The organism is Aequoribacter sp. (assembly GCF_965659035.1).
Taxonomy (GTDB): Bacteria; Pseudomonadota; Gammaproteobacteria; order Pseudomonadales; family Halieaceae; genus Aequoribacter.
On sequence record NZ_CBFHWH010000003.1, the window covers coordinates 1 to 55,771 of the forward strand.

Annotated in this window: 60 protein-coding genes (1 of these 60 cut by a window edge); 26 read left to right on the forward strand and 34 right to left on the reverse strand. The window is 52.4% G+C overall.

The window, feature by feature from the left end:
• The 3 genes from ACTF5Z_RS01035 to ACTF5Z_RS01045 all read right to left on the reverse strand — a co-directional run.
• The coding region (locus tag ACTF5Z_RS01035) for a LysR family transcriptional regulator (RefSeq protein WP_438984209.1) at window positions 1-112 on the reverse strand (112 nt) is incomplete at its 3' end.
• Between the two features lie 15 nt (window positions 113-127).
• Window positions 128-427, reverse strand: coding sequence for a hypothetical protein (locus ACTF5Z_RS01040; RefSeq protein WP_423853377.1), 300 nt, complete (start codon window positions 425-427; stop codon window positions 128-130).
• A gap of 185 nt (window positions 428-612) precedes the next feature.
• Window positions 613-1,218 (reverse strand): TMEM165/GDT1 family protein, encoded by a 606-nt coding sequence (locus ACTF5Z_RS01045; protein ID WP_423853379.1) that lies wholly within the window; start codon window positions 1,216-1,218, stop codon window positions 613-615.
• 273 nt (window positions 1,219-1,491) lie between these two features.
• Between ACTF5Z_RS01045 and ACTF5Z_RS01050 the strand changes: the two genes are divergently transcribed.
• Window positions 1,492-1,668: a hypothetical protein gene (locus tag ACTF5Z_RS01050; RefSeq protein ID WP_438984162.1), complete on the forward strand. Its 177-nt coding sequence runs from the start codon at window positions 1,492-1,494 to the stop codon at window positions 1,666-1,668.
• Window positions 1,669-2,596: 928 nt separating this feature from the next.
• Here ACTF5Z_RS01050 and ACTF5Z_RS01055 read toward each other — a convergent pair.
• Window positions 2,597-3,466: a YicC/YloC family endoribonuclease gene (locus ACTF5Z_RS01055; protein ID WP_423848573.1), complete on the reverse strand. Its 870-nt coding sequence runs from the start codon at window positions 3,464-3,466 to the stop codon at window positions 2,597-2,599.
• A 105-nt stretch (window positions 3,467-3,571) separates the two neighbouring features.
• Here ACTF5Z_RS01055 and rph point away from each other — a divergent pair, with 105 nt between their 5' ends.
• Window positions 3,572-4,294 (forward strand): ribonuclease PH, encoded by a 723-nt coding sequence (gene rph / locus ACTF5Z_RS01060; RefSeq protein WP_423848574.1) that lies wholly within the window; start codon window positions 3,572-3,574, stop codon window positions 4,292-4,294.
• A gap of 22 nt (window positions 4,295-4,316) precedes the next feature.
• On the opposite strand, the gene ACTF5Z_RS01065 is transcribed toward rph, so the two are convergent.
• Window positions 4,317-5,084 (reverse strand): exodeoxyribonuclease III, encoded by a 768-nt coding sequence (locus ACTF5Z_RS01065; protein WP_438984163.1) that lies wholly within the window; start codon window positions 5,082-5,084, stop codon window positions 4,317-4,319.
• 193 nt (window positions 5,085-5,277) lie between these two features.
• Here ACTF5Z_RS01065 and pyrE point away from each other — a divergent pair, with 193 nt between their 5' ends.
• On the forward strand, window positions 5,278-5,928 hold the full coding sequence (gene pyrE / locus ACTF5Z_RS01070; RefSeq protein WP_438984164.1) for an orotate phosphoribosyltransferase: 651 nt from the start codon (window positions 5,278-5,280) through the stop codon (window positions 5,926-5,928).
• A gap of 12 nt (window positions 5,929-5,940) precedes the next feature.
• Window positions 5,941-6,600, forward strand: coding sequence for a hypothetical protein (locus tag ACTF5Z_RS01075; RefSeq protein WP_438984165.1), 660 nt, complete (start codon window positions 5,941-5,943; stop codon window positions 6,598-6,600).
• A 27-nt stretch (window positions 6,601-6,627) separates the two neighbouring features.
• On the opposite strand, the gene slmA is transcribed toward ACTF5Z_RS01075, so the two are convergent.
• The 4 genes from slmA to coaBC are packed head-to-tail and all read right to left on the reverse strand — an operon-like array spanning window position 6,628 to window position 12,435.
• A complete protein-coding gene (gene slmA / locus ACTF5Z_RS01080; RefSeq protein WP_009576377.1) occupies window positions 6,628-7,215 on the reverse strand; it encodes a nucleoid occlusion factor SlmA in 588 nt (195 codons plus the stop codon).
• An 11-nt stretch (window positions 7,216-7,226) separates the two neighbouring features.
• On the reverse strand, window positions 7,227-8,132 hold the full coding sequence (gene argB, locus ACTF5Z_RS01085; protein WP_423848578.1) for an acetylglutamate kinase: 906 nt from the start codon (window positions 8,130-8,132) through the stop codon (window positions 7,227-7,229).
• A 16-nt stretch (window positions 8,133-8,148) separates the two neighbouring features.
• On the reverse strand, window positions 8,149-11,208 hold the full coding sequence (locus ACTF5Z_RS01090) for a phosphomannomutase/phosphoglucomutase (RefSeq protein WP_438984166.1): 3,060 nt from the start codon (window positions 11,206-11,208) through the stop codon (window positions 8,149-8,151).
• Window positions 11,209-11,232: 24 nt separating this feature from the next.
• Entirely contained in the window at window positions 11,233-12,435 is a 1,203-nt protein-coding gene (gene coaBC / locus ACTF5Z_RS01095) for a bifunctional phosphopantothenoylcysteine decarboxylase/phosphopantothenate--cysteine ligase CoaBC (RefSeq protein ID WP_423848580.1), read from the reverse strand.
• Between the two features lie 87 nt (window positions 12,436-12,522).
• Between coaBC and radC the strand changes: the two genes are divergently transcribed.
• From radC to mutM, 4 genes are all read left to right on the forward strand, one after another.
• Window positions 12,523-13,155, forward strand: a complete 633-nt coding sequence (gene radC, locus ACTF5Z_RS01100) for a RadC family protein (protein ID WP_438984167.1) — start codon at window positions 12,523-12,525, stop codon at window positions 13,153-13,155.
• Between the two features lie 116 nt (window positions 13,156-13,271).
• Window positions 13,272-13,508, forward strand: coding sequence for a 50S ribosomal protein L28 (gene rpmB / locus ACTF5Z_RS01105; RefSeq protein WP_009576370.1), 237 nt, complete (start codon window positions 13,272-13,274; stop codon window positions 13,506-13,508).
• Between the two features lie 10 nt (window positions 13,509-13,518).
• The gene (gene rpmG / locus ACTF5Z_RS01110) at window positions 13,519-13,674 is read left to right on the forward strand and encodes a 50S ribosomal protein L33 (RefSeq protein ID WP_009576369.1); all 156 of its coding nucleotides are present in this window, start codon (window positions 13,519-13,521) and stop codon (window positions 13,672-13,674) included.
• Between the two features lie 63 nt (window positions 13,675-13,737).
• Window positions 13,738-14,553 carry a bifunctional DNA-formamidopyrimidine glycosylase/DNA-(apurinic or apyrimidinic site) lyase gene (gene mutM / locus ACTF5Z_RS01115; RefSeq protein ID WP_438984168.1) on the forward strand — a complete coding sequence of 272 codons (816 nt, stop codon included), beginning with the start codon at window positions 13,738-13,740 and terminating at the stop codon, window positions 14,551-14,553.
• Here mutM and coaD read toward each other — a convergent pair.
• Both coaD and rsmD read right to left on the reverse strand, forming a co-directional pair.
• Window positions 14,544-15,029 carry a pantetheine-phosphate adenylyltransferase gene (gene coaD / locus ACTF5Z_RS01120; RefSeq protein ID WP_009576367.1) on the reverse strand — a complete coding sequence of 162 codons (486 nt, stop codon included), beginning with the start codon at window positions 15,027-15,029 and terminating at the stop codon, window positions 14,544-14,546. The genes mutM and coaD overlap by 10 nt on opposite strands.
• Before the next feature lie 53 nt (window positions 15,030-15,082).
• The gene (gene rsmD / locus ACTF5Z_RS01125; RefSeq protein WP_438984169.1) at window positions 15,083-15,721 is read right to left on the reverse strand and encodes a 16S rRNA (guanine(966)-N(2))-methyltransferase RsmD; all 639 of its coding nucleotides are present in this window, start codon (window positions 15,719-15,721) and stop codon (window positions 15,083-15,085) included.
• Between rsmD and ftsY the strand changes: the two genes are divergently transcribed.
• The 7 genes from ftsY (at window position 15,720) to ACTF5Z_RS01160 (ending at window position 21,278) form a co-directional block, all read left to right on the forward strand.
• On the forward strand, window positions 15,720-16,847 hold the full coding sequence (ftsY, locus tag ACTF5Z_RS01130) for a signal recognition particle-docking protein FtsY (RefSeq protein ID WP_438984170.1): 1,128 nt from the start codon (window positions 15,720-15,722) through the stop codon (window positions 16,845-16,847). The two genes, rsmD and ftsY, sit on opposite strands and share 2 nt — an antisense overlap.
• The gene (ftsE, locus tag ACTF5Z_RS01135) at window positions 16,844-17,512 is read left to right on the forward strand and encodes a cell division ATP-binding protein FtsE (protein ID WP_009576364.1); all 669 of its coding nucleotides are present in this window, start codon (window positions 16,844-16,846) and stop codon (window positions 17,510-17,512) included. Before ftsY ends, ftsE begins: the two co-directional genes overlap by 4 nt.
• Window positions 17,505-18,473, forward strand: coding sequence for a cell division protein FtsX (locus ACTF5Z_RS01140; protein ID WP_438984171.1), 969 nt, complete (start codon window positions 17,505-17,507; stop codon window positions 18,471-18,473). The genes ftsE and ACTF5Z_RS01140 overlap by 8 nt, the downstream gene beginning before the upstream one ends.
• 103 nt (window positions 18,474-18,576) lie before the next feature.
• On the forward strand, window positions 18,577-19,437 hold the full coding sequence (rpoH, locus tag ACTF5Z_RS01145) for an RNA polymerase sigma factor RpoH (RefSeq protein ID WP_423848587.1): 861 nt from the start codon (window positions 18,577-18,579) through the stop codon (window positions 19,435-19,437).
• A gap of 32 nt (window positions 19,438-19,469) precedes the next feature.
• Complete coding sequence (locus ACTF5Z_RS01150) at window positions 19,470-19,838, forward strand: DUF423 domain-containing protein (RefSeq protein ID WP_423848588.1); 369 nt, start codon at window positions 19,470-19,472, stop codon at window positions 19,836-19,838.
• Entirely contained in the window at window positions 19,831-20,520 is a 690-nt protein-coding gene (gene trmB, locus ACTF5Z_RS01155; protein ID WP_438984172.1) for a tRNA (guanosine(46)-N7)-methyltransferase TrmB, read from the forward strand. The genes ACTF5Z_RS01150 and trmB overlap by 8 nt, the downstream gene beginning before the upstream one ends.
• A gap of 131 nt (window positions 20,521-20,651) precedes the next feature.
• Window positions 20,652-21,278: a hypothetical protein gene (locus tag ACTF5Z_RS01160; protein ID WP_438984173.1), complete on the forward strand. Its 627-nt coding sequence runs from the start codon at window positions 20,652-20,654 to the stop codon at window positions 21,276-21,278.
• Here the strand turns inward: ACTF5Z_RS01160 and hemW are convergent.
• The 8 genes from hemW to ACTF5Z_RS01200 are packed head-to-tail and all read right to left on the reverse strand — an operon-like array spanning window position 21,268 to window position 27,312.
• Window positions 21,268-22,410, reverse strand: coding sequence for a radical SAM family heme chaperone HemW (gene hemW, locus ACTF5Z_RS01165; protein WP_438984174.1), 1,143 nt, complete (start codon window positions 22,408-22,410; stop codon window positions 21,268-21,270). The genes ACTF5Z_RS01160 and hemW overlap by 11 nt on opposite strands.
• Window positions 22,407-22,997, reverse strand: coding sequence for an RdgB/HAM1 family non-canonical purine NTP pyrophosphatase (rdgB, locus tag ACTF5Z_RS01170; RefSeq protein WP_438984175.1), 591 nt, complete (start codon window positions 22,995-22,997; stop codon window positions 22,407-22,409). Before rdgB ends, hemW begins: the two co-directional genes overlap by 4 nt.
• Window positions 22,990-23,430 (reverse strand): DUF4426 domain-containing protein, encoded by a 441-nt coding sequence (locus tag ACTF5Z_RS01175; RefSeq protein WP_423848594.1) that lies wholly within the window; start codon window positions 23,428-23,430, stop codon window positions 22,990-22,992. The genes rdgB and ACTF5Z_RS01175 overlap by 8 nt, the downstream gene beginning before the upstream one ends.
• A gap of 5 nt (window positions 23,431-23,435) precedes the next feature.
• Complete coding sequence (gene metW, locus ACTF5Z_RS01180; RefSeq protein ID WP_423848595.1) at window positions 23,436-24,017, reverse strand: methionine biosynthesis protein MetW; 582 nt, start codon at window positions 24,015-24,017, stop codon at window positions 23,436-23,438.
• On the reverse strand, window positions 24,014-25,156 hold the full coding sequence (gene metX, locus ACTF5Z_RS01185; RefSeq protein WP_438984176.1) for a homoserine O-succinyltransferase MetX: 1,143 nt from the start codon (window positions 25,154-25,156) through the stop codon (window positions 24,014-24,016). The genes metW and metX overlap by 4 nt, the downstream gene beginning before the upstream one ends.
• A complete protein-coding gene (locus ACTF5Z_RS01190; RefSeq protein ID WP_438984177.1) occupies window positions 25,157-25,744 on the reverse strand; it encodes a YggT family protein in 588 nt (195 codons plus the stop codon).
• The gene (proC, locus tag ACTF5Z_RS01195) at window positions 25,744-26,571 is read right to left on the reverse strand and encodes a pyrroline-5-carboxylate reductase (protein WP_438984178.1); all 828 of its coding nucleotides are present in this window, start codon (window positions 26,569-26,571) and stop codon (window positions 25,744-25,746) included. Before proC ends, ACTF5Z_RS01190 begins: the two co-directional genes overlap by 1 nt.
• A gap of 45 nt (window positions 26,572-26,616) precedes the next feature.
• Window positions 26,617-27,312 (reverse strand): YggS family pyridoxal phosphate-dependent enzyme, encoded by a 696-nt coding sequence (locus ACTF5Z_RS01200; protein WP_438984179.1) that lies wholly within the window; start codon window positions 27,310-27,312, stop codon window positions 26,617-26,619.
• Between the two features lie 85 nt (window positions 27,313-27,397).
• Here ACTF5Z_RS01200 and ACTF5Z_RS01205 point away from each other — a divergent pair, with 85 nt between their 5' ends.
• Window positions 27,398-28,432 carry a type IV pilus twitching motility protein PilT gene (locus ACTF5Z_RS01205; protein WP_009576350.1) on the forward strand — a complete coding sequence of 345 codons (1,035 nt, stop codon included), beginning with the start codon at window positions 27,398-27,400 and terminating at the stop codon, window positions 28,430-28,432.
• Here the strand turns inward: ACTF5Z_RS01205 and ruvX are convergent.
• From ruvX to ACTF5Z_RS01250, 9 genes are all read right to left on the reverse strand, one after another.
• Window positions 28,429-28,848, reverse strand: coding sequence for a Holliday junction resolvase RuvX (ruvX, locus tag ACTF5Z_RS01210; protein ID WP_438984180.1), 420 nt, complete (start codon window positions 28,846-28,848; stop codon window positions 28,429-28,431). The two genes, ACTF5Z_RS01205 and ruvX, sit on opposite strands and share 4 nt — an antisense overlap.
• Before the next feature lies 1 nt (window position 28,849).
• Window positions 28,850-29,410: a YqgE/AlgH family protein gene (locus ACTF5Z_RS01215; protein WP_438984181.1), complete on the reverse strand. Its 561-nt coding sequence runs from the start codon at window positions 29,408-29,410 to the stop codon at window positions 28,850-28,852.
• Between the two features lie 61 nt (window positions 29,411-29,471).
• The gene (locus ACTF5Z_RS01220) at window positions 29,472-30,290 is read right to left on the reverse strand and encodes an energy transducer TonB (RefSeq protein WP_438984182.1); all 819 of its coding nucleotides are present in this window, start codon (window positions 30,288-30,290) and stop codon (window positions 29,472-29,474) included.
• 2 nt (window positions 30,291-30,292) lie between these two features.
• Window positions 30,293-31,243 carry a glutathione synthase gene (gene gshB, locus ACTF5Z_RS01225; protein ID WP_438984183.1) on the reverse strand — a complete coding sequence of 317 codons (951 nt, stop codon included), beginning with the start codon at window positions 31,241-31,243 and terminating at the stop codon, window positions 30,293-30,295.
• A gap of 22 nt (window positions 31,244-31,265) precedes the next feature.
• Window positions 31,266-31,997: a 16S rRNA (uracil(1498)-N(3))-methyltransferase gene (locus ACTF5Z_RS01230; RefSeq protein WP_438984184.1), complete on the reverse strand. Its 732-nt coding sequence runs from the start codon at window positions 31,995-31,997 to the stop codon at window positions 31,266-31,268.
• Window positions 31,987-32,838, reverse strand: coding sequence for a methylenetetrahydrofolate reductase [NAD(P)H] (metF, locus tag ACTF5Z_RS01235; RefSeq protein WP_438984185.1), 852 nt, complete (start codon window positions 32,836-32,838; stop codon window positions 31,987-31,989). Before metF ends, ACTF5Z_RS01230 begins: the two co-directional genes overlap by 11 nt.
• On the reverse strand, window positions 32,838-34,229 hold the full coding sequence (gene ahcY, locus ACTF5Z_RS01240; RefSeq protein ID WP_438984186.1) for an adenosylhomocysteinase: 1,392 nt from the start codon (window positions 34,227-34,229) through the stop codon (window positions 32,838-32,840). Before ahcY ends, metF begins: the two co-directional genes overlap by 1 nt.
• 24 nt (window positions 34,230-34,253) lie before the next feature.
• Window positions 34,254-35,411, reverse strand: a complete 1,158-nt coding sequence (metK, locus tag ACTF5Z_RS01245; protein WP_423848607.1) for a methionine adenosyltransferase — start codon at window positions 35,409-35,411, stop codon at window positions 34,254-34,256.
• An 8-nt stretch (window positions 35,412-35,419) separates the two neighbouring features.
• A complete protein-coding gene (locus tag ACTF5Z_RS01250; RefSeq protein ID WP_438984187.1) occupies window positions 35,420-36,421 on the reverse strand; it encodes an ArsR/SmtB family transcription factor in 1,002 nt (333 codons plus the stop codon).
• Window positions 36,422-36,590: 169 nt separating this feature from the next.
• On the opposite strand from ACTF5Z_RS01250, the gene tkt reads away from it, so the two are divergent.
• Genes tkt through fba form a run of 4 tightly spaced genes read left to right on the forward strand, consistent with a single transcriptional unit; the run spans window position 36,591 to window position 41,842 of the window.
• Window positions 36,591-38,588, forward strand: a complete 1,998-nt coding sequence (gene tkt / locus ACTF5Z_RS01255; RefSeq protein ID WP_438984188.1) for a transketolase — start codon at window positions 36,591-36,593, stop codon at window positions 38,586-38,588.
• A 9-nt stretch (window positions 38,589-38,597) separates the two neighbouring features.
• Window positions 38,598-39,623 carry a glyceraldehyde 3-phosphate dehydrogenase NAD-binding domain-containing protein gene (locus tag ACTF5Z_RS01260; RefSeq protein WP_438984189.1) on the forward strand — a complete coding sequence of 342 codons (1,026 nt, stop codon included), beginning with the start codon at window positions 38,598-38,600 and terminating at the stop codon, window positions 39,621-39,623.
• Window positions 39,623-40,783, forward strand: a complete 1,161-nt coding sequence (locus ACTF5Z_RS01265; protein WP_438984190.1) for a phosphoglycerate kinase — start codon at window positions 39,623-39,625, stop codon at window positions 40,781-40,783. The genes ACTF5Z_RS01260 and ACTF5Z_RS01265 overlap by 1 nt, the downstream gene beginning before the upstream one ends.
• A gap of 9 nt (window positions 40,784-40,792) precedes the next feature.
• Window positions 40,793-41,842 (forward strand): class II fructose-bisphosphate aldolase, encoded by a 1,050-nt coding sequence (fba, locus tag ACTF5Z_RS01270; protein ID WP_423848612.1) that lies wholly within the window; start codon window positions 40,793-40,795, stop codon window positions 41,840-41,842.
• A gap of 47 nt (window positions 41,843-41,889) precedes the next feature.
• On the opposite strand, the gene ACTF5Z_RS01275 is transcribed toward fba, so the two are convergent.
• Entirely contained in the window at window positions 41,890-42,351 is a 462-nt protein-coding gene (locus tag ACTF5Z_RS01275) for a GNAT family N-acetyltransferase (protein WP_438984191.1), read from the reverse strand.
• Window positions 42,352-42,485: 134 nt separating this feature from the next.
• On the opposite strand from ACTF5Z_RS01275, the gene ACTF5Z_RS01280 reads away from it, so the two are divergent.
• Together ACTF5Z_RS01280 and parC are read left to right on the forward strand one after the other, a co-directional pair.
• Entirely contained in the window at window positions 42,486-43,301 is an 816-nt protein-coding gene (locus ACTF5Z_RS01280; RefSeq protein ID WP_423848614.1) for a cyclic nucleotide-binding domain-containing protein, read from the forward strand.
• Window positions 43,302-43,339: 38 nt separating this feature from the next.
• A complete protein-coding gene (gene parC / locus ACTF5Z_RS01285; RefSeq protein WP_438984192.1) occupies window positions 43,340-45,601 on the forward strand; it encodes a DNA topoisomerase IV subunit A in 2,262 nt (753 codons plus the stop codon).
• Here parC and ACTF5Z_RS01290 read toward each other — a convergent pair.
• Window positions 45,594-46,805, reverse strand: coding sequence for a hypothetical protein (locus ACTF5Z_RS01290; protein WP_438984193.1), 1,212 nt, complete (start codon window positions 46,803-46,805; stop codon window positions 45,594-45,596). The genes parC and ACTF5Z_RS01290 overlap by 8 nt on opposite strands.
• Before the next feature lie 123 nt (window positions 46,806-46,928).
• Between ACTF5Z_RS01290 and serB the strand changes: the two genes are divergently transcribed.
• Entirely contained in the window at window positions 46,929-48,146 is a 1,218-nt protein-coding gene (gene serB, locus ACTF5Z_RS01295; protein ID WP_438984194.1) for a phosphoserine phosphatase SerB, read from the forward strand.
• Window positions 48,147-48,157: 11 nt separating this feature from the next.
• On the opposite strand, the gene ACTF5Z_RS01300 is transcribed toward serB, so the two are convergent.
• Entirely contained in the window at window positions 48,158-49,987 is a 1,830-nt protein-coding gene (locus ACTF5Z_RS01300; RefSeq protein WP_438984195.1) for a hypothetical protein, read from the reverse strand.
• Window positions 49,988-50,074: 87 nt separating this feature from the next.
• Window positions 50,075-51,082: an EF-P beta-lysylation protein EpmB gene (gene epmB, locus ACTF5Z_RS01305; protein ID WP_438984196.1), complete on the reverse strand. Its 1,008-nt coding sequence runs from the start codon at window positions 51,080-51,082 to the stop codon at window positions 50,075-50,077.
• Between the two features lie 30 nt (window positions 51,083-51,112).
• Here epmB and efp point away from each other — a divergent pair, with 30 nt between their 5' ends.
• Complete coding sequence (gene efp / locus ACTF5Z_RS01310; RefSeq protein WP_423848620.1) at window positions 51,113-51,685, forward strand: elongation factor P; 573 nt, start codon at window positions 51,113-51,115, stop codon at window positions 51,683-51,685.
• The gene (gene epmA, locus ACTF5Z_RS01315) at window positions 51,686-52,618 is read left to right on the forward strand and encodes an EF-P lysine aminoacylase EpmA (RefSeq protein WP_438984197.1); all 933 of its coding nucleotides are present in this window, start codon (window positions 51,686-51,688) and stop codon (window positions 52,616-52,618) included. It begins immediately after the preceding gene.
• A gap of 16 nt (window positions 52,619-52,634) precedes the next feature.
• Here epmA and nhaC read toward each other — a convergent pair whose 3' ends face one another.
• Window positions 52,635-54,077 carry a Na+/H+ antiporter NhaC gene (gene nhaC, locus ACTF5Z_RS01320; protein ID WP_438984198.1) on the reverse strand — a complete coding sequence of 481 codons (1,443 nt, stop codon included), beginning with the start codon at window positions 54,075-54,077 and terminating at the stop codon, window positions 52,635-52,637.
• A gap of 86 nt (window positions 54,078-54,163) precedes the next feature.
• Between nhaC and ACTF5Z_RS01325 the strand changes: the two genes are divergently transcribed.
• Window positions 54,164-55,039, forward strand: a complete 876-nt coding sequence (locus ACTF5Z_RS01325) for a DMT family transporter (RefSeq protein ID WP_438984199.1) — start codon at window positions 54,164-54,166, stop codon at window positions 55,037-55,039.
• 34 nt (window positions 55,040-55,073) lie between these two features.
• Here the strand turns inward: ACTF5Z_RS01325 and ACTF5Z_RS01330 are convergent, their stop codons facing one another.
• A protein-coding gene (locus ACTF5Z_RS01330) for a class I SAM-dependent methyltransferase (RefSeq protein WP_438984200.1) crosses the window boundary here: on the reverse strand, window positions 55,074-55,771 show its 3' portion. The gene runs 562 nt beyond the window's last position; the window shows 698 of its 1,260 coding nt (coding positions 563-1,260); its start codon lies off the right edge, out of view; the stop codon is at window positions 55,074-55,076.

Sequence of the window (55,771 nt, forward strand, 5' to 3'; positions counted from 1 at the left end):
GTTCTAAACGTCGGATAATCGTGGTGTTACTAATACCAAGCCGGTTCGCTGCCTTTCTCGAAGACCGTTCACGATTTAGTGCTAGCAGTATTTTCAGATCATCCCAGTTCATTGTGTGACGTTGCGTTCAGAGTTTATTGCCGTTTTTATCAATGACGCTAATCTCGCCACCTGTATTCGCATCACTGATACAGCGCATGACCGAGCGACCACCGGTCGGCGGTACGACTTGCAGTTTGATGGTGGTGACGCCAGACCGGGTCTTAGAGCTTTTCACTTTCACAATCGACTCCTCACCCAGGGCTTGTTTAACGATAGCTTGGCACGTGTTGTACTGATCGCTTGAATCTTGAGCAAACGCGACGTTGCCAAACAAACTGAAACTGATGATACCGGTAATTAGTGTAACTTTAGATAGTGTTTTCATTGCGACTCTCCTGTTCGTGTTGTGGACACTGCTGAAGTATACGCGTTACGCATGCGTTACGATTGCAACAAATTTGAACTCATGTGGCTCAAATTTGGGTCGGCTCGCTGCGAGCGCAGTCGCCTAGACGCTCTATTTTATTGATGCGGTTGAGTCTTAAGTACGGATACTTGAGCCTGCTAAATTTAGCTCGATAGCTCTAAAACGGCATGAATACATTGATAGCCGGCCAATCCACCGAAGACCAAAAATAGTAATCCCCCCGCTCTGTGCAGCCAGTGCAAGGGTACTCTGCCGGTTAATGTCTTGCCGGCCCAGATGCCCAAGGCAGAGATGAGTACTAATGCAAGGCTGGCGCCGACCCATACGGGTATAGCGGCTAAGGAAGTCGACAGCCCGGCTACAGCAATTTGAGTTTTGTCGCCAAACTCAGAAACTAAAATCATCAAAAAGGTGGTGACAAACACGCCGTGATTGGATTTTTCTTGAACTTCGAGAGCTTCATCGTCATCACCTGAACGTAGTGCTTGCATACCAAAGGCAAAAAACATTGCAGCGACGATGCCCGCTAACACGCTCTCAGGAATCCAGGCTGAGACGCTAGAGCCAAAAGCAACCGCTAGGATATTCAGTAGAAGAAACGCTGATGCGGCGCCCAAAAGCACAGGCCAGTGTCGGTGGCGCGTTGCCAGCGCCATGCAAACCAGCTGACTTTTGTCGCCGATCTCCGCCAGAGACACTAAGCTGAATGTAGAGACCGAGGCGGTCATAAAATCTGATGGTGTCACCATAAGCGCTCAATAAGTTGAAAGAGGTGGTGGGTCGGTTTCGGGTGCTATACCAACTCGTTTGGCCATGGGGTTCACGAGTATGCAGCGGCGCAGTGAGTTAACTGTGTTAAGCTCTTTTTAGCACAAATGAACCGCCACTCGTTTTGTAGACGCTTTACTGTCGCTTTGTTATGCCGGCCTTCGCCGCCAGCGACACTCGCGCCTTCGCGCCCGTGCGGTGAACATTATACGGTTTCATACATTGGTGTGACACTGGTCAAAAGGATATTTCCGATGAATGAAGACGGTAAAAGCAAAAAACCTAAGACGAACAATATGGGTCTAGCTATCGCAATGGGAGCTGGACTCGGTATTATTTTTGGCGAGTTTGCTTTTGATAGTGTGGGTATTGGTCTAGTTATCGGAGCAGGAATTGGTATTGCGTTTAGCAGCTTTAATCATTCCAAATAAAATCGCCCTACTGTGCGGCGACAACCGTATGATCGGGGTTTTCGTGTCGGACGATATCGTCCCTCCTTGCACGCCTCAGACTTGCTTGCGTACGCTTTTCGTTTTCAATCTCAGTTAGCTTGTTGTCAATGACTGAGCTGTTTAGGTAGCGAGCGTCATCTATAAACTAATCTGGATGCGCATCGCATCGATTACTCCTGCTTATGACTTGGGGGACTAACGGTGCCAACATTCGCGTTTAGCCAAGCATCATTTTCCGGCCCACAAAGGTGGCGTAGCCGCGCTAGGTTGATCTGGTGGCTGATCACGTTGCCGTTTCGTTTTCCGGTGGTTTTTCTTAAACCGCTCGGTATTAACCCCATGCACGATTTACCCATTTGCTTCGACGAACTGGGCGGGCAAAAGGCGCTGTTTGGCGTCTCGATCCAAAAGCCAAACGGAGAGTAGTTTTGGTGTATGGGTATAAAGGGATTGGAAGTGTGTGGCGATAGTTGAAACTCATGGATTACCAAATGACGCATAGGGGGGATTGCACCAGCTGATCAAAGTAAGTAATTGGGTTGGTCGATTCAGCCTAAAGCTGGATGTGGTATTTTGTACCCGAGCTATTCAAATTACAGCCCTTTGTCCCAACTGCCCACAGTAAGTGAGCAAATGGGGGTTGGCTAGTTTCGCCTGATGGGCTTTTTCGGCTTGCGGCTGCGTTTGCCATCGAAAAAGGCCAATACTCTGAACCAATAGAGCGATTCTTCATAACCTAAGCCGTACGTTGGGCGTGCAGGCGGGATGAGCCCCAGTTTGCGTCCTAGGCTGACAATCACGTAGAACGTGAGTTTTAGCGTCAGCCAAGGAGCGAGTGCCACGAATACCATCAGGCAATACTGGGCTTTTGAGACATTCTTGGGCGTGTAACTTTCTACCCAGGAGCCTATTCGATGTTTTGAATCTGCTCGCGCATCTGCTCGATCAGCACCTTAATCTCGACGGCGGCCTGGGTGATATCCGTGTGAATCGACTTCGATGCGATGGTGTTGGCCTCCCGGTTGAGCTCCTGCATCAGGAAGTCGAGCTTGCGCCCGCAGGGGCCACCTTGGCTTAGAATTCGCAGCATTTCGTCAAGGTGAACGCCAAGGCGGTCGAGCTCTTCTTCAAGGTCGGATTTCTGGGCGAATATTACCAGCTCTTGCGCTAGGCGCTGTTCATCGACAGATATTGCGCTGTCTTCAAGTTTTTGCCTAAGCCGAGTATGGTAGCTTTCTCGCGCCGCGGGGTATGTGCTGTTAATACGCTCGATCTGTGCGCGAATATCGTTTACCCGTTCTTGCAGTGTTGTGGCTAGACTCTCGCCCTCGCGCTGTCGTGACTCGATGAGTTGCATCAAGGCCTCTGCCAAACAGCCCAACACGGTAGATTCGATTTGTTCAATACCGATACTTTGCTTTACTAATACGCCGTCCCACTGCAGAACTTCAAGCGCATTGGCTTTCGCTACTGTATCGCCAGCCTGTTGAGCAACCGCTTGCAAAAGCGCTAACACGCTCTCGAGCTTGCTTTGGTTGATGGTCAGAGATGACTCGCTATTGGTGGCGGTGCCAAAGCGAATACCGATATCGACTTTGCCGCGCGCAAGCGTTTGCTTTACCTGCTCGCGGATTTTTGCCTCTAGGCTGTTCAGTGACTCTGGGAGCCGTAAATAAAGATCGAGGTGGCGTTGATTGACGCTGCGAATCTCAACTTGAATGCTGCTGCCCTGTTGGTCTGCTTCGGCTCGGCCAAAGCCTGTCATGCTGTGAATCATAGCGTCTCCTTTTGCTCGCGATTGTAGCACCACCTATACGGATGTGCGATTCGCTCGGTTGCGGGCTCAGGCTTTGCTATACTAGAGCCCTTTGGGAGTCACCTTATGCAGCGACCCAGCGGGCGCCAGCCACACGAGCTTCGTGAAATCACTATTTCACGCAATTACACCTGCCACGCCGAGGGCTCGGTACTTGTCGAGTTCGGCCGCACAAAAGTCCTTTGCAATGCCTCGGTCTCCGAAGGTGTCCCTCGGTTTCTGCGCGGCTCGGGTCAAGGTTGGATTACCGCAGAATATGGCATGCTACCCCGGTCGACGGGGTCGAGAATGGATCGCGAAGCAGCGCGCGGTAAACAGGGTGGCCGCACCCTAGAGATTCAGCGTTTGATTGGACGCTCTTTGCGTGCGGTTGTGGATCTTAAGCGTCTAGGTGAATACACCATCACCGTCGATTGCGATGTGATACAAGCCGATGGCGGCACGCGTACGGCGTCGATCACTGGCGCTTGCGTGGCACTCGTTGATGCCTTAAACGGCCTGCAACGCGATAAGTCGTTAAAAACGGATCCTTTAAACCAGCTCGTGGCTTCGGTTTCAGTCGGTGTATACCAGGGCGTCCCTGTGCTTGATTTAGACTATCCAGAAGATTCCTCAGCGGATACCGATATGAATGTGGTCATGGGTGAGGACGGTGGGCTCATCGAGGTGCAAGGCACGGCTGAGGGCGCAACCTTCGATCGAGCTACCTTGAATCAAATGCTGGATTTAGCCGAAGCGGGTATTCGCGACTTGTTTGAAGCGCAGCGTAAGGCCTTGGCCAAGGGCTAGTGCGGGGTTGGACCTAGAGGCCTTAGACCTCTAGGTCGTAATCCATGATCACGGGGGCGTGCGTTGAAAAGCTCTTCGCCTTGTAAATGACACCGTAGTCGATGTTGTACTTTAGCCCTTTGGACACCAGCTGGAAGTCCGTACGCATGCCGTCAACGCCCACTTGGCCTCCGGGCCAAAAACTATATTCATCGCTGTCGGAGTTCACTTCTCTAAAGGCGTCAACGTAGCCCAGCTCCATGATTTCGTCGAGGCTTTGGCGCTCTTCGGCTAAGAAACCGGGTAACTTGCTGCGACGCTCGGTGTATTCAACATCTTTGGCTTTGTGTGCGATGCGCCAGTTGCCGCAGATAATAAACTCGCGCCGTTTGTGGCTAACCTTTTCTAAGTGAGCAACAAGTAGCTGATAGAACTCGTTTTTGCGGGCTTGGGCGGCCGCGTCGTTGGGCGCTGCATAGGGCGCAATCAAGGAGCCTATACTTACGTTGCCAAAGTCGGCTTGGATATAGTGGCCGTCCATGTCAAAGTCAGTGAAGCCCAATCCAGTCATGATCGCTTTTGGTAGTTCTTTGCAGTAAATCGCAACGCCGTCTTTTTTGGAGTCGTTAAGATTGTCGTAGAAGTAGGCATTGTATTCGCGCGGAAAGAAGGAATCTTTCCGTAAGTCGTATTCGGAGCAGCGGATATCTTGGATACAAATGAAATCCGCGTCTTGGTCGCGAACCCACTCGTAAAACCCTTGTTTTTCGGCCTCGACCAATCCGTCGGCGCTAAAACTGATAACCCGCATTCATAGCTCCCTAATACTAGAATGTGTATGATACCTAACATTAGGGCGTATGAGTATGTTTAAAGCGTGCCATTCGTTGTTTTATTTAAATTAAGTTGACGCCAACAACCATGAACGTGATGCGAACTGCATCAAAATAAAGCATTTAAGAGCTAAAGTGGTGCGTTGAGTCATAAGGCGAGGAATAGCGGAAGTGCGAACCTATCAAAACCGGTTTATCGAGCTTGCTAAAAAGCACGATGCACTCAAGTTTGGCGAATTTACCCTAAAATCGGGGCGCGTTTCGCCCTACTTTTTTAATGCCGGTGCGTTCAATAGCGGTGCAACCTTGGCAGAGTTAGGTCGATGTTATGCGGATTGCATTATGGCTTCTGGGATTGAGTTTGATGTACTGCTAGGCCCTGCGTATAAAGGTATTCCGCTCGCGGCCGTAACCGCAGTCGCATTGGCCGATCAGCACGGTTTAGATGTGCCGTTTGCCTACAATCGTAAAGAAGCCAAAACACATGGCGAAGGTGGTGTTATGGTGGGTGCGCCGCTTGAGGGACGAATTTTGATCATCGATGATGTCATTACGGCGGGAACGGCAGTGTCAGAAGTTATAGAAATGATCGATACTGCGGGTGCGCAAGCGGTGGGTGTGGTTATCGGGTTAGATCGGCAAGAAAAACTTGATGGCGACGCTTCTGCGGTACAAACCATTTCGGCTAAGTTCAATTTGGCGGTAGCAAGTATCGTGAACTTTGCTGACCTGATTGATTATCTAGGGCAGGACCGGGGTGCAGATGACAGTGTATTGCTTGCTATGCAACACTACCGTGCTAAATACGGTGCGACAGAATAATAGGATAAGCACATGACCAAGAGCCGACTCCCGCTATCGTACCTTGTGCTTATTGTCGCTTGCCTGGGTACCAAAGATGCTGTCGGGGCAAAAGAGTTGTATAAGTACAAGGATGCCTCGGGTATCCCAGTGATTAATGATCGTTTGCCGCCCGAGGCTGTGCCGTTAGGATACGAGGTCCTGAGCGAAGACGGTGTTGTTATTCGGGTTGTGCCGCCTCAAATGACGGAAGAAGAGTTCGCTTTGCAAAGCGCTCAGGAAAGAGAGGCGCAGGCAAAGCGCGAAGCCGCGGCTGCGCAAAAAGCGCGAGATGAATCCCTGTTAATGCGGTATAGCTCGGTTGCCGATATCGAGGCCGCTCGAGAGCGGGCGCTTCAGTCCATTCGGATTCGGGTGAGCATATTAAGAAGCAATGTACGTTCAGCGGTGCAGCAAATCGAAAACTATCAGGCGCAGGCCGCTAACATTGAGCGCAGTGGTGGCAAGGTGGATGAAGCGACCAGCGAGGCGATCGAGATTGCGAGGCGCAGACTCGCTTTAACTCAAAAGGCTCTGGCTGAACGCGAGATTGAGATCGACAAGGTCACCGCCGAATATCAAGTGGACATCGATCGGTTTAAGCACCTTGAGGATCAGGTGGAAATGCGGCGCACACTCACCATACAAGAGTAGCCGCGACGCACTGTAATCCGCGAACGCTTAGTCCAATAACCCGTGAGTGAGTACTTGCCACTGCTGCTGCCAGCCGGCCGTCGGCACGCGTTTGAACTCGCTGCGCACAAATTGAATCAGGCGCCCTTCCGCCGCGGCCATCATAAGGTTGGCGGCCGAAGCCACTGGGATTTGTGTGCGCTTGCCTTCCCGTAATTCGGCTTCCCTTAATATTTGTTTTAGCTGGGTCTCGAGACGATCAAACAATTGTCCAACTCGATTGCGTAAGCGCTCGGTCTCCCCAGTCAGTACATCTCCCGTCATTAGACGGGTAATGCCGGGGTTCTTCTCGGCAAAGCCCAGCAACAGGGCAACGATGCGTTCGCACTGCACTAGGGCGCTTTGCTGCTCTTTAATGATGATCGCTATACGTGTAAAAAGCGTCTCTTCAATAAACTCAATGAGACCCTCGAACATTTTGGTCTTGCTCGGGAAGTGTCGATAAAGCGCAGCTTCAGAGACTCCGACCTGCTCGGCCAAAGCCGCGGTCGTGATTCGAGCGCCGGGGCTTTGTTCTAGCATGGTTGCCAGTGTTTCCAGTATTTCTTGCTTACGTTGGCCTTTTTGTCGAGTCATGGTTCGCCTTATTACCGGTTGGGCCGGTTGGTGATTAAAGTGCCAATACCTTGGTCCGTAAAAATTTCGAGCATGGTGGCGTGGGGGACGCGACCATCAATAATGTGGGCGCTATTGACGCCCCCCTTGACGGCATCTAAGGCGCATTGAATTTTAGGAAGCATGCCGCCATAAATCGTGCCATCTGCAATGAGTTCGTCCACTTGGCTCGTGCTTAAGCCGGTCAGGATGTTGCCCTCGCGATCCAGTAAGCCCGAGACGTTGGTTAACAGCATCAGCTTTTCTGCTTGCATGACTTCGGCAATCTTTCCCGCCACCAAGTCAGCGTTGATATTGTAGGTGGCGCCCTGAGCATCTACGCCAATAGGCGCAATCACCGGTATGAAATTGCTGCCCAGAATGACTTGAAGTACTTCGGTGTCGATAGACTTTACTTGGCCCACGTGGCCGATATCGATGATCTCTGGCGCGCCCAGTTCGGGCGAGTAGCGATCGATGGTCATTTTCTTGGCGCGAATAAACTGTCCGTCTTTGCCGGTAACTCCAATCGCCTTACCGCCATTGCGATTAATTGATGCGACGATCTCTTTGTTGACGCTGCCGCCCAGGACCATCTCGACCACATCCATGGTTTTGGCATCCGTGACTCGCATACCGTCAATAAACTCGGTCTTAATGTTCAGGCGCTCAAGTAACGAACCAATCTGCGGGCCGCCACCGTGCACAACGACGGGGTTCATCCCTACCAGTTTCATGAGCACGATGTCCCGCGCGAAGCTGTCGTGTAGCTCGGCATCGGTCATGGCATTGCCGCCGAACTTGACCACAATGGTCTTGCCTGTGAAACGTTGTATGTAGGGTAGCGATTCGGTCAGTACCTGAGCGATATTAAGAGCATTTTCGCGACTGAGAGACATGCGTGTTTTTCCGTCCTTAAAAAGGTAGCAGTAAATTCGGGTTGAGGTTTAACAGCGCTTGGCCAACAGCGCTTTGTAAGGTCTTAAGTTGCTCTTCAGAGTCGGCCTCGAAGCGCAGTGTTAGTGCTGCGCTGGTGTTTGAGGCCCGAACTAGCGCCCAGCCATGGGTGTAATCAACTCGGAGCCCATCGATGGTGGTGATTTTACCATCTTTAAAGTCGGCTTGGGCGAGTAGCGCTTCAACCAACTCGAATTTTTCGCTGTCCGGCACTGAAATAAGTAATTCGGGAGTGCTCAAGGCATTGGGCAGGTCGGCTAGCAGATCCACGAGCGGTATCTCGTCGGCACTGATAATTTCGGCGAGTCTCGCCGCTGCGTAGACGCCGTCATCAAAACCGTACCAGCGTTCTGAGAAAAAGATATGGCCTGAAAATTCGCCGCCTAAAATAGCCCCGGTTTCGCGCATTTTCTGCTTCATGAGTGCGTGACCTGTTTTCCACAGTACCGGTCTGCCGCCCAGACGTGAGATCAGGTCCCCCAGTTGGTGGCTGCATTTAATGTCGTAAACCACATCACTACCTGGGTTGCGGGACAGTACATCTCGAGCGAGTACCATCATCAAGCGATCGGTTCGGATGATATTGCCCTCGCTGTCGACAGCCGCGATGCGGTCGCCATCGCCATCAAAAGCGACACCAAGATCCGCTTGTTCACGCTTAACTCGAGCCGCCAAGGGTGCCAAGTTTTCCTCGTTGCTGGTGTCGGGCGAGTGGTTGGGGAAGTTGCCGTCAATGTCGCAATTCATGCTGACCACGTCGCACCCTAGCTGCTCGAAGAGCAGCGGAGCAACTCGGCCTGCCACGCCATTGCTGGCGTCGATCACAATCTTGAGTGGTGCTGGTATCAGGATATCGTCGCTTATTTTGCGCAGGTAAGCCGGAATGACGTCTTCACGGCTCAAGGCGCCCTGCCCGCTGCTAAACATACCGGTTTTGGCTAGGGTGTAGAGTGACTTGATGGCCCCCGATGCAAGTGGTTTGCGATCGAGTACAATTTTAATGCCGTTAATTTCAGCTTCATTGTGGCTGCCCGTAATCATTAGACCCGATCGGTATTCCAGCTCGTGAGTAGCGAAGTACATTACGGGTGATGGCACCACGCCAATGTCGATAATGTCGATACCTGAGGCCAATAACGATTTAATGAGAGCTGCTTTAATGCGCGGACTAGACAAGCGTCCGTCGCATCCGATAATCAAGGTATACTCGCCCTGGTCGGCAGCCATGGTCGCTATCGCGCCGCCAATCGCAGTAACGATCTCGTCGGTGAGTTCGGTGTCCGCCACGCCGCGAATGTCGTAGGCTCGAAAGATTTGTTCAGGTAGCTCATCAAGCGTTAGTTGACGAGCCTGACTGGTAATAACGCGGTCGCTTTGAAGCGTGCTGGTTACCGTGAGAGTCTTGCGTTGGGTGTCATCAGTAGCGGCTGTCACTGATTCGGTATCGGCTATGAGTGCGCTCGGCTCGTCAGGTTCGAGATGGGTGCTGATTGGCTCCGATGTAGACACTGTCTCGTGGGTTTCAGGCTCGACTTCTTTTGGTTTGGCGCTGACAAAATCCAGCACCTCGTCTGAGGCGAAAGCGGAAAGATCAAATTCACCCTCGGCAACAGTATCGGTCTCGACGCTCTTTGGGCCTAGCTCTAGAAGCTCGTCTGTATCGCTGAGTTCAAGTTTCGTCGTTTGTTTCGAGTCTTCTTCTGCGGACGTCCGCTCTGGACTCTCGGGGGTCTCCAGAGAGGCAAGTATCGCCTCCATCTCGTCTTCGGGGGAATTGTTCGACAGCGGGGGCTCTTCCTGTGTCGGAGTCTCTGCTGTCGCAGTGTCCTCAGGTGCCGCGACCTCCTCATCCGATGCCCCTTCTACCTCAGGGGGCATTGTTCGGTGTCGACGGCTGCGAACCTCATCCATTATGGCGCTCATGCTGTTTTCGCCGCTTGGTACAGGCGTCGACTTCATAAAACTGGGTACGGTTGGTGCCGAGTTTAAGTCGGGTAAGTCGAGCTCTGAGAGCTCGTTATTAGGCCCCTGCGTGTCGCTCATCCTGGTAATTAACGGTTCTAGTTCTGGCCAGACATCGCCCGCAGATGACTGTGTTGCCTCAGCCAGCAGGATAGCATCGATACTACGTTGCAAATTCTTTCGGCTTTGCGCTAACAAATACCAAGGCGGTATAACAACGCAAAGCGAGATTAGCAGCAGGCTTAGGTATAGCCCCCACGGCGTTTTTATCAGCTGCTCGGAGGTCTTCGCGCTGGGGGTGTAGCGTAACTCCCAGTCGCTACCGGCAATAGCCCGCGTCTGGATGCCATTTTCGCGGGTACCCAGGTTTCCGAGTTGGAGTATCGGGTGCAGATTCGTGCCGCTTGCTCCCCTGAGTATTTGTCCCAAAATCAGGTTGGGTGCGTTGGCTCGATCTGTGGGGGTGAGCAATGTGCGGTAATAGCTTTCGGTTCGCGTCAGCAAGGCAACGCCTCGGTTACCGTTACTGCTCTGCCATTCTGAGGCGACGGCAAATGAGACTAGGCTTTGCTGGTCAACAATGTAGGCCTCTGGAGGTGGGGTATTAAGTTGTGCTCGTCTTATCAAGTCTACTTCGATATGGTTTCTGAGCTGCTCGGTACCTGCCATCATCGCTGAAGTACCCATATCGTCCAATTTAATCAGTTGCACACTAAGCGCCTCTGGGAAAGCGCTGGCAATTTGTGCTTGTGCGGCGGCAAGTGCCTCGGGTGTTCCCTGCTCTATGGCCTCCCTTGCAATTGATCCATTCAGCAGATTCGCGAGCTGCGCTTGAGTCAATCGGATATTTTGGGCAATACGTTCGGCCAGTGCGGCCGACTCGGCTTCGCTGACTTGGGAGTAGGTGCGCTCGGTTTGCTGAGGTACGTGAACCGCCAGAATGAAAACCAGGGCTAACGCAGTGACCAAAAGCGACGCTCCGTAGATTCGCGCGATAATGATCAGTAAGGCCTTGGGATGTTTGGCAAGTACAGCAGCAAAAGCGGGTTTAATCATGAGATTCACTGACTCGTTACGCGGTTAATGGGTGCGGCGATATTCTTTGGCAAGCTCATCGATGCAGGTTCGAGCGACGTCCAACTTGCTCGCTTCCGGTAAGTGTAATTCTAACTCTGAACCAATAATGATGACTCTGTTATGGTCCTGTCCGAATACAGCATCGTTGCCGACATCGTTGGCAATAATAAGATCGAGCTGTTTGCGAATTCGTTTTTCGCGCGCATGGTCAAGTACGTGTTGCGTTTCAGCGGCAAAACCAACCGTGTACAGCGAGGGAAACTCTCTACTGATGGTGGCAACAATATCAGGGTTTTGGGTAAGTTCTATGGTCAGCCCGCTGTCCCCTTGCTTTTTGAGTTTATGATCCGCAACGGTTACCGGTCTATAGTCGGCCACCGCGGCGCAGGCAATAAAAATATCTGCCTGGTGACAGGCATTTTGACAGGCGTTTAGCATGTCTCGGGCGCTTTCGACATCAATCCGAGTGGTCCGCGCCGGTGTGTCTAGGTGAACGGGGCCGGCGACAAGCGTGACCGTCGCGCCTGCTTCAATAGCTGCGCGGGCCAGCGCGAAGCCCATTTTGCCTGAGCTGTGGTTGCCGATGAAGCGCACGGGGTCTATGGCTTCTCGGGTTGGACCTGCGGTAATCACCAAGCGCAAACCCTCAAGCGCTCTTGAGGGGAAGTGTGTATGCAATGCATCGACGATATCGGTGGGTTCGCTCATACGCCCTGAGCCGACATCGCCGCACGCTTGCTCACCAGCATCGGGTCCAACGAACACAAACTTACGTCGTCGCAGCGTGTCGCAATTGTCTTGCGTGGCCGTTTGCGCCCACATCTGCTGATTCATGGCGGGCGCAACAAATACGGGCGCTGCAGTGGCTAGCACAAGGGTGGTCAGTAGATTGTCGGCATCGCCATTCGCAAGTTTGGCGAGAACATCGGCCGTCGCGGGCGCAATCACAATGGCATCAGCCCAGCGCGCCAGTTCGATGTGACCCATGCCGCGTTCGGCTTCAGCGTCGAGCAGCTCGGTATGTACAGGGTTTCCGCTTAAGGCCTGCAGCGTCAAAGGGGTGATAAAGGCTTGCGCACCCTCGGTCATCACAACGCGAACATTGGCACCTTGCTTCTGCAGTTGGCGCACTAATTCCGCGGATTTGTAGGCTGCGATGCCTCCACAAACTCCGATGATGATATTTCGCTGATTAAGATGTCCCATTGGGCCTCTGACTATGGACAATAACCGAGGTGTAAAGATAACACCGTAAGCGGTTTGGATACAGAGACAGTTAATAGGAGCGACTGAGTGGTAACTAATTGTTGTAGCGAGGATTTAAGTGAGCTGAGCAGCGCCGAACTGTTGGCTATTCAGTTGGGTATCGAGAACGAAGGGAGACACGTGGCTGAATCCTTGCTGAAACAATGCGGTGGTTTGGCGCGAGTACTCAAATCGGATTACGCATGGTTGCGCACGATGGTGGGTCTTTCTCCACGGTCCATAAGGCGCTTGAGGGTGGTGGTGGAGTTATCGTCTCGAGCCGCAAAAGAGGCCCTGCTGCATGTCGACGCGCTGTCTAATCCAGATTTAGTGCGCGAGTATTTGTCGGAGTATCTGGTTGCGGCTAAGCGCGAGCACTTCGTGTGCCTGTATCTGGACGTGCGTAATCAAGTGCTCAAGGTCGATACCTTATTTTCGGGTACGGTTGACGCCGCTAGCGTGTACCCCCGAGAAATCGTCAGCACAGCCTTGCAGGTGGGTGCTGTAAATATCATCATTGCGCACAATCACCCATCGGGAAGCTCGCAGCCCAGCGATGCTGACCATCGCGTGACGGAAAAGGTTCGTAAGGCTTTGGGCTTGGTCGACATTTGTTTGTTGGATCATTTGGTTTTGGGGCAGGGAGAATTTTTTTCGTTTGCAAAAGCGGGATTTTTATAGGTTTGGCTTGCTTCGCGAGCGGTGCTCTGGTATAAAGTCGCGCTCCGTGCGCTGGGGGTAAAAATCCAGCGTGGTTACCGAATTTACGATCCCACCAACGATGGGAGAGGCGAAAGATGTCAAGAGTATGTCAAGTAACGGGAAAGCGTCCCGTGACAGGAAATAACGTATCACACGCAAAAAACCGCACACGTCGTCGTTTTTTGCCTAATTTGCACAGCCACCGTTTTTGGGTTGAGTCAGAAAAGCGCTTTGTTCGTCTGCGCGTTTCAAGCAAAGGTATGCGTGTTATTGATAAGCGCGGTATCGACACCGTATTAGCTGAGCTTCGCGCTCGTGGCGAGAAGGTATAAGGAGTAGATCATGAGAGAAAAAATCCGAATGATTTCATCAGCGGGTACCGGACATTTCTATACCACTGACAAAAACAAGCGCACGACTCCTGACAAACTGGAAATGAAAAAGTTTGATCCAGTGGTTCGCAAGCACGTCATGTATAAAGAAGGCAAGATCAAGTAATCTTGATGCTTGTGCTTTGCCGAAACCCCGGTATAGCCGGGGTTTTTTGTGCCCGGATGAACCATGCCTGAATTACCTGAAGTCGAAACCACCTGTCGGGGCATTGAGCCTCATGTTCTTAACAAGCCCATCTGCAGTGTGCTTGTGCGCGATACCCGTTTGCGTTGGCCTGTGCCGGCTGACTTGGCGAGCTCTCTGGTCGGTGGGCAATTTTCGCGCGTCGAGCGCCGAGCAAAATATATTGTCCTGCATCACACCGATGGTTTTGTACTGGCCCACCTTGGTATGACCGGCTCTATGCGGATTGTAAATACCGGTGAGCCAATTAAAGCGCACGACCATGTCGACATTTGCTTTGAAAATGGCGTTATTCTGCGCTATCACGATCCCAGGCGGTTTGGCTCTATCCACTGGATTGCAGGCCAAGATTTAGGGCACCCGTTGCTCGACACCCTAGGGCCCGAGCCTTTGAGCGACGACTTTTCAGGGCGATCACTCTATGCCCGTTCGCGCGGTAAAACCCAAGCCGTCAAATTGTTTATTATGGATGCCAAAGTGGTGGTGGGTGTCGGTAATATTTATGCCAACGAGGCCTTGTTTGCGGCAGGCATTGACCCTCGCCGCGCAGCGGGCAACGTGAGTTTGGCGAGGTATCAGGATCTTGCCCAGCACATCAAGCGTATTTTGTCCTACGCGATTGCTCGGGGTGGTACGACCCTTAGGGATTTTGTGGGAGGCGACGGTAAGCCGGGTTATTTTAAACAAGAACTCAATGTATATGGTCGCGCGGGACTGCCCTGCGTGACTTGCGCCAAGTCCCTAAATGAAGTGCGCTTGGGGCAGCGCACCACGGTGTTTTGCACTGCGTGTCAGCGCTGATAGCGCGCGATAAGTCGCTCGGCTACAGGCTTAGGGACAAAGGGGGTAATATCGCCATTCAATACCGCTATCTCTCTCACTAGCGAAGAGCTAATAAAGCCCAAGTGCTCAGAGGGTGTTAAAAAGACCGATTCGAATTCTGGGTGCATGGCGCGATTCATGTTGGCAAGCTGAAGCTCGTATTCAAAGTCGGACACCGCACGAAGCCCACGCAATACGCAGTTTGCTCCCTGGGAACGCACAAAATCGATGAGCAAATTATTAAAGCCTACGACTTCAACGTTCGGTAAATGGGCAAGCGATTGCTGGCACAACTCGATGCGTTCTTCTAGCGAAAACATGGGTGTTTTTTTCTCGCTGTAGGCAATACCGACAACAACACGTTTAAATAGTCGAGACGCCCGCTCGGTAAGATCAACGTGGCCGTTGGTGATGGGGTCGAAAGTGCCTGGGTAAACAACGGTATCAATTTGCATGGTGATTGCTCCTACAAGTCTAGCGCGCATCCTAAACCTTATGGGCTTGGTGCTCAATCCGTCAGCGTGTTGTAGTAGAGTTTAGCGCGCACCTGACCGGCCTTGACTTCGCGGTACAAAGACCAATGCTCCGGTACTGAAGGTGCTTCTTCATCACTGGCTGTTTCGATATAAAACCAGCGTGTTTGCCACCCGCTTACTATGGGTAGTAGGGGCTCGATTAGGTTTTGGCGGTAGGGTGGATCAATGAAGACGATATCCGCCGAGTCCGCAAAGTGGTCGATAAAGTCGGTGGCGTCAGTGCAGTGCACCTGGCTTTTTGCTGTGCCACCAAGGGTTTGCAGTTGTGTGTTTAAGTGGCGGCAGACCTGGCCTTGTTGGTCGATAAAGTGACAAAAGCGTGCGCCCCGCGATAAACACTCGAGACCCAAGGCGCCGGTTCCGGCAAACAGGTCGATACAGGTAGTGTCTACCAGCTCGCCTTGAAGCCAGTTAAATAGTGTTTCACGAATACGGTCTGGCGTCGGGCGAAGTCCCGGTGAATCGAACACCGGCACCTTGCGGCCGCGCCAGGCGCCACTGATCATGCGCACTGTCCCAGACTTTTGTGGTCGAGATGCTGCGCTTTGCTTCTGAGGTTTAGGCATCAATGGTAAACTCTGAGGTCGAACACCTAAGGTACCACAGAGCATGAAGTTATTCAGGCGTAAGAAGCCCGCAGCTACTGCACCCGAAATACACAACGAGGCCCTCGAGGCGGACGCGGGTCAAGCGGCGGAATCTACCGCAACACAACCACCGCAGGTAGAGCAGTCGGATACTATCGCTCCTGATAGGAGCGTTGAACCCCTTGCCGAGGTGACAACCGAATCGGCACCACCACCCGCGGAAAAAAGCGGATGGTACGCGCGTTTAAAACAGGGTTTAAGTCGAACTCGCGGTCAATTTTCGTCCGGTTTGGGCAATTTATTTCTGGGTCGAAAAGTTATCGATGCGGATCTTCTAGAGGACCTTGAAAGTACCTTGCTGATGGCAGACGTGGGTATCGAGGCAACGACTCATATCGTCGCACAGCTCACAGCCCAGGTATCGCGCAAAGAGCTCGCCGATGGTGACGCCTTGCTAAGAGCCTTAAAGCAAGCGCTTACTACCATGGTGGGTCCTTACGAAAAAGCTCTGCCGTTAGCTGCCACTGCCCCTACAGTCATTTTGATGGTAGGTGTGAATGGGGCCGGCAAAACCACGACCATTGGCAAGCTTGCACAGCGCTATAAGGCAGAGGGAAAGTCGGTCATGCTAGCGGCAGGCGATACCTTTAGAGCGGCCGCAGTAGAGCAGTTGCAGGTGTGGGGCGAGCGCAACAACATTCCCGTAGTGGCACAGCACACTGGAGCCGACAGTGCCTCGGTGATTTTTGATGCCCTGCAAGCGGCACAAGCGCGCGGAGTTGATGTCTTGATCGCCGATACAGCGGGCCGTTTGCACAACAAAGACAACCTGATGGAAGAGTTAAAAAAGGTTGTCCGGGTCATGAAAAAGTTAAACCCAGAGGCACCGCACGAAGTGATGCTGGTCTTAGACGCGACCATGGGTCAAAACGCTATTGCGCAAGCCCAGCACTTCAAGGCGGCGGTCGATGTGTCGGGTATTACGCTGACCAAACTTGATGGCACGGCCAAGGGCGGTGTGATTTTTGCCATCGCTCATAAATTGGGCATCCCGATTCGTTACATTGGTGTGGGTGAATCTTTAGAAGATTTGCGTCCTTTCGAAGCGGAGCCGTTTGTGAACGCCCTATTCGACGAGGCTAATGTGTGATCGAGTTTGACCGCGTCAGCAAGCGTTACGACAGTGGGCGCGATGCGTTACGTGAGTTAAGTCTTTTTGTTGAGCCCGAAGAACTTGTGTTTTTGACGGGGCATTCGGGCGCCGGTAAGTCCACTCTGCTTAAATTGATCATGATTATGGAGCGTCAAACGCGTGGCCGGGTCATCGTCAATGGTAAGGATTTGCAGTCCATCAAAGGTGGTGGCATTGCCAAGCACCGGCAAGATATTGGGGTCGTTTTCCAGGATCACCAACTGCTGTATGACCGCAGTGTCTACGACAACGTCGCCCTGCCTTTGCTGATAAGTGGGTTCGAGCATCGTGATATCGGTCGTCGGGTTCGGGCCGCATTAGATAAAGTGGGCTTGCTCGATAAAGAAAAATCCAACCCCGAAGCCCTGTCTGGCGGCGAGCAGCAACGTGTTGGAATTGCGCGCGCGGTGGCGTCTAGACCCAAAATACTCTTGGCCGATGAGCCCACGGGAAACCTGGACCCTGCCCTGTCGGCCGAAATTATGGCGCTGTTCAGGGCTTTCAGCCGAGCAGGCGTCACGGTATTAATTGCCACTCACGACTTGGCTTTAATTTCGCGGATGCAGCACCGTATTCTGACCCTGAAAGATGGCGCGCTGGTGACTGGGGGTGGTCGTGAGTAAGTCGGGCCGCACGGCAGTTCAGTCTGTAACAAAAGTGCCCTTTGCTCGACGCTTTGCGACCTGGCGCGGGCATCACCGTCTCGCTCGACATGATACCCTTGAGCGCTTGGGGCGCCACTGGGTGTCGACTTTGTTAACTGCCCTAGTAATGGGCGTGGTACTGAGCTTGCCTGCGGCGTTAAGTATGGGGGTTTTGACCCTAGATGCAGCACTCGCTGAAGTTGATCGAGGTGACTCCATCACGGTAATGACGCACGACTCCGTCTCGTTGGAACAAGCGAGTGCGCTATCTCAAGAGCTGGCGTCTCTCGCTTTGGTTGAGTCAGTCTCGGTTGTGTCAAAAGAACAAGCGCTGGAAGAATTGAGTCAGTGGTTGGGCTTAAGTCCCGAGGTCCTAACCTCGCTGGGTAACCCCTTGCCGCACTCAATTTCGTTAACCTTAAGCTCAACGCAAACTGCTGCGCTTCAAGCCTTTACCGAGCAGCTCGCAAGTAATCCTCTGGTCGCTGACGTATTGCTGGATATGGAGTGGCTGAGCCGGCTCCAGTCCATTGCCTTATTTGGTGAGCGTTTAATGTGGGCATTTGTGGCTATTGCTTTACTGGCCTGCCTACTGATCATTGGTAATACCGTTCGGCTTGCAGTGGAAAGTCGGCGACAAGAGATACTGGTGACCAAGCTTGTCGGGGCCAATAATGCCTATGTGATGCGGCCTTTCTTGTATACTGGCTTTGCTTACGGTGCCGCCGGAGGGCTGGTTGCGCTGTTAATTGCCTACAGCGTGAAGTACTGGTTGGGCGGTCCGATAGAAGCTTTAGCAAATTCCTATCAAGCGCCTTACTTTACTTTGCGTTTCCCCCTAAGCCTGGCGTTTGCTCTGCTGGTCACAGCTATTGTGCTGGGAATGGTCGGGGCCTGGGTGTCTGCACGGCGTCAACTGAAGCTTATTGAACCTCGATAACGCTCATCTAATCGTATTTTACTTGCGTAATAAGGGAACTTTTGCCAAATTAGCACTCTAAGGGTGAGAGTGCTAAACTTACAGGGCACAACGAGGAGAGATAATGTCTACCCAACTACAGCCTGTTGATCAAATGGTGCCTGGCGCCAATTTGGCCGCCTACATTCAGACCGTGAGCAGTATCCCGGTACTGTCGGTTGAGCGTGAGCGGGAATTGGCCGAGGATCTCTACTACAACGACAATTTAGAAGCGGCACGCCAATTGGTTATGTCGCACCTGCGCTTTGTGGTTCACATTGCACGTAGCTACTCAGGTTACGGTCTGGCTGAAGCCGATCTTATCCAAGAAGGTAACGTGGGTTTGATGAAAGCGGTAAAACGCTTTAATCCCGAAAAAGGTGTTCGTCTGGTGTCTTTTGCGGTGCACTGGATCAAAGCCGAAATGCACGAATTCATTTTACGTAACTGGCGTATCGTAAAAGTGGCCACCACCAAAGCACAGCGCAAATTGTTCTTTAATTTGCGGTCATCTAAAAAAGCCTTAGCGTGGTTGTCAGCCGAAGAAGCGCAAGCCGTCGCTGATGATTTGGGCGTTGATGTGCGCGAAGTAGCGACCATGGAAGCCCGCATGAGTTCGCGCGACGTGGCGTTTGATGCCCCAAGCGATAGCGACGACGATGACGTTTACGCGCCTCAGTATTACCTGGAAGATCATCGCGCTGACCCTGCTCAGCAAGTGGAGTCGACCAACTGGCAAGAAGATAGCGAGTCACGTTTGCACTACGCTTTAGAGCAGTTAGACGAGCGCAGTCGCGATATCTTAGCGCAGCGCTGGTTGAATGACGACAAAGCGACACTACACGATTTGGCAGCACAGTACGGCGTATCAGCAGAACGTATTCGTCAGCTTGAGCAAAATGCCATGCAAAAAGTGCGCAAGTTCATGGGTGAGCTGGTCGCGTAATTCTGATGTGGTTCTCTAAACCCGAGCGCACAATGCAAACTGCAGCGGCGCTCGGTGCCTTGGCGGTCATCGCTGGCGCCTTTGGTGGTCACGCTATTGATCGGTTTATGCCGCCGAGTGACGTTGCGGTGTATCAAACAGCCGTCAAATACCATTTTTGGCACGCATTAGCCTTATTGCTCATTGCCATTGCGCAATGGCGGGCACCCGCAAGCATTTGGCTGGCCCGTTCCGCTTTGCTGTTCACTGTGGGCTGTGTGTTATTTTCTGGAAGCTTATACACCTTAACGCTGATGAATTGGCGTTTTCTGGGTATCATTACGCCTTTTGGCGGTTTAGCCTTTATTTTGGCTTGGTTGTGCTTGATACCAGCTTCTAAGGAATTGATAAAGCATGAGTGAAAGCAGCTTTTCACGTCGTATTAAAAGTTATGTGATACGCGCAGGGCGCATGACCGAAGCTCAGCGCGAAGGTCTTGATGTGGGCTGGCCGCGTTTTGGTCTTTTAGCTGAAACCGGAACCTTAGATTACGACGCTGTATTCGAGCAGCGTGGCCCTGTTGTATTTGAAATTGGCTTTGGTATGGGACAATCGCTACTCGCTCAAGCTCTGGCCGAACCCGATCACCGATATGTTGGCGTAGAAGTTCACCGACCCGGAGTCGGTAAGTTGTTGCACGATGCCATGGAGGCGAAAGCCACCAATATTCGGGTCTACTGTCACGATGCGGTGGAAGTGTTAGAGCAATGTATTCCCGCCACAAGCCTAGACCGGGTGCAGGTATTTTTCCCCGATCCTTGGCACAAAAAAAAGCACCACAAGCGCCGCCTGATTCAGCCTGAATTTTTGAGCTTGCTCGCGCGTCACATGAAGCCCGGCGCTATGTTGCATTTGGCCACCGACTGGGAAAACTACGCCGAGCACATGCTTGAAGTATTAACCCCTCATCCTGATTTCAAAAACACGATGCCTGAGGCCGAGCCCTACGCGCCCCGCCCCGAGTCACGCCCTTTGACCAAATTCGAGAAGCGCGGCGAGCGTTTGGGGCATGGTGTTTGGGATTTGTTGTTCGAGCGGGTTTGAGCGACTATAAGCTTTAGCGGCGGTTGTTGAGCCTATCGCGCAGGTCACTAGTCGAGTTCTGTGCTGCAAATTGACTTCACCCTGAAAACTGATACCGTCTCAGTTACACAACAAACCAAGAGGTGGTGACCATGCAAGACATGAGTTTTGACGCTTTTTTTAGTCGGGGTATCGAGCGGACAAAGCCAAAATATTGGTCTTTATTGGGTAATTTCTGCCTGTTTGGTTTGGCTATCGTGGTCGCTGCGATCACTGTGATTGGCATTTTAATCATTCCCGCGTTAATCGCTGGCTTGATTCACTTTTTGTTAGCCAGCGCCCGAGGGCAAGAGCCAAAATTCGGCTCATCGTTTTCGGCGGGTTTCGCCGAGGGCATGTGGTGGAAGTCGTTGTTCTTGGTCATTGTTCTTATCGTAGGTCTTATGATCGGCTTTATGCTGTTGATCATTCCCGGCATCTACCTAAGCGTTGTTTGGTTTTACGCCTTTTATCTGCTGGTGGATAAAAAAATGGATATCTTCGAGACACTGCAGACGTCAAGAAAATTGATTCACCAGCAGGGTTTTTGGAAGATCTTTGGCGTTTTGCTTGTGATTAATATCGTGAACTCGGTGCTGAGTGCGATACCGCTTGTGAGCTTGGCGGCCTTGTTTCTGGTTCCGTTCATCATGATGATTTATGTCACGATGTACCAAAATGCCATCGACGAGGATTCTGACGACGAGGTCCCTGATCTTGAAGCCGAGCTTATTCCATAAAACTTTCGATGACGGAATTTAAAAAACGCCAGCCCAGCTCGGTGGTTTGAAGGTGTTCGCTGCCCTCAACCATTAGGCCTTGCGCCTGCAGTCTTCGCCAGGTGTTGTGCATACACTCTGGTGCTAAGCCGGTTGAGCGTTGGAATAAGGCTATTTCTACGCCCTCGCGCAAGCGTAAGGCGTTTAGCATAAATTCGCTGATTAATTGCTCTTCATCTAAAGAGCTCTCGACGGCTAGGCGAGAGGCGCGATCGCTGGCTTGTAAGTAGCTGTCCGGCATGCGTTGCTTAGCTGTTCGAATGACGTGATTGTTGTAGCTGATCTTGCCATGCGCTCCAGCACCAATCCCGAAGTAGTCGCCAAAGCGCCAGTAATTGATGTTGTGTCGGCATTCTTGCCCTGTGGTGGCAAAGGCCGAGACCTCATAGCGCTTCAGCCCAGATTGAGTTATGAAATGCTCGCCTTCATCGGCGATGTCGGCAATGGCATCATCGTCGGGTAGCGGCGGTCGCTGTTTATAGAATACCGTGTTGGGTTCTATTGTAAGTTGATACCACGACAGATGGCCGGTGTTGTAGCTTAGGCCTTGCTCTACATCCTGCAGCGCCTGTTTCAGGGTTTGGTCGGGCAGGCCATACATTAAATCAATATTGATGCGCTGAAAGCCCGCAGCTTGGGCTGCCTTTATGGCATGGTCGGCCTCGTCTCGGCTGTGAATACGGCCTAGCCGTTTGAGGTGCCCGCTGTTGAAAGACTGTATGCCAATGGATAGACGATTCACGCCTGCAGCGCGATAGCCGGAAAACTTTTCTTGCTCGGAGCTGCCGGGGTTGGCCTCCATCGTAATCTCGGTAGTGTCAGATAAAGGAGTTAGACGGTCGATGCCATCTAAGAGCCTAGCCATACTTTGCGCTGAAATTAAGCTCGGTGTGCCACCACCTATGAATAGGCTGTCGATGGGCCTTGCGCCGTAAGTTTCTAGGTCAGAGGTGTAATCGTTAATGAGCGCTGTAACCATTTCAGCTTCGGGGAGCGCCTGCCCGCTGACGTGCGAATTAAAGTCGCAGTAAGGGCACTTGCGCTCGCACCACGGAAAGTGAATGTATAAACCGGTGCCTGAGGGTGTTATCACAGTGCGCTTTGCAATTGATCGTGTAAGGCCTTGGCTGCGATACCGCGATGGCTGATACGATTCTTTTGGTCTTTAGGTAGCTCAGCGGCTGTGACCTCAAGCTCGCGGCAATAAAAAATCGGGTCATAGCCAAAGCCACCATCCCCTTTGGGTGTGGCGATAATCTCACCTTGCCAGCGACCTTGGGCGATGATGGGGTCAGGATCCTCGGCGTGTTTAACAAGCACCAGAGTACAGTGATAATGCGCGGGCCAGGGGCCTTCGCCGTGTTGCGCCAGTGTGGCAAGCAGGGCCTCTAGGTTTCCGTGGTCTGTGCCATCACCAAAACGCGCTGAGTAAATACCTGGTGCGCCACCCAGGCAATCGACGCATAAGCCCGAGTCATCGGCCAGCGCTCCAAGCCCCGTTTCCTGTGCGGCATGGCGTGCCTTAAGTAGTGCGTTTTCGACAAAGCTAAGACCTGTTTCATCGGCGCTGTCTAAATTGAACTCGCCTTGTGGAATGAGCTCAAAGCCAAGCGGATTTAATACCTCACTCAGCTCTTTGAGTTTGCCGGCGTTACCGCTTGCGAGTACCAGCTTATTCATGAATGTACATTTGATGTTCTAGGTGGTGCGAGTAGGTTCGGTCATCCCCTGCCGCTTGGAAGTCGATATAAAAATGGCGGAATTCTTCGTTAATAAATTTAAACGGGGCAATGTAATACACCGCGCCATCTTCACGAATTTCCCTGAATTTAAGTTCGTCTTTGCGAATCAAGTCGCTGGTGGTGCCGGACACATTCATGGCGCTGGGTTGTGTGCCATCGATGCCATCCTGATGTCTGCGGAGCGATAGCATCAAAATCCCGTGTCGCTTGCCTCGAGTGATTTGGTACTGGGCGGCAATTTTGGGGCTGAGAAAAGTCGTATTGACAAAGCTGTAGTGCAATTCGTACTCATCGAAGCGTTCCGACATTTGCGCATTGGCGTAGCTCGCGAATAGCAAGAGGCTAATGAATAAAGCTTTGAGTATAGGCATGACGACTACCGTGTAATTTTAAAAATTGCGGTGGTGGCAAACAGGTTCGGCCAGGTGCGCGCCAACCACGAGGTTTCACCGACCATTTCGCGGCGCTTAATTTTAAAGCCCTTCTGCCGGCACAGGGCTTCGAAGTCTTTTACGGTGCAAAAGTGGATGTTGGGGGTGTCGTACCAACTGTGCGGCATGAACTTTGAAACGGGCATGCGGCCGCGCGTGCTTAAGTGCACGCGGCAACGCCAATGCGCAAAGTTCGGAAAGGTCACGATGCCCTCGCGACCAATGCGCAGCATCTCATCCAAGACTTTATCGGGGTAGTGCAGTACCTGCAGCGCGTGCGCCATGACCACCACATCAAAACTTTGGTCGGGGAAGTTATCCAGCCCTTTGTCCATATTTTGCTCGACCACATCAATGCCCTTAGCTAGCGCTTGGGTGATGTTGTCCGGGTCGATTTCCAAACCCAAACCCTGCACCTTATGGGTGTCGCGAAGGTTGGCTAAAAACTCGCCGTCACCGCAGCCGAGGTCTAAGACTTTGGCTTCCTGAGGTATCCACTGCTTAATCTGAGTTAAATCGAGTCTCATAGCAGATCCTCTGCAATTCGTCCCAAATAAGCTCTCAGTACGTCGAGGTAGCGCGGGATTGGCATTAAAAAGGCATCGTGCCCTTCCGCTGCCTCGATTTCTGCATACGAAACGGGGCGGTTGGCAGCGATGAGCGCGTTCGTGATTTCGCGCGAACGCCTAGGTGAAAAGCGCCAATCTGTAGAGAAGCTCACCACCAAAAACTGTGCCTTGGTTGTCGCAAACGCTTTGACGGGGTCGCCATTAAAGTCTGCCGCGATGTCGAAGTAGTCAAGTGCGCGCGTCATAAGAATGTAGGTGTTGGCATCGAACGCCGTTGAAAACTGGCTGCCTTGGTAGCGCAGGTAGCTTTCGACCTGGAATTCGACTTCTTGATCGATGTTATGTTCGATACTGCCCGAACGAATATCGCGGCCGAATTTGTTGGCCATGGCGTCATCCGATAAATAGGTGACGTGGCCGACCATGCGCGCAAGGGCTAAGCCCTGCGACGGATTGGTCTCGCGCTCGCGATAATGCCCCGCACAAAAGTTGGGGTCAGATTGTATAGCTTGGCGTGCAATCTCATTAAAAGCGATATTTTGTGCCGATAAGTCCATCGCCGAGGCAATGATCAGACAATACCTAAGGCGTTCGGGGTACTGCACGCTCCACTGCATGGCCTGCATGCCACCCAAGCTTCCACCGATGACCGCCGCCCAGATATCAATGCCGAGGTGGTCCGCTAATGCTGCTTGGCTATTGACCCAATCGGAAACGCGAACTTGAGGGAAGTCGGGTCCCCACAGCTTACCTGTTTCTGAGTTGATCGACGTGGGTCCTGTCGAACCGTGGCAGCCGCCTAGGTTGTTTAAGCTAACAACGAAGTACACGTTGGTGTCGATGGGCTTACCGGGTCCAATGCATGTGTCCCACCAGCCGGGTTTGGTCTCGGATTCGCTATGATAGCCTGCCGCGTGGTGGTGCCCACTCAGTGCATGGCAAATTAAGATGGCATTGGTTCTTTGAGCGTTGAGTTCACCGTAGGTTTCGTAGACTAAGTCGAATTCGTTCAGTGTTTTGCCGCAGGCAAGCGCAAGCGGCGCATCAAAGTGCGCGGTTTGAGGACTGACAATGCCTACCGAGTTGTGTTCAGACATTTATAAGCCCATAACCAAAGCCGGATATAAGCCAACCGACGCGGCCAAGTTTCTGACGACGATCTCTAGAACATTAATACCGATAAAAACCAGTATGGGCGAAAAGTCTAATCCACCCATTGGAGGTAAGAGTTTGCGCACAGGCGCCATTACAGGTTCGGTGATTTGATACAGCAAATACACGGCTGGGTTGCTACCACCGGGGCTGATCCAGCTCAAAATAATGCTCGCCAGTAGCGCAAAAAAATAGATCTTAAGCAGTAAGCCCAAGATGCCGATTGCGCTCCACAAAAATAGGGTAACTGGGTTGGGACTAGCGATATTATTCAAAGCCAAAATCAACATAATTCCGGCCGCTTGAAGGGCTATTGCAAGGGTAAGTGACGCCGAGTCGAAGCGCCCAAACGGCCGCAAAAACCGCTGCAGTGGCCCAGCTAAGGGCTGCGTGGCCTTAAATACGAACTGGCTGATGGGGTTGTAAAAATCGGCGTTGGCCAACTGCATCACAAACCGCAACATGACCAGTAGTAGGTATAAGCCAAGCCCTGTTTGCAGAAGATAAACAACAATTTCGTTCATTGCGCCCATTAACGCCCCCTTGCAGCTTCTGCCGCCATTTCCTGTGCCCGTGCTACGGCGGCTTGCATGCCTGCCCTTAGCGTTTCGTCTAGGCCCGATGCTCTAAAGCTCGCTAGCGCCGCTTGAGTCGTGCCGCCAGGGCTCGTCACATTATTACGCAGCGTGGCTAAATCTGTCTCAGTCGATTGTACCAAGCGTGCCGCGCCAAGACAGGTTTGGACGGCAAGTGCTTTGGCGTCTTTGGGGTCAAGTCCCAGCTTTTCAGCTTCATCCACCATCGTCTCTAAGATGTAGAAAAAGTAAGCGGGTGCGCTGCCTGCAACGGCAATGACGGCATCGATTAATGATTCTTGTTCGACCCATACGGCAATGCCGCAGGCTTGAATGATCGTCTTGGCCAGTTCGCGTTGCGCATCGTTGACAAGGGAGTTCGCGAACAGCCCAGCGGCCCCCTCACCAATCGTTGAAGGTGTGTTGGGCATGGCGCGGACGATGGGGGTATCTGCCCCTAGCACCTCGGCGATTTGTTCTGTTAACACACCCGCAGCTACCGAGATCACCAGTGGTTTAGTGATGGAGCACGTAGCTTTAAGTTCTTGGGCAACGTCCAATAATTGCGCCGGCTTGACGCCTAAGATGAGCACATCCGCGAGCGCCGCCACTTCGGTATTTGAGGTCGAAGTCGTCAGCCCGCGATCCGCAAAGTAACCTAGTTTTTGTTCACTTCGGTTACTTACGGCAATGTGTTGAGGATTTACTCCGGCGCTCAACAGGCCGTCGATGATGGCGCGGTTCATGTTCCCCGCCCCAATAAACCCCAGCTTTGCTTGAATCAAGGTGATCTCCTGTATGTTTGCGCCTAAGTATACTTTGCTTGGGGTTTAACTGCGATTGCGCTCGCCGAAAATGTCGGTACCGATGCGCACCATCGTGCTGCCTGCAGCGATAGCGGCCTCTAGGTCTTGGCTCATACCCATCGACAATGTGTCCAGCTCAGGTATTGTGTGGCGGAGTGTGTTGAACAGCGTCACGACCTTCTCAAATGCGGCCGCTTGCTCAGCAGGGTCATCGCTGGGTTTGGGAATGGCCATTAGGCCTCTAAGTCGAATATTAGGTAAGGTAGCTATCGCGCTAGCAAGCTCAGGTGCCTGTTCGGCGCTTACACCGGACTTAGTGTCTTCGTTCGAAATATTTACCTGTAAACAAATGTTTACGGGGCCTAAATGTGCTGGGCGCTGATCGCTTAGACGTTGCGCAATTTTTAAACGATCTACACTGTGAACCCAGTCAAAGTGCTCGGCGATGGGGCGGGTTTTGTTCGACTGGATGGGGCCAATAAAGTGCCACGTTAGATCAAGCTCGTGTAGAGTTTCGATTTTATCCAGGGCTTCTTGTAGGTAATTTTCGCCAAAATGTTGAAGCCCACAAGCGGCTGCGGCTTCGATGGCTTCTGCGGGTTTTGTCTTGCTAACTGCGATCAGAGTGATCTCGTCAGAGCGACGTGAGGTCTGAGATGCGGCTCCCTCGATGCGAGTTAGCACTTTGCTAACCTGAGAAGCAATAGTTGCTTTGTTCATGCGCTAATACTACCTTAGAATGTACAGAGTGAAAGTCTACCTGAAATCAGTGTGGGCTGATGTAAGAATTCAAAGGGGAAACACCTTGGATATCACAGAATTGCTAGCCTTTAGCGCTAAGCAAAAAGCCTCTGACCTGCATCTATCGGCAGGTCTACCGCCCATGATTCGTGTTGACGGAGACGTGCGTCGTATTAACTTGCCTGCGCTTGATCACAAAGAAGTGCAAGAGCTTGTTTACGATATTATGAACGACAAGCAGCGCAAAGATTTCGAGGAGTTTTTAGAAACGGACTTCTCGTTTGAAGTCCCAGGCGTTGCGCGTTTTAGGGTCAACGCCTTTAACCAGAACCGGGGCTGCGGCGCGGTATTTAGAACCATTCCTTCCAAAGTGCTGACCATGGAAGACTTGGGGATGGGCAAGGTGTTTCGCGATATTTCTATGACGCCGCGCGGTCTGGTACTTGTCACCGGGCCCACAGGCTCGGGTAAATCGACTACCTTGGCCGCCATGATTGACTACATCAACGACAACAAATACGAGCACATCCTGACTATCGAAGACCCGATCGAGTTCGTACACGACAGCAAGAAATGCTTGGTCAACCAGCGTGAGGTACACCGTGATACTTTGGGTTTTGCCGAAGCTTTACGCTCGGCGTTACGCGAAGACCCCGACATTATTCTGGTGGGTGAGATGCGCGACCTCGAAACGATCCGTCTGGCTTTAACGGCAGCTGAGACGGGCCACTTAGTGTTTGGCACTTTGCACACCACATCGGCGGCCAAAACTATCGACCGTATCGTGGACGTATTCCCCGCGGCAGAAAAGTCTATGGTTCGTTCAATGCTGTCAGAATCGTTACAGGCGGTGATTTCGCAAACGCTACTAAAGCGCGCAGGCGGTGGGCGCGTAGCAGCACACGAAATTATGCGCGGTACGCCGGCCATTCGAAACCTCATTCGTGAGGACAAAATTGCACAGATGTATTCGGCCATTCAAACCGGTCAGGCCATCGGCATGCAAACTATGGATCAGTGTTTGATGGACTTAGTGGACGAACGCATTATTACCAAAGACATTGCTCGCGAAAAGGCACGTTCACCCGAGAACTTCTAGGGGCTCTGGGCGGTTTCAAAATAGCTTTGCAAAATAATCATGGCGGCTAGTGCGTCGATAGGCGTCTTTTTGTAATCGCCATCGTGCCCCAATTCTCTGGCTTGTTGTTTTGCTTCGAAGCTCGATAGGCGTTCGTCGGCCAGTGCCACTTTGACACCGAAACGGCCGTGAATACGGTTGGCGAATTTGCGGGCGCGAGCGGCCATGTCGCTGTCGGTGCCATCCATATTAGACGGTTCGCCTACAACCACAATGGCGGGGTGCCACTCTTCCAGTAAAGCGGCTAGTTGATCCCAGTTGGGTATGCCGTCTTGTGCTTTTAAAGTGCACAGAGGCTCAGCGGTTCGTAACGCCGCATTACCAACGGCTACCCCAATTTGGCGTAAGCCATAGTCAAAGCACAGAACTCGGCTCATCTTAGGCGTGACCGGCCCCGCTAGGCATAAGATTCATATCAAACCCAAGCTGTCCGGCCGCTGAACGCACTAGATCTGCAGAAGGTGTGCTAAATATCAAGGTGGGTGTTGCAGGTGCGGTCAGCCAGCTGTTCTCGAGTAGCTCCTGCTCGAGTTGGCCCGGCCCCCAGCCTGCATAGCCAAGTGCCAACACAAAATGTTCGGGGCCTCGTTCTTCGCCAATCGCGTGCATGACGTCAATGGAGGTGGTTAAGCCAACTTGGTCAGTGACGATCAGCGTGCTATCGAAGGTGCCGCGCTCGAGCGAATGCAAAATAAAGCCGTGCTCGGATTGCACTGGACCACCAGATAACACCGGCAGGCGTCCCACGCGGGGTGAGCAGGGGATGTCCAGTTGGCTAAGTACGTGCTCGAGCTCAAATTCCATGGGCTTATTCAAGGTAATACCCATGGCGCCATGCTCGTCGTGCTCGCACAAGTAAATCGCGCTGTGGCTAAAAAAGCCAGAGGATAAAGAGGGCATGGCAATTAGCAGTTGGTCTTTAAGACTGGTCGTATTCATAGCACCTCCTCAAATACCGTGGATCTTAAACAATAGCGACAATCACGGAACTTGACCAGAATTATTCAGCGATGGGTTTGAATTCCCAAGTGCGAATAATCTCGATCTGATCGGCTTTATCGCGCATAGCTGCGGGGAAAGGTGGATAAGGTGCTGCCAAGCGAACAATTTTGAGTACCGCCTGGTCTAGTACTGCGTGACCGGAGGACTGTATCACCTCGGTGTCTAACAGGCGGCCATCAAAGCCGATGGCAACCAGCACCCTGACATCTCCGTAAATGCCGTAGCGCCTAGAGCTCTCAGGGTAGTATTGGTTGCCGATAGTTTCGATGCGCTGGCGCCAAAGCCGCATATATTCCGCCTCGATACTGGCCTTGGCGGCTTGCGAGTGAATTCGCAATACTCTGGGTGCGCGGTTTAGGGCTAATTTGGTTTGGGCATATTCCAGCTGCAGCGCACTTAACCGTTCGCGTTGGCTTTGTGTTAAGGGGTCTTGGTTGGCGCCGTCTGCCGTGCCCGCACTGTTTTGCGGGCTCATTTGAAATTGCCCATTGCGGCTGTTGACCTGCGAGCTCAAGTTGCTGGCGGAATCGTCAACGGCTCTGCCTTTTTTGGCCTCAAAAGCTTGTTCTGCCGGGGGTAAAGAAGCGCCGCGGACGTCTTTTTCATCCCAATCGCCGCTGGCTTTTTGATTGGTTTGCGCCAGATGCGTAAACGCTTGTTCGTGACGAACTTGATTTACAGTCGACAGAGTGACGGCCAGCTGTTTGGTCGAGTTGTCTGTCGTTGGGGCCTGAAAGTTTAAGCCCAGGACCAAGGCGGCGTGAATGACCACAGCAAAAAAAGCGCACAGTACGATGTGATTGCTGCGGTCTGTCATTTTTAGGACCAGCCTTTTTCCTGAGCGATGACATCCATGAGCTGCCCTGCAACGTCGCAGCCGTAGGCGGCGTTAATTTCCCGAATACAGGTGGGGCTTGTCACGTTGATTTCAGTTAAGTAGTCGCCAATGACATCAAGACCCACAAACAGAAGACCTTTCTCGACCAATGTAGGGCCCACTTGCTCTGCAATCCAGCGATCGCGATCGCTCAAGGGCTGAGCTCGGCCCGAGCCGCCAGCAGCAAGGTTGCCACGGGTCTCCCCGCTTGAGGGAATCCGTGCCAAGCTGTAGGGCACGGGTTGGCCTTTGATCATTAGAATGCGTTTGTCGCCATCAACAATTTGGGGCAGGTAACGCTGCGCCATGATGGTCTGAGTACCGAATTTGGTGAGCGTTTCGAGGATTACATTGACGTTGGGGTCATCCTCTTTAACGCGAAAAATCGCGCTACCGCCCATGCCATCGAGTGGCTTGAAGATCACGTCGCCATGCGTCTTGTGAAATTCCTTTAAGCGCGCGTTGTCGGCGCTGACCAACAACTCGGGGCAGCACTGTGGAAACTGCGTCGCGAACATCTTCTCGTTGCAGTCGCGCAATGACTGGCAGCGATTCACAATCAGTGTGCCCAGTCGCTCGGCCATTTCAAGAATGTAAGTCGCGTAGATGTACTCGTTATTGAAGGGTGGATCCTTGCGCATCAAAACGACATCTACGGAGCTCAGTTCTTTGACCTGTGTCTCATCGAGTTCGTAGTAGTGGTTAGGGTCCTCAAACACTCGCAAGGGACGCATAGAGGCCATGGCCACACCGTTGACCACATGAAGGTCTGACGGCTCCATGTACCACAAATCCCAGCCGCGAGCACTTGCAGCCCAAAGCATGGCCAGCGAGCTATCTTTTTTGTAGGCGATCTCAGAGATCGGATCCATGACGATGCCAATGGCGGGCATAGTGATTCCTCGTGCTAGTCAATTATAAGAGTGTAAAGTCGCCGTAGCGTTGCTGTAAAACGCTAAGTGCAACCAAGGGTGCCGTTTCGGTTCGAAGTACCCGAGGGCCCAGCACCGTCGGTATAAATTTATGTTGAAGGGCAAGCTCGACCTCGGTCTCGCTCAAGCCACCCTCTGGCCCCACCAGGATAGCCACGCTTTGAGCCTCTGTTGGCGATTTTTCGGCGCTGGCACGGTGGTGCAGCACCCATTTTAGATCGGCGTTCACCTCGCTGATCCACTGACGAATACTTTGGATCGGCGCGATGCTGGGAATAACCGAGCGCCCACTCTGCTCACAGGCAGAGACGGCGACTTTTGACCAATGCTGCTGGCGTTTTTCGGCGCGCTCGGCATTGAGCTTAACGTCGCAGCGCTCGCTCGTCAGTGGATAAATTTCGTGGATGCCCAGCTCGGTTGCTTTTTGCACAACAAAATCCATGCGATCGCCCTTGGATACAACAATACCAAGCCTGCTGCGCAAAGAAGATTCAGTTGGGTTCGCTTTTGCGCTAAGCACACGTATAGTCGCAATACGCTTAGGGCTATCAAGCAACTCGCATTGGTAGTTGTTGCCGTCGCCATTGAACAGTTCGAGTGGAGCTCCCGTTTTTAGGCGCAAGACTTTCAACAAATGAAGGCTGGGGCCAGCCTCCAGTTGAATGTCGGTATTAGACTGTAACTCAGCCTCTGTGTAGATCCGATTAATCCGCAAAGTAACCTAAACGTTTGAGTTCCCGAACGATCGAAATGACCGGTTCCGCCTGGTTCATTGTATAGAAATGCAGGCCGGGCGCACCACCGTCTAAGAGTCTTTTGCACAAATCCAAGATAAAATCTTGGCCAAAGGCCTTAATGGCGTCTAGATCTTCGCCAAAGCCTGCCAGTTTTTTATCCAGCCAGCGTGGAATGTCTGCACCGCAGTTGCGAGAAAACCTCGCTAAGTTATCGTAGTTAGTGATTGGCATAATGCCCGGGTAAATCGGTTTGTCGATACCAATGCTCGAGCAGGTTTTTAAAAACTCAAAATAGGCATCAGCACTAAAAAAGTACTGAGTAATGGCCGCATTCGCCCCGGCATCGAACTTGCGCTTTAAGTTTTGCACGTCAGCGATGTAGGTTTTTGCCTCGGGGTGAATCTCGGGGTAGGCCGCGACTTCAATGGTAAAGTGCTGTGCTGTTTCTGCTCGGATGAAAGCGACCAGTTCGCTGGCATAGACCAGCTGCTGGCTGCCACCTGCGCCCGAGGGTAGGTCGCCCCGAAGCGCTACCAAACGGGAAATGCCCATGTCTTGATAGCGCTTTAGCAAAGCGCGCATGGTGTCTTCGCTGTCGGTACCGAAACTCAAGTGCGGCGCTACGGGCATGCCCGAGCGGTGAATATCCGCCACTGTGCCTACGGTGTTGTCGCGCGTTGACCCGCCCGCACCGTAGGTCACAGAGACATACTTCGGATTTGTGTCCGCCAGTTGAGGCAGTACTTGGGTAATGAGCTTCTCCCGCCCAGCATCGGTTTTGGGCGGGAAAAATTCGTAACTAAGCTGCTGAGTGCTCATTAGTACTTATAGGTCTCCGATTTGTAAGGGCCATCAACGCCTACGTGGATGTAGTCGGCTTGTTCTTGCGTTAATCGGGTGATCACGCCGCCAAATCCAGCGACCATGTGAGCCGCGACCTCTTCGTCGAGGTGCTTGGGTAGAACTTCAACGGTAATGGCTTGCGCGCGTAGTTCAGGCTCCAAGTTGGCAAATTTGCGCTCGTACAGGTAAATCTGTGCGAGAACTTGGTTGGCAAACGAGCCATCCATGATACGTGATGGGTGCCCTGTAGCGTTACCGAGGTTCACCAAGCGTCCTTCGGATAGCAGCAATAAGTGATCGTTGCTATCACGATCGCGGTACACCGTGTGCACCTGAGGCTTAACTTCTTCCCATTCCCAGTTGGCGCGCATGTAGGCCGTGTCGATTTCATTGTCGAAATGGCCAATGTTACATACGACAGCGCCGCTTTTGAGTGCGCGCAGCATCGCTGCGTTGCAGACGTTGTAGTTACCCGTCGCGGTGACCAGCAGGTCAACGTTGCCTAAAATATCGCGATCGATACAGGCGTCGGTGCCATCGTTGACGCCATTAACAAAAGGGCTGACCACTTCATAACCGTCCATGCAGGCTTGCATGGCGCAAATGGGGTCGACTTCAGTAACGCGCACGATCATGCCTTCTTGGCGTAGGGACTGTGCTGAGCCTTTACCCACATCACCATAGCCAATGACCAGTGCTTTCTTGCCAGCCAATAGGTGGTCGGTCGCGCGCTTCACCGCGTCGCTCAAGCTGTGACGACAGCCGTATTTGTTGTCGTTTTTTGCTTTTGTTACAGCGTCGTTGACGTTAATGGCCGGTACTTTCAAGGCGTCCGCTTTTAACATTTCCAGCAAGCGGTGCACGCCCGTCGTGGTCTCTTCGGTGATGCCGTGAACGTGGTCCAAAACTTGCGGGTATTTGTCGTGCAGAATACCCGTGAGGTCGCCGCCATCGTCTAAGATCATGTTGGCATTCCAGGGTTTGCCGTCTTTCAAGATGGTTTGCTCAATGCACCACTCGTACTCTTCCTCGGTTTCACCTTTCCATGCGAAAACAGGAATGCCAGCGGCGGCAATGGCTGCTGCTGCGTGATCTTGGGTTGAGAATATGTTGCACGATGACCAGCGAACTTCGGCGCCCAGTGCCACCAGAGTCTCGATGAGTACGCCGGTTTGAATGGTCATGTGAATGCAACCTAAGATTCTGGCTCCGGCCAATGGCTGGGTAGCGCGGTATTTTTCACGCATGGCCATTAAAGCTGGCATTTCGCCTTCAGCGATTTTCAGTTCTCTCCGGCCCCAATCGGCTAGGGAAATGTCGGCAACTTTGTAGTCATCAAAAGGTCGTAATTTTGTTACTGTGCTCATAGCGGCTCCTAATTAATCAGTGTCTTACAGTGCAGTTTTTAAAAGAGAAACTTTGTCGGTCTTTTCCCAAGTAAAATTGGGTTCTTCGCGTCCAAAATGGCCATAGCTGGCGGTTTGTCGATAGATTGGACGTTTGAGGTCGAGCATAGCGACTAGGCCACCCGCTCGAAGATCAAAATGTTCGCGTACCAACTCAGCGATGGCGGCGTCAGAGATTTTTCCGGTTCCGAAAGTGTTGATTGAAATTGACGTGGGTTCTGATACGCCGATTGCATAGCTGACTTGAATTTCACAGCGATCAGCAAGACCCGCTGCGACAATGTTCTTAGCCACATAGCGGCCAGCGTAGGCGGCCGAGCGGTCTACTTTTGAAGGGTCTTTGCCCGAGAAGGCCCCACCGCCATGGCGCGCCATACCACCGTAAGTGTCCACAATGATCTTGCGGCCCGTGAGGCCACAGTCACCCACAGGGCCGCCGATAATGAACTGGCCGGTGGGGTTGATGTGGTAGCGCGTGTCCTTATGCAGCCACTCGGTTGGAAGAACGGGTTGAATAATGTGCTCTAAGACCTTGGCTTGCAGTTCGGCTTGACTGATATCTTCATCGTGCTGGGTCGACAGTACAACTGCATCGATAGCCACAGGCAGACCTTTATCGTCGTAGCGCAGCGTCACTTGGCTCTTAGCGTCGGGACGCAACCACTCGAGCTGGCCGCTCTTGCGGAGCTGCGCTTGACGCTCGACTAGGCGGTGAGCGTAATAAATCGGCGCTGGCATTAAGGTGTCCGTTTCGTTGGTGGCGTAACCGAACATTAAGCCTTGGTCGCCCGCGCCTTGCTCTTTGTTGTCGGCTTCGTCGACACCCATCGCAATATCGCCTGACTGCTTGCCAATGGCGTTCAATACGGCACACGAGGCACCATCAAATCCGACTTTTGAGCTGTTGTAACCGATATCTAAGATGACATCGCGCACGATGTCTTCAAGATCGACGTAGGTTGCTGTGCGAACTTCGCCGGCGATGACCACCATGCCGGTTTTGACTAAGGTCTCGACCGCTACTCGAGAGTTTGGGTCGTCCTTTAGCATGGCATCCAAGATGGCATCGGAAATTTGGTCGGCCATTTTGTCGGGGTGACCTTCCGATACAGATTCCGAGGTAAATATTTGATATTCGCTCATAGTGTTTCCTACTGTAGGCGTTGAAATTGTCGAATTTGAATTTGAAAGCCATTGCGCTGGGCCAGCAGTGTTTGACTGCGCTCCGATAAGCCAGCGGCGCGAGCCCAGGCGGTGAGCTCTTCAGGCTCAAAGCCCAGCCATAGGTCTCCGCAGGCGCGGTGCGCCCATGTTTGCTCGTGTCGACACAGCTCGGTAATGGTTAATATGCCTTGCGGTGCCAAAAATTTTGCGGCGTCTAAAAATATTTCGCTGGGCGCCGGCACATGGTGCAACACCATATTGATCACTGCGCAATCAATGCTGTGCTTGGTAATCGCAGCTGACGCTGTGTCGGCGTGTAAAAACTCGATATTCTGCAGTTGCTGCGACTCGCAAAGTCGCTTGGCTTTGCTCAGCATTTCGGCGCTGGTGTCCAAGGCAGTCACTTCGGAGAAACGCTGGCTTAGCTCTTGCAGAAAGGCGCCGTCGCCAGGGCCTATTTCGAGGGCTGTTTCGCGCCTGGCAAATAAAGTGTCGTCTAGGAGCTGAGCTAGGGCGTCGCCGTAGTGATAATGATCGGCAATAAGATCTTGTTCGTCGCGAAACTTTTCGGCGTTGCACTGAAAGAACGTTACCGAAGCGTCGGCGCGCGCTTGATAGACCTGCTTCACACGCTCTAGTGTCTCGGATGCAAGTTGGGTGCTGGCCGCCTCAGCCAATATGGCCGCACGCAGGGCGTCTAGGGGCGATCTACCCGTCGCCAAAGTTTGGCGGTAAAAAATGGAATTGCCTTCGCGCCGAGTGGCCACAAGTTCGGCCTGAGCTAGCACCTTTAGATGGTGGCTGAGGGCCGATTGGCGAACGCCCAAAATTTCGACCAGCTCACCGACGCTAAACGAGTTTTTGTGCAGCAAGCTTAGGACTTGTACTCGCAGAGTATCGGCGCCTGCTTTACAGACGGCCGCCAAGGCGTCGGCCGAGGCGTGATGCGGCTGATTGGGTGTTGCGAATAAAGGTGTGACTGTTTTCATGCGTGCATGATAAGGCACTTGCACATCTATATCAAAAAATTTTGATATAGATGTGCATAATCCACTTGAATAGCTGTTAAAAGGTCTGTTTATTTGCCCTAGGAAGGCTGATAAGAGAGAATACGCGCCAGTTTGAGCCCACCGTTTATTTGATCGTTTGGAGAACACCATGGTTTCCCGTAATGAACTCGCTAATGCCATTCGCGCGCTGTCTATGGACGCCGTGCAAAAGGCGAAATCTGGCCACCCAGGCGCCCCGATGGGTATGGCCGATATTGCGGAGGTGCTGTGGAATGATTTCTTAAGCCACAATCCAGCAGATCCTTCGTGGCCCAACCGCGATCGGTTTGTCTTGTCGAACGGTCACGGCTCGATGTTGATCTACTCTTTGCTGCATTTGAGCGGCTACGATTTGCCGATTGAAGAGTTGCAGCAGTTCCGTCAGTTACACAGCAAAACGCCTGGCCATCCAGAATACGGCTACACCCCCGGTGTCGAGACCACAACGGGTCCTTTGGGTCAAGGTATTGCTAATGCTGTGGGCATGGCCTTGGCCGAGAAAGTCCTAGCTGCTCAGTTTAATCGCCCCAATTTTGATGTGGTTGATCACTACACCTATACCTTTTTAGGCGACGGGTGCCTCATGGAGGGTATCTCGCATGAGGTGTGTTCGTTGGCGGGTACTTTGGGTCTCGGGAAACTAATTGCCATTTACGATGACAACGGTATTTCGATCGATGGTGAGGTTGAAGGTTGGTTTACTGATAACACGCCCGAGCGTTTCCGAGCCTATGGTTGGCAGGTTATTGAGGCCGTTGATGGCCATGACCCCGAGCAGATTAAGCAGGCAATTGCGACGGCGCGCGCCGAGACGAGTAAGCCAACGCTTATTTGTGCACGCACGATTATCGGTAAAGGTGCACCAAACAAGCAGGGAACCGAGTCATGTCACGGTGCGCCTTTAGGTGAGGATGAAATTGCAGCCACCCGCGAAGCACTCGGTTGGACGCACGCGCCTTTCGTAATCCCTGACGAGGTCTACGCAGGCTGGAATGCGCGAGCGCGCGGTGAGCAATCGCAGTCGCAATGGGAAGCTTTGCTGGCGGACTACCAAACACAGTACCCAACAGAGGGTGCCGAATTAGCGCGTCGTTTAGCCGGTGATCTACCCGCTGACTTTGCCGCAGCCGCTGATGCTTACATTGCGCAATGCCAGGCTGAAAGCGCGACGATTGCATCGCGCAAGGCCTCACAAAATGCGATTGAGGCCTACGCAAAAGCCCTGCCTGAATTGTTGGGAGGGTCGGCTGATCTCGCGGGGTCAAACCTAACGTTGTGGTCTGGCTCTGTCGGCGTAGAGGCCCAGGCGGCCGGTGGGAACTACGTGTATTACGGCGTGCGCGAGTTTGGTATGTCAGCCATGATGAACGGTATTGCGTTGCACGGAGGCTTTATTCCTTATGGCGCTACCTTCTTGATCTTTATGGAATACGCACGCAACGCAGTGCGTATGGCTGCGCTGATGGGTCAGCAAAGCATTTTCGTCTACACCCACGACTCTATTGGTTTAGGTGAAGATGGACCGACACACCAGCCTGTCGAGCAACTGGCCTCCTTACGCGGCACGCCCAACATGGTGACGTGGCGTCCTTGCGATGCGGTGGAGTCTGCGGTTGCCTGGAAGCAGGCCATTGTGCGCCAAGACGGCCCAAGTGCTCTGGTTTTCTCGCGTCAGAACTTGCCACATCAAGCGCGTGATGCGCAGACGTTGGCGAACGTTGAGCGCGGCGGGTACATCCTGCGGGACTGCGAAGGCACCCCTGAGCTTATCTTCATCGCGACCGGTTCTGAAGTCGCTCTGGCCCAGGAAGCTGCGGCCGAATTTGCCGCGCAAGGTCGTGCGGTGCGCGTTGTATCGATGCCCAGCCCCGAACAGTTTGAAGCGCAAGATGCAGAGTATCGCGAGTCGGTATTACCCAGCGACGTCTTTGCTCGGGTTGCAATCGAGGCCCTACACCAAGACTTCTGGTACAAATACGTTGGTTTAGACGGCCGTATTATCGGCATGAACAGTTTTGGCGAGTCGGCACCTGCAGGTGCTCTATTTGAGCATTTCGATATCACGGTGGGTGCGGTATTAGCGGCAGCCGAGGAACTGCTCGGCTGAGTTTGATTCATGCGCCTAGCCATTAATGGATACGGCCGTATTGGCCGCAGCGTGTTGCGAGCCTACTTTGAACGAGGTGGCTCGCCGCATGTAGATTTGGTCGCAATTAACGAACTAGCCGATACGCGCACGATTGCGCATTTGACGCGCTACGACAGCACGCACGGACGTTTTGCTTACGACGTCCACCTTGATGGCGACACATTGCTTATTCAAAACCGCCCGATTGCCTTGTCGCACGAGCCGGATGCGGCTCTGTGTCCTTGGGCTCAGCACGAGATTGATCTGGTGTTGGAATGCACCGGCGCCGCTGGTGATCGCACGACAGCACAATGGCATCTTGATGCAGGCAGTCAGCGACTTTTGTTTTCTCAGCCCGCCGCCGCTGATATCGATGCCACCATCGTCTATGGTGTTAATCAGGAGCTGCTGCAGGGCGAGTATCAGGTGGCCTCGACGGGTTCATGTACGACCAACGCCATCGTTCCGGTGATCGATGTGCTCGATAGAGCCTTCGGTATTGAGTATGGAACCATCACTACGATCCACTCGGCGATGAACGACCAGCCCGTGTTGGACGCGTATCACCATACCGATTTGCGCAAAACGCGAGCCGCCTCTCAGTCCATCATTCCTGTGGATACCGCCCTCGCTAAGGGTATCGAACGCATCTTGCCGCACCTTGCTGATCGATTCAGCGCGCAAGCCCTAAGAGTACCAACTGTTAATGTGTCTGCAATGGATTTGAGTGTATATTTACAGCGCTCGACGAGCATTGGCAGCGTCAACGAGGTGCTCCGCCAGGCGGCCGAGTGTGACTATCTTGGGGTGTTAGGCTTTACCACTGAGCCTCTGGCATCGTGTGACTTTAATCACGACAGTCGCTCTGGGGTCGTCGATGCAAGCCAGACTCGCGTTAGCGGTGACCGCCTAGTCAAGGTGCTGATTTGGTTTGATAATGAATGGGGTTACGCGAATCGTATGCTCGATGTCGCCGAGCACTGGGCAAAAATTTCACGCAAAGGAGAAAGTTAATGGCCGTACTGGCAATGCAAGATCTTGATTTGGCTGGTAAGCGAGTGCTAATTCGTGAGGATCTTAATGTGCCAGTTAAAGACGGCGCTGTGACAAGCGATGCGCGTATTCGCGCCGCACTTCCTACCATTCAAGCAGCTTTGAACGCGGGCGCCGCAGTTATAGTGATGTCGCATCTGGGTCGGCCAACCGAGGGCGAGTACAACTCCGAGTATTCTTTGGCTCCCGTAGCTCGTCATATGGCGAGCTTGCTCGGTCAGAATGTTGGCATACAAGCCGAATGGCGCGCAGGGCTTGATATCGAGCCCGGGCAAGTTGTGTTGCTGGAAAACGTACGTTTTAACGTCGGCGAAAAATCCGATTCCGATGAATTGGGCCAAGCCTATGCCGATTTATGCGATATTTTTGTGATGGATGCCTTCGGTACGGCGCACCGTGCTCAGGCCTCTACGCATGCGGTGGCAAAAGCTGCGCCGATTGCCTGTGCGGGACCTTTGTTGGTGGCGGAGCTTAAGGCGCTAGAGCAGGCACTTGCGGCACCCGCTCGCCCAATGGCGGCAATTGTGGGCGGTTCTAAGGTATCCACGAAACTCACGGTGTTGGAAACCCTGTCCGATAAAGTCGATCAGTTGATTGTCGGCGGCGGTATTGCCAATACGTTCTTAAAGGCGGCGGGTTATCCAGTGGGTAAATCTCTGTGTGAGGACGACTTGCTTGATACCGCAAAAGCCTTACTCGAGAAAGTATCGATACCTTTACCCGTCGATGTCGTTACCGCAAAGGAATTTTCGAGCGATGCACCTGCCACCGTGAAGTTGGTTGGGGAGGTCGCCGAGGACGATATGATTTTGGACATTGGCCCGCAGTCAGCAGCATCGCTTGCTGAGCAATTACAAAGCGCCGGCACGATCTTGTGGAATGGTCCGGTGGGCGTATTTGAGTTCGAAGCCTTCTCGAAAGGGACACAAGTGATTTCTGAAGCAATTGCGCGCAGTCCCGGTTTCTCGCTGGCAGGCGGGGGAGATACCTTGGCCGCCATTGATCAGTTTGGAATTGCCGCTGATGTGTCATACATCTCCACGGGTGGCGGTGCGTTTTTGGAATATGTGGAAGGAAAAGTTTTGCCAGCCGTTGCTGTATTAGAGCAGCGTGCAAACTAGGGGGAAATTATGGCACTGATAAGCATGCGTCAAATGTTGGATCACGCCGCCGAGCACGGCTACGGTGTGCCAGCGTTCAATGTTAACAACCTCGAGCAGACTCGAGCTATTATGGAGGCCGCTGCTGAGACCAATTCACCCGTTATCATGCAGGCCAGCGCAGGCGCTCGCAAATACGCTGGCGCACCTTTTCTGCGTCACATGATTGCGGCAGCCATTGAGGAATTTCCGGATATTCCGGTGGTCATGCACCAGGATCATGGTGTGTCACCTGCGGTGTGTCAGCGCTCGATTCAGCTGGGTTTTAGCTCGGTGATGATGGATGGGTCGTTGGGAGAGGACGGCAAAACACCCATGGACTACGACTACAATGTTCGCGTCACGCGTCAAACTGTCGATATGGCCCACGCTTGCGGTGTTTCCGTCGAGGGCGAATTAGGTTGTTTGGGTTCACTAGAAACCGGCGAAGCTGGTGAGGAAGACGGTATTGGTGCGGCGGGTAAATTAACGCATGACCAAATGCTGACGGACCCAGACGAAGCTGCAGATTTTGTCGCGGCGACCGGCGTTGATGCCTTGGCAATTGCCTGCGGGACCAGCCACGGTGCGTATAAGTTCACTCGTCCGCCTACTGGCGATATCTTGGCGATTGACCGTATTCGCGAAATTCATGCGCGTATTCCAAATACGCACTTAGTCATGCATGGCTCTTCGTCGGTACCTCAGGACTGGTTGGCTATCATCAACGAGTTTGGTGGGAAAATTCCAGAGACGTATGGCGTGCCGGTTGAGCAAATTCAAGAAGGCATCCGACATGGCGTTCGCAAAGTGAATATCGATACCGATTTACGCTTGGCCTCGACCGGTGCTATCCGTCGCTTTATGGCCGAGAATCCCTCTGAGTTTGACCCGCGTAAATATTTAGCGCACAGCATTAAGGCCATGAAAGAGATTTGCATCGCACGCTATCAGGCTTTTGGTACCGCTGGCTGGGCCGATAAAATCAAGCCTATGTCTTTGGCCGATGCGGCCGATGCCTATACCGCAGGGCGCTGGTAGTCTTGGTCTTGAGCAGGCCATACGGCCTGCTCTTCAATGTTCCTGTCCTAAGCGCACTTTGCCCAACGCATGATGATGTGGTCGATACCGTCTTCGTCGTAAATTTCACCTTCGGAAACAAAGCCTAATTCCTCGTAAAACCGCGTCAAACGAGCTTGAGCACCAATTAATAGCTCTTCATCTGGCCAAAGTTTCTGGTATTGTTCTAGCGCCAGTTCCACCGTCTTGCGACCCAAGTCTTGGCCTCGTAACGAAGGGTGAACCACAATGCGGCCGATGGATGCGGCGTCGGGATACGATACCCCTGCGGGAAGCAAGCGTGCAGTGGCGAGCACTTTGTCGTCGAATGCTCCAATTAGATGTAATGCTTTGAGGTCCTTACCGTCCAGATCTTGATAGGCACAGTCTTGTTCAACGACGAATACCTCAGATCTAAGTGCAAGCATTTGGTACAACTGCTGGTTAGACAATGAGTCAAACGAAAGCCACTGCCAAGTTAAGGGTGTCATAGTTGCATAAATCCTTATTTTCTAAAGTTTGCCTTTGTTTCGGCGTTTGAGACTTTCTGGTTTACTGCTACTATGGGGTATGCAGCGAATCTCAAGGGGTGGTTTGGGTTCCTGAATTAATAAAAGGTAGATCTATGTTTGCAAACGCAGAGTTGTCACGGGATTTTACAACGCTTGGTCAGCAGTACAAGTCTTTAGTCAAGGCGCTGTTGGATGTCGTCAATATCCCCCATATCCCGGTCGAAATCGAACCGACGGCGACGGGCAATTTCCGTGGTTTTGATGTGGGTAAGTTCTACTTTATCGAGCGCGGCACGATTTCAGCACGTTATCGCGGCAGAACCATCTACGTGCTAGAAGAAGGTGATATTTTACTGCCGGATATTGCGGGCGATTCCCAAGACGATGCCACGGTATTTTATGGCAGTGAGTCGGGTGCCACTCTGCATAGCTTTCCCGCTCTTGAATTTATGCGTCGTGTGTTTTCCGAGAACGATGGTATTAAAGTTTGGACTCGCCTGCTGGTGACTTATTCGGGCCTGATGTTGCGCGTTACTGCAGCGGCGGCACAAGAAGATACTCGTGTCACGCCAGGCTTTGAGGTGTATCAATCAGGCGACGTCATTATTAATCAAGGCGAGAAGGCCGATTTCGTGTTTAACCTGTCATCGGGCACAGCCGAAGTCGTGGTGGACGGCATTGTGGTTGGCACCATCGCTGAGGGCGAAATTTTCGGCGCGATGGCGGCCTTGACGCACAGTGAGCGCTCGGCCACAGTGCGTGCCAAGACTCAGTGCTCGGTCGTTAAGGTGCCAGAAGCACAGTTTACTGAAATGATTAAAACCAATCCGACGACAATTCACTCTTTGATGGTCGATATGGCCAACTCAATTGTGAATTTGAACGAACAATTGGTGTCACTACAAAACGGGTCGGCTAAAAAAGCCTAAGCTGGCCAGCGAAAGTTTTATAAGATTGGAAACCCCTCATGTCTGACATGCCCATGTTGCCGGAAGAAGACGAATCGGTATCGCTGCGCGATTACGCCGAAAAAGCCTATCTTGATTACTCGATGTACGTCATTTTGGATCGCGCCTTACCTAATGTTGGCGACGGTTTAAAACCTGTTCAGCGCCGAATCATCTATGCCATGAGTGAGCTAGGTCTCAAGGCGTCCGCTAAATACAAAAAGTCAGCACGTACCGTTGGTGATGTGATCGGTAAATTTCATCCGCATGGCGATAGCGCTGCGTACGAAGCCATGGTGTTAATGGCGCAACCTTTTAGCTATCGCTACCCACTGGTAGACGGTCAGGGTAACTGGGGCTCGGCGGATGATCCCAAGTCCTTCGCTGCGATGCGCTATACCGAATCCAGATTAACGGCCTATGCAGATGCGCTGTTAGGGGAGCTTGGCCAAGGCACGGTCGATTGGGTCCCCAACTTTGATGGCACTATGGACGAACCTTCGGTACTGCCCGCGCAAGTGCCCAATGTGTTGCTCAATGGGACAACGGGTATTGCTGTGGGCATGGCGACTGACATACCGCCACACAATTTACGCGAAGTCGTATCCGCTACCATTCGCCTACTGGAATATCCAAAATCGACCGTCGATGACTTGTGCGAACATGTTCAAGCGCCCGATTTTCCAACCCAAGCGGAAATTATTACGCCCAGAGACGAGATCAAAGCCTTTTATCGCAGTGGTCGGGGATCGCTGAAAATGCGCGCGCATTGGCAGAAAGAAGACGGTGCCATTATCGTCGATGCTCTGCCGTATCAGGTGTCTGGTGCAAAGGTACTCGAGCAGATCGCGGCGCAGATGCAAGCTAAAAAACTGCCCTTAGTCAATGACCTGCGCGACGAGTCGGACCATGAGAATCCTACGCGCTTGGTGATTGTGCCTAAGTCAAACCGAGTCGATATCGACGCCCTGATGTTGCATCTGTTTGCTACCACCGATTTAGAGCGTAGCTATCGAATTAACATGAATTTGATTGGCAATAACGGTCGCCCAGGGGTGAAATCGTTAGACGCCATACTGCGTGAATGGCTCGAGTTTCGGACGGAGACCGTTCGCCGCCGTTTGCAGTATCGTTTAGAAAAAGTACTCAAGCGCCTGCACTTGCTCGAAGGCTATTTAATTGCCTACCTAAATATTGATGAAGTCATTCATATAATCCGCACCGAAGATAAGCCCAAACCAGTCTTAATGCAGCGTTTTGGCTTGTCCGATGCGCAAGCCGAAGCCGTACTCGAACTGAAATTACGCAATTTGGCCAAGCTTGAAGAAATGAAGATCCGAGGAGAGCAAGACGAGCTTGAGAAAGAGCGCGAACAGCTTGAGCTGACCTTGGGCTCTACAGCTCGCATGCGAACCTTGATCAAAAAAGAACTTCTAGCGGTGGCCGAGCAATTTGGTGATGAGCGCAGCTCCCCCCTAGTGGCTCGTGAAGAAGCGAAGGCGTTCTCTGAGAAGGAACTGATGTCGACCGAGCCAATCACTGTTGTCTTGTCAGAAAAAGGTTGGATTCGCGCGGCTAAAGGCCATGATATTGACCCTACAAGCTTGAGTTACAAAGCGGGAGATAACTTTAATTTGGCGGCAGCGGGGCGAAGTAATCAAAGTGCAATTTTAATCGATAGCACGGGCCGAGCTTATACCCTGCCGACGCACAACTTGCCATCCGCGAGGGGACAAGGTGAGCCGGTTACGGGTCGTATCAGTCCACCGCCGGGTGTTGGTTTTAAAGCCTTGTTGTTGGGGGATGAGCGGCAAAAAATTCTGTTGGCCAGTGATGCGGGCTATGGTTTTGTGACAGAGCTTGGTCATTTGATGGCGAAGAACAAAGCCGGTAAGGCCATTCTGAATTTGCCCAACGGTTCCGAGGTTCTGCCTCCAGCCCAGGTACCTCATGGCGATGACCTACTGGTTGCAGCGGTGTCAACTGAGGGGCGGTTGTTGGTATTCCCCTTAGCCGATTTACCCGAGCTGGCCCGTGGTAAAGGGAATAAAATTATCTCGATACCCAGCGCGCGCGTTAAATCTCGAGAGGAAATGGCAAAAGGCATTGCGGTTTTAACACAGGAATCTAGGCTTGTGTTGCATGCCGGTAAGCGTCATTTGACGCTTAAAGTTAGCGAGTTGGATCACTATCGTGGTGAAAGAGGACGCCGAGGCAGCAAGTTACCTAGGGGTTTACAAAACGTCGACTACCTTGTGGCTGAACATCCCGACGCTACTTAAGTTTGCGGTGCGCTTGATCTGCTTGCTCGGCCAGCAGCTCAAGTGTCTCTGGCGGTATACCTACAATCGCAGCGTAGCCATCAATAATGGGGCCGAGGGTATAACCCTCGTTAAATGGCGCTTCGTCACACAGACTGTGTTCGATCCATAATACCCCACTTTGTTCAAAGGCTTGCTGAAGTTGATCAAAATGATTTTGGACGTACAGGTCAGCGTAAAAGCTGTGTTCTTCGAGTGGTCGGAGTTCGGATTGTCCTAAAACACAGCGTACCTGATACTTAAGCTGTCCGGCGTCTTCCTGTTTTTTGCAAAGCATCTGCAACAACAGGGAGGCCTGTGATGCTGCCGTAGTGGCGCGTCTGGAGTCTTGGTCAGAGAACACCATCGCAACGCAGAGTTGACGTACCACATGGATCTTTCCACCGTAGAGTTGGGCCGCGCTTCTCAGACACTGATATAAACGCTGCGTATAGCGCTCTAAAGATTCCTCGTTAAGTGTCGCAATGTAGTGTTCCAGTGCATCAAGCGAGACCAGCGATATCACCGTTTGATTTACGTGCGGGCGCAGTGGGTCTAAGTCGACTTGCTCTGCGAGAAGATCTAGGGGCAGCGCTCGTAAACGCGTCTCGATGGCGCGAATTTCGTTGGCGGTATCCGTTGTATCCTCGAGCTGGGGAATTTGTTGTTTCAATGACTCTAAAGCGCGCGAGTATAGGCGGCCAATTTGGGCGGCCAGTGCGCCCATTGCGATTGCAATAATCACTGCTAGACCTGACAGAGTCCACCATTGCTGCGAGCGCAAATGAGAGGCCATCTGATCACTGTAGTCGATCCGCAGTTGAGCCAGCACTCTGCCATCGATTTCAATGGGTATGGTCTGGTGCGCATCTGTCTTGGTTCCAGCTTTTGCGATCACGTTGCCGCCAGGTTCGCTGAGCGTCGCGCCTTGAATCCAGCCCTCGCGAATACTTCGGTTAAGTATTGCGCTAGTGGCTAGATTGTCTTTGTTGAGTAGCGCTAAGTTGACTTGGCTGCTGAGCTGCTCAGCCAAGGTAACGCTCACAACCTTTGCTTGCTCTGAGGTGATGTACTGGGTTGAACGCGTCGCCAAGAAGACCAGTGTCAAGCTGGCGATTAGCGTGAGTACAGCGGTGGCGATCCCGAGCTGCAGTCGAATCGGAAGTTGTTTGAAGTATTCTGGCACGTCTGTATCCAACCAAGGTTAGCGCGGAGGATACCTCACCGATGCCATTTTGCGAAGTAATACCCACTTGTGTCCGTTAACCAGACCAGTAAACTACGCGTCTGTGAATATTAGGAATTCCCCGTGACCGATATCGTTCTCGCGACATTTTCAGGAAGTGACGTGCCGGGCCTAACGGCCAAAATGATGGCGCTATGTGCCCAGCATCAATGTGATATTTTGGATATTGGTCAATCTGTTATTCACGATCGACTGTCAATTGGTTTGCTGTTGGCGATTCACACGGCGGAATCGCAAAGCGCCTTGCGTCAGCAACTGCAGTCGATGTGTAACGAGGAGCAGCTGAGTTTAGGTTGGGAGCCGGTGTCTTCTGAGCGTTATTCTGACTGGGTGGCAGCTCAGGGTAGCCCGCGTTACATTGTGACTCTGCTTGCCCGTCGAGTCACCGCCGAGCATATCGCAGCTCTCGGTGCTGTTGTGTATCGTCATGGTCTCAATATTGATGGAATTACACGCCTATCTGGTCGTATACCATTAGGCCCTATGCCCCCCTCGAGTAAAGCCTGTGTGGAATTCTCAGTTAGGGGTCAAACCGCTGATCGAGCGCAGTTCAAACGTGAATTGATGTCGGTTGCCAGTGGTTTAGAAATCGATTTGGCTTTCCAGCAAGACGATATGTATCGGCGCAATCGCCGTTTGGTGGTGTTCGATATGGACTCGACCCTGATCGAGGCGGAAGTGATTGATGAGTTGGCCAAGCGTGCCGGTGTGGGCGAACAGGTGGCCGCAATCACCGAGCGTGCAATGCGGGGCGAGTTAGATTTTAAGGCCAGTTTTCGTGAGCGATTAGGCTTGCTAAAAGGTTTGTCTGAATCTGTCTTGTCAGAAATTGCGAACGAGTTGCCGATTACCGAAGGGGCCGCACACTTAATCAGCGTTTTGCGTCGGCTGGGATATCGAACAGCGATTGTCTCGGGCGGATTCACTTACTTTGCTAAAAAGTTACAGGCGGAGTTGGGCATGGATTACGTCTTTGCCAACGAGCTTGATATTCAAGATGGCCTCGTTACCGGCGATGTGAAAGGTGAAATCGTTGACGGTGAGCGTAAGGCTTACTTGTTGCGTCAATTAGCTGAGCAAGAGAACATCGAGCTTCAGCAGGTAATTGCCGTGGGTGATGGCGCCAACGACCTGCCCATGCTGGGTATCGCGGGACTCGGCGTGGCCTTTCGCGCCAAGCCGCTAGTGAAGGAGGCTGCCGAGCAGTCTATTTCTACTTTGGGGTTGGATGCGATTTTATATTTACTCGGTATTGCTGATCGGTATCAGACGCCCGCATAAATTTAAGCCGCTTACAGGTAGTGCCACACCGCGTTGAAGGGGTTTTTGTCGAGTATCCCGTGTTCGTCGGCCATTACATCTTTTAGCTGCTGCATGTAACGGAACGCGAACTGCGAGTAACTCGGCGTTGACGACACTTGTCGTTGCAACTGAGCGTAATGGCTCTGATTGCCCTGTATCAAAGAGATTTTCTGAAATTCTTTAAAGCCTAAACGCGGTGTGATCAGCGTTTGAGGCGTGCCGGTCAGTGAAATTTCGGGTAGCAACAGTACCCGCACAGGATCTGACACCTCGCCAAGCTTTTTGATGGTTTGGGCGCCGAAGGCAAACGCACTCGGGCTCAACAACGACACCCCGATGAGCGTCTTGGCGTTTTCGAGTTGGCTGACCCAGCGAATGGTCGCGATGACCCAGTCTTTTGTGCCTTCTTCACAGAGGCCAACCACGTCGCCGGTTTTAACGCTGCGCGGCAGAGCACTGCTCCACTCTAGGCAGTACCCGCCGGTGCTTGAATTAATGACTCGGACACGATGCTTTGGATAGCGCCGGCTCAATTCCGCGCCCGATAGATCGTCATCGGGGGCGATTCGAGCAGTTCGGCTACGCTCTTGCGAGTAGGCATCGTCGCTGATCTCATCGGTGACGCTTTGATCCTCGGTCTCTGCAGTTTCCCTGGCGTTTTGATCGGCATCGCTGCGATGCAAAAATGCCGCAACGTCACTGGTGTGTTTGCTTTCCGACGAGGGCCCTTCTTGCAACACGCGTTCGAAAATACGCTCGCCAGCGATGTGGAAATGGACGCTCGCAAGACCGACAACAATGTGCATGGTGCCCGCAACCTGGGTGCGCGAAAAACCACGGATATTGACTTGCCCCAGTGAGCTCACCAGATGCTCGAGTACATCGGTGCTTAGCATCGGCTCTTTGTGGTTTTCGACGATCGATTTTGCGGGTCGGTGACGAATGTAATTGATGTGCTCTTTAAATCGGGTGGTGAGCGGCTCGATAAATAAATACCGATGTTGGGCCCCGAGCTCAGAGGTATTCTCAGGTTCGGTGTTATAAACTGGAGCGCTGTCAGAACCCAAATCGATAATGAGCAGACCCTCGCCAGAGCTGGCTGGCAGCAAATGGCAGAGCTCGCGCTGTTCGTAAAACTGCCGGTAGACGACCGGTAGATCTTTTTGTCGTAATTGGTTTGGTCGACAAGAACCCAGCAGGCAAATTTGTGTAAAACGTGCTTTAACGGAGCACGAGCCGTCGAGCTCATCAGTGACTTTGATGTCTGAGAGCTGTTGTCGATCACACAGTAAGTAGAGTTGATAGAGCTCTAACCAGCTGCCGCGTTCAATGGGCTTATACAGCTGCAAGGTCTGAAGAAATCGACGTCCCGCCATGCTGATGGCACGGTGCAATCCTTCACATGTTGTTTTGGCTGGGCTGCCAGATTGAAATCGCCCTCGCTGTTGAATGGCCTGCACCGCAACCAGGGTGTAACCGGTGGTGACTTGTTTGGCTAAGTTGTCGGCGAGCTCGAACATTTCGCGCGCTTCGGCCGGTAGCGATAGCGGCTGATTTAGAAAATGTGTTGCTAGGCTGTTGAGCGCCGTGTGCACGGGGCGGCGCAGGCTGTTTAAGATTGCCAAACGCTGGTCGGCGGGCATATCAATGCGGTTTAATTCCCAGGTCGCCTTGAGCAAACCGCGAGACATCAGCTTGGCGTTGGTGAGCGGTAAATCTTCTGCCCACTTGGCGGCGGCAGCTGGCGTAACGTCAAACAGAGAACAGGACGATAGTTCTGCTCTTGGTATACGTAATTTGATAGGAGGAGCTTCTGTCACCCGTAATCGCCAACCGCTAACCGATAATTTAGCATAACACTATAGCACGAGATGCTAAATCAGCAATCGATGAGAGTGTAACTACCCTCAGTAAATCAGTGTTTTTGAAGCACCTCCGGGTATCTCGCTGACCAATTTTGGTACGAGATAGCCCGGTAATCTTGCTTGAAGTATTTGGTGTAGTTGTTTGCTGTCGCCTATGGGTTGTGCGAAGTGCGCGGCGCCTTGCACGGGATCGAGGGTATGCAGGTAATAGGGGAGCACCCCGATCTTGAATAGCTCGGTACTGAGCGCTTCGAGTGTGGCGGCGCAATTATTAATGTTTTTTAACAGAACTGTTTGGTTCAGCAAGGTGATACCTTGTGCTTTTAGCTGAGCCATTGCGAGCCCGACCTCGACATCAAGTTCCTTGGGGTGATTGCAGTGAACAACCATCGTCACCTGAAAGCGCGACTGACCCAGCCGTTGGCACAGCTCGGTGGTAATACGCTGTGGTATCACAATGGGCAGGCGGGTGTGGATACGCAGACGCTGAATATGAGGTATAGCTTCGAGTTCGGCGACTAGCTCACTGAGCTTGCGGTCGCTGGTCAACAGGGGGTCGCCTCCGCTCAGAATCACTTCTGTAATATCGGTCTGGCTGCGAAGGTAGGTAAGCGCCTCGGTTAGACGGGCGGGGGTGAGAATATTCTGAGCATAGTCATTGTGGCGACGGAAGCAGTAGCGACAGTTCACGGCGCAGGTGCCTGCTGTCATCAACAATACACGCCCGAAATACTTGTGAATGATGCCTGGTACGGGCGTAAATCGCTGTTCTTCCAATGGGTCGGTGGTGCCTGCTGCGTTCGGCGCAATTTCTTCCTTTAGCGCCAAGACTTGAATCAGCAATGGGTCCTTTGGGTTTCCGTATTCCATGCGCGCCACAAAGGGCCTAGGTGCTAACACAGCAAACCCTGCAGTCTCGCCTGTGATTGCGTCTAATGAACCACGGGGTATGCCAACCGCTTGAAGTAGCTCGGCACTGTCGCGAATGGCAGTTTGTAAAATACTTTGCCAATCAGAACTCTGCCATTGAAGGGAGGTGTGCGATATCATAGGCCTACTGTAAATATTGAGATAAACATTATGGCAAATTTTTCAACCAACGAGTTCCGCCCAGGCTTAAAGGTCATGCTGGATGGTGAACCGTGTAGCATCCTTGAAAACGAGTTCGTTAAGCCCGGTAAAGGTCAAGCGTTTAACCGAGTGAGAATGCGCAACTTGTCGACCGGCCGTGTTTGGGAGCGCACGTTCAAATCAGGCGAAACGCTTGAAGGCGCCGACGTCATGGATCATACCATGGAATATTTATATACCGACGGTGAGTTTTACTATTTCATGGATCCCGTGACATTTGAACAACACCAGGCCGACAAAAAGGCGGTGGGTGAAACGTACTTGTGGCTGAAAGAGCAAGATACCTGCGAAGTGACTTTATACAACGGCACACCTTTGTCGGTTACACCGCCCAACTTTGTTGAGCTGGAAATTGTCGAAACAGATCCAGGCTTGAAGGGTGATACAGCTCAGGGTGGGAACAAGCCGGCACGTTTGTCGACCGGCGCGGTTGTCAAAGTTCCACTGTTTGTGACCCAAGGCGAAGTGATCAAGGTGGATACGCGCTCGGGTGAGTATGTCTCTAGAGCGTCTAAATCGTAGGTGACTCTCACACGTCAGAGGTTGGAGCGAATCGCGCACGTGCGTTCTACGGTGCGCGATTTTTTTGCCAAGCGTCAGGTGCTAGAAGTTGCGGCCCCCGTGGCTGGGGCACGAGCAGTCACCGATCCTCAGCTTGAATCGATACCCTTTCGGGTGATGAACGAAACGCGATATCTGCAAACGTCTCCAGAATTTGCTTTGAAACGGCTGTTAGCCGAGGGCAGCGGTGATGTTTATTCTTTGGGTACAGTGTTCCGAAATGATGAGCAGGGTCGGTGGCACTCCCCTGAGTTTACTATGCTCGAATGGTATCGGCTGGGATTCAATCATCACGATTTGATGAACGAGGTTGAGTCTTTGGTGCATTCGGTTTGGCCGAGTATGCCGGCTCTCGAACGGCTCTCGCACCGAGAGTTATACCAACAGATTCTGGGTGTTGACTCGTTGAGTGCGAGCGTCGAGCAGCTAAAAGATCGTGCTCAAAACCTGCAGGAGTGTCCATTCACTGAAACAAGTCGAGTATTTTGGCTGGACTTATTGTGGGTGATCGGTATCGAGCCGGGGCTGCAGGACCGCGCCTGCTTTGTTTACGATTTCCCGATCGAGCAGGCAGCTTTGGCGCGATTGGGTGACAGTGAGGGGCGAGCAGTAGCTCACCGCTTCGAGCTGGTGATTCAAGGTGTCGAGTTGGCCAATGGGTTTTGGGAGTTAACGGACGCTGACGAGCAGCAAGGTCGCTTTGAAGCCGATAATCAATATCGTGAGTGCTCGGGTCAACCGCGGGTGGAACCGGACGAGCGCCTCCTGCAGGCCCTTCGTACTGGCTTGCCTGACTGCGCCGGTGTGGCTCTCGGCTTTGATCGTTTGGTGGCGTTGAGTTCCGGATATCAGCAAGTTTCTGATGCTTTGGCGCTAGCTTGGGACCAGGCCTAATTCTATACGTCCCTTTTCATAGATGTTTTTGTCCAATATTGCGTGACGCAAAGGCGATCGCGATGAATGGGCAGAGTAAATTAAAAAATGCATAGGGGGCGTAAGAGAACGACGCGACGCCCAAAGTGGCTGTCATGTAGGCGCCACAGGTATTCCACGGAATGAGCACCGAAGTCAGCGTGCCGGAATCTTCCAGCGTTCTGGACAAGTTTAGCTCGTCTAAACCGTGGTCGCGATATGTCTGTTTAAACATTCGCCCTGGCAGTGCAATCGCAATGAATTGATCGGCCGCTAAGAGATTGGTTGAAAAGCACGTGACGACTGTGGTCGCAACCAGTGAGGTCAGCCCTCGAACGCCTTTCAGCGCAATTGCGATCAGCCGGTCAAGAATGCCCGTGCGCTCTAAGATGCCGCCAAAACTCAGGGCACATACGATCAGCCAAACGGTATTCAGCATCGACGACATGCCACCTTTGCTGAGCAGTTTGTCCAAAAAGGCGTTACCGGTGTCTGCCTGAAAGCCATTGAATAAAACGCTCCAAATGCCGACGACTACATCGCTTATACTGTCGCCACTGCCTTCAATCAAAGCCGCAGCGGTATCGGCTTGGAATGCGGCTGCAAAAATACCCCCTATGAGCGCGGAAATAATAATCGCTGGATAGGCTGGAATGCGTTTGGCAATGAGCGTCAGCATAATCACCAGAGGGATTAACAGATGTAGCCCAATGTGAAACTGTTGGTTGATGGCACCTTGCAGTGCCGCGATGTCGGTGGGTGTTCCGCCTTGTTTGCTACCAAGTATAAAAAACGCGATGCAAGCTAAGACAAAAGCCGGGATTGTTGTCCAAAGCATGTGACGGATATGTTGGAATAAATCGACCCCGGTCACCGCCGATGCCAAGTTTGTTGTGTCGGATAAGGGCGAGAGCTTATCGCCGAAATAAGCGCCCGAGATAATAGCCCCGGCGGTAATTTCGAGTGATAAATCGAAACTGCCAGCAATGCCGATCAAGCCAACGCCGAGCGTGCCCGCGACCGTCCAAGAGCTGCCGATACTGACGGCAACAACTGCGCACAAAATGGCGCAGGTGGCATAAAAGTACGATGGGTTGATAAGCTCGATGCCGTAGTAAATCATGGCGGGAACCGTGCCAGCTAATATCCAGGTGCCTATGAGCATGCCGACACTTAACAAGATTAGGATAGGTCCGAGTCCTACATGGATGCCTTCGGTTAAGCCCGCTTGCAGTTCTTCATAGCCAATGCCTTGTTTTAAGCCAACTAACATGGCGATACAGCTGGCTAGAATCAACGCGATTTGATTGGCGCCATAGGAGGCATCGGCGCCAAAAAAGTAAACAGACGCCCCTAAGCTGGCAATCAAAAACACAATGGGTAACAATGCCAGCGCTAGCGGCATGGTGGTTTTTTCTTGATGTTCCAGTGGCGTCGACACAGTGCATTGGCTCCCCAACAGTCATTGTCGGGGAGCATGCCCGAAAAACGCTTCAAGGTACAGACTTTGGGATTTAGGGGCTTTATTTGAACAGATCTAAGCAAGCACTGTTACTGGGCTTGAGCGCTGTCTTATTGTGGTCTACGGTGGCAACGGCGTTTAAGATCGCGCTGCGCTATCTCGATGTCTTCAGTTTGGTGTGTCTCGCATCTGTCGTATCTGCGTGTGTTTTAGTGTGTTGGTTGGTGGTGCAAGGCCGCGTGACTGAGCTAGTGACGGCCCTGCGTAATCAGCCCCTGAAATACTTCATCATGGCGTGTATAAACCCTCTGCTGTATTACGTCATTTTGCTAACCGCTTACGATTTATTGCCGGCGCAGCAAGCACAAACGATTAATTATACTTGGGCGATCATTTTGTCGCTCTTGGCCGTGCCGGTGCTGGGTCAACGCCTGCAGCACAAAGACATAGCCGCCATTGCGGTGGGCTATCTGGGCGTCGTCATTATTGCCACTGAAGGTAGCTTTCATTTGGGCGCCATTCAAAGCACCTTAGGTTTAACCTTGGCTTTGGTCAGCACCCTAGTTTGGGCTGGCTTTTGGTTGGCGAATACCCGCTTGCAAGAACCGAAAGATGTGGCTTTAGCCGCGATGTTTGTGATGTCTTGCCCTGTGGCTATTGCTTATCTTGTTTATGGCGATGGCCTCGCTCAGTTCAGCTGGCAGGGTTTGGGTGCCGCCGTGTATATCGGGTTATTTGAAATGGGCGTCACGTTTTTGCTGTGGTCGCAAGCGTTATCCAAAGCGGTTAACGTGGCTCGCGTGGCCAATTTGATTTTTTTAGCCCCAGTGTTGTCATTGGTCCTGATACAACTTGTGCTGGACGAACCTATTCATCCAGCGACGGTTGTTGGTTTTGCACTGATTGTTCCTGCGATCTTATTGCAACAGCGCGACGCTTGATTCGCACAAACAAGCCTGCACTTCATGACGGGGCCTAGAATGACGGTCGGTATCCGGGCTTCGCGAAGGTCAGTTGCACGGTGCCAATCACGCGTTCCCTGAAGCCGCCCTCACAGTAGCACAAGTAGTACTCCCATAAACGTTCGAAGTCATCGTCAAAGTCCATGGCTTTGATTGCCCCAAGATTTTGAAAGAAGCGATCTCGCCAGGCGGCGAGCGTGCGGGCGTAGTCCTGAGTGATGTCGCGCAAATGTATCATCTCAAGGTCAGTCTGTTCTGCTATATGTTTTGCAATTTGGCCTAGCGAGGGTAAGCAGCCTCCCGGGAAAATATAGCGATTAATGAAGTCGACGCTGGACTTGTACGCTTCATAACGCGCATCGGGTATCGTAATCCCTTGAATAACGGCAACGCCATTGGATTTCAGAAGCGAGCTTAGCTTGGCGAAGTAGGTTGCAAAAAACTCATGACCTACGGCTTCGATCATCTCGATAGACACCAGCTTGTCATATTGACCTTTTAAATCTCGATAGTCTTCGCACAATACGGTTACGCGGTCTTCAAGTCCTGCTTCTTTAACGCGCTCACAGGTCAGCTTGAACTGTTCTTGCGAGATGGTCGTGGTCGTCACTTTACAGCCATAATTTTGCGCGGCATAGACCGCCATTGCGCCCCAGCCAGAGCCAATTTCTACGAGGTGGTCGCTGGGCTTGAGTTCGAGCTGTTCGCATA

Excerpts from the sequence above, each read along its gene's own strand:
- ACTF5Z_RS01040 (WP_423853377.1), bottom strand. The coding sequence starts at position 427 with ATGAAAACACTATCTAAAGTTACACTAATTACCGGTATCATCAGTTTC.
- ACTF5Z_RS01050 (WP_438984162.1), top strand. The coding sequence starts at position 1,492 with ATGAATGAAGACGGTAAAAGCAAAAAACCTAAGACGAACAATATGGGT.
- metW (WP_423848595.1), bottom strand. The coding sequence starts at position 24,017 with ATGAGACTCGATTTAACTCAGATTAAGCAGTGGATACCTCAGGAAGCC.
- slmA (WP_009576377.1), bottom strand. The coding sequence starts at position 7,215 with ATGACTCGACAAAAAGGCCAACGTAAGCAAGAAATACTGGAAACACTG.
- metF (WP_438984185.1), bottom strand. The coding sequence starts at position 32,838 with ATGAGCACTCAGCAGCTTAGTTACGAATTTTTCCCGCCCAAAACCGAT.
- epmB (WP_438984196.1), bottom strand. The coding sequence starts at position 51,082 with ATGATATCGCACACCTCCCTTCAATGGCAGAGTTCTGATTGGCAAAGT.
- coaD (WP_009576367.1), bottom strand. The coding sequence starts at position 15,029 with ATGCAAATTGATACCGTTGTTTACCCAGGCACTTTCGACCCCATCACC.
- ahcY (WP_438984186.1), bottom strand. The coding sequence starts at position 34,229 with ATGAGCACAGTAACAAAATTACGACCTTTTGATGACTACAAAGTTGCC.
- metK (WP_423848607.1), bottom strand. The coding sequence starts at position 35,411 with ATGAGCGAATATCAAATATTTACCTCGGAATCTGTATCGGAAGGTCAC.
- ACTF5Z_RS01275 (WP_438984191.1), bottom strand. The coding sequence starts at position 42,351 with ATGACACCCTTAACTTGGCAGTGGCTTTCGTTTGACTCATTGTCTAAC.
- ACTF5Z_RS01045 (WP_423853379.1), bottom strand. The coding sequence starts at position 1,218 with ATGGTGACACCATCAGATTTTATGACCGCCTCGGTCTCTACATTCAGC.
- mutM (WP_438984168.1), top strand. The coding sequence starts at position 13,738 with ATGCCTGAATTACCTGAAGTCGAAACCACCTGTCGGGGCATTGAGCCT.
- ftsY (WP_438984170.1), top strand. The coding sequence starts at position 15,720 with ATGAAGTTATTCAGGCGTAAGAAGCCCGCAGCTACTGCACCCGAAATA.
- rpoH (WP_423848587.1), top strand. The coding sequence starts at position 18,577 with ATGTCTACCCAACTACAGCCTGTTGATCAAATGGTGCCTGGCGCCAAT.
- efp (WP_423848620.1), top strand. The coding sequence starts at position 51,113 with ATGGCAAATTTTTCAACCAACGAGTTCCGCCCAGGCTTAAAGGTCATG.
- rpmG (WP_009576369.1), top strand. The coding sequence starts at position 13,519 with ATGAGAGAAAAAATCCGAATGATTTCATCAGCGGGTACCGGACATTTC.
- ACTF5Z_RS01075 (WP_438984165.1), top strand. The coding sequence starts at position 5,941 with ATGACCAAGAGCCGACTCCCGCTATCGTACCTTGTGCTTATTGTCGCT.
- trmB (WP_438984172.1), top strand. The coding sequence starts at position 19,831 with ATGAGTGAAAGCAGCTTTTCACGTCGTATTAAAAGTTATGTGATACGC.
- metX (WP_438984176.1), bottom strand. The coding sequence starts at position 25,156 with ATGTCTGAACACAACTCGGTAGGCATTGTCAGTCCTCAAACCGCGCAC.
- ACTF5Z_RS01200 (WP_438984179.1), bottom strand. The coding sequence starts at position 27,312 with ATGAACAAAGCAACTATTGCTTCTCAGGTTAGCAAAGTGCTAACTCGC.
- ACTF5Z_RS01260 (WP_438984189.1), top strand. The coding sequence starts at position 38,598 with ATGCGCCTAGCCATTAATGGATACGGCCGTATTGGCCGCAGCGTGTTG.
- ACTF5Z_RS01265 (WP_438984190.1), top strand. The coding sequence starts at position 39,623 with ATGGCCGTACTGGCAATGCAAGATCTTGATTTGGCTGGTAAGCGAGTG.
- rdgB (WP_438984175.1), bottom strand. The coding sequence starts at position 22,997 with ATGAATAAGCTGGTACTCGCAAGCGGTAACGCCGGCAAACTCAAAGAG.
- tkt (WP_438984188.1), top strand. The coding sequence starts at position 36,591 with ATGGTTTCCCGTAATGAACTCGCTAATGCCATTCGCGCGCTGTCTATG.
- ACTF5Z_RS01190 (WP_438984177.1), bottom strand. The coding sequence starts at position 25,744 with ATGGGCGCAATGAACGAAATTGTTGTTTATCTTCTGCAAACAGGGCTT.
- ACTF5Z_RS01215 (WP_438984181.1), bottom strand. The coding sequence starts at position 29,410 with ATGAATACGACCAGTCTTAAAGACCAACTGCTAATTGCCATGCCCTCT.
- ACTF5Z_RS01175 (WP_423848594.1), bottom strand. The coding sequence starts at position 23,430 with ATGCCTATACTCAAAGCTTTATTCATTAGCCTCTTGCTATTCGCGAGC.
- fba (WP_423848612.1), top strand. The coding sequence starts at position 40,793 with ATGGCACTGATAAGCATGCGTCAAATGTTGGATCACGCCGCCGAGCAC.
- coaBC (WP_423848580.1), bottom strand. The coding sequence starts at position 12,435 with ATGGGACATCTTAATCAGCGAAATATCATCATCGGAGTTTGTGGAGGC.
- gshB (WP_438984183.1), bottom strand. The coding sequence starts at position 31,243 with ATGCCCGCCATTGGCATCGTCATGGATCCGATCTCTGAGATCGCCTAC.
- ACTF5Z_RS01150 (WP_423848588.1), top strand. The coding sequence starts at position 19,470 with ATGCAAACTGCAGCGGCGCTCGGTGCCTTGGCGGTCATCGCTGGCGCC.
- ACTF5Z_RS01065 (WP_438984163.1), bottom strand. The coding sequence starts at position 5,084 with ATGCGGGTTATCAGTTTTAGCGCCGACGGATTGGTCGAGGCCGAAAAA.
- ACTF5Z_RS01090 (WP_438984166.1), bottom strand. The coding sequence starts at position 11,208 with ATGATTAAACCCGCTTTTGCTGCTGTACTTGCCAAACATCCCAAGGCC.
- ACTF5Z_RS01280 (WP_423848614.1), top strand. The coding sequence starts at position 42,486 with ATGTTTGCAAACGCAGAGTTGTCACGGGATTTTACAACGCTTGGTCAG.
- rph (WP_423848574.1), top strand. The coding sequence starts at position 3,572 with ATGCAGCGACCCAGCGGGCGCCAGCCACACGAGCTTCGTGAAATCACT.
- parC (WP_438984192.1), top strand. The coding sequence starts at position 43,340 with ATGTCTGACATGCCCATGTTGCCGGAAGAAGACGAATCGGTATCGCTG.
- ACTF5Z_RS01220 (WP_438984182.1), bottom strand. The coding sequence starts at position 30,290 with ATGACAGACCGCAGCAATCACATCGTACTGTGCGCTTTTTTTGCTGTG.
- argB (WP_423848578.1), bottom strand. The coding sequence starts at position 8,132 with ATGTCTCTCAGTCGCGAAAATGCTCTTAATATCGCTCAGGTACTGACC.
- ACTF5Z_RS01160 (WP_438984173.1), top strand. The coding sequence starts at position 20,652 with ATGCAAGACATGAGTTTTGACGCTTTTTTTAGTCGGGGTATCGAGCGG.
- ACTF5Z_RS01055 (WP_423848573.1), bottom strand. The coding sequence starts at position 3,466 with ATGATTCACAGCATGACAGGCTTTGGCCGAGCCGAAGCAGACCAACAG.
- rpmB (WP_009576370.1), top strand. The coding sequence starts at position 13,272 with ATGTCAAGAGTATGTCAAGTAACGGGAAAGCGTCCCGTGACAGGAAAT.
- ruvX (WP_438984180.1), bottom strand. The coding sequence starts at position 28,848 with ATGAGCCGAGTTCTGTGCTTTGACTATGGCTTACGCCAAATTGGGGTA.
- rsmD (WP_438984169.1), bottom strand. The coding sequence starts at position 15,721 with ATGCTCTGTGGTACCTTAGGTGTTCGACCTCAGAGTTTACCATTGATG.
- ACTF5Z_RS01250 (WP_438984187.1), bottom strand. The coding sequence starts at position 36,421 with ATGAAAACAGTCACACCTTTATTCGCAACACCCAATCAGCCGCATCAC.